Annotated in this window: 26 protein-coding genes, 2 tRNA genes, 1 pseudogene and 1 riboswitch; of the genes and pseudogenes, 8 read left to right on the forward strand and 21 right to left on the reverse strand. The window is 73.2% G+C overall.

Translation table 11 applies throughout. The annotated features are described in order from the left end of the window. Positions 1 to 507: 507 nt before the first annotated feature. Positions 508 to 1,062, reverse strand: coding sequence for a MarR family transcriptional regulator (locus tag ABZ565_RS19460; protein WP_018101704.1), 555 nt, complete (start codon positions 1,060 to 1,062; stop codon positions 508 to 510). 154 nt (positions 1,063 to 1,216) lie between these two features. On the opposite strand from ABZ565_RS19460, the gene ABZ565_RS19465 reads away from it, so the two are divergent. Next, positions 1,217 to 2,512, forward strand: a complete 1,296-nt coding sequence (locus tag ABZ565_RS19465; protein ID WP_361028438.1) for an MFS transporter — start codon at positions 1,217 to 1,219, stop codon at positions 2,510 to 2,512. A 9-nt stretch (positions 2,513 to 2,521) separates the two neighbouring features. Here the strand turns inward: ABZ565_RS19465 and ABZ565_RS19470 are convergent, their stop codons facing one another. Further along, entirely contained in the window at positions 2,522 to 4,183 is a 1,662-nt protein-coding gene (locus tag ABZ565_RS19470; protein ID WP_361028034.1) for a SpoIIE family protein phosphatase, read from the reverse strand. 179 nt (positions 4,184 to 4,362) lie between these two features. Next, positions 4,363 to 5,760 (reverse strand): NAD(P)/FAD-dependent oxidoreductase, encoded by a 1,398-nt coding sequence (locus tag ABZ565_RS19475; protein ID WP_361028037.1) that lies wholly within the window; start codon positions 5,758 to 5,760, stop codon positions 4,363 to 4,365. A gap of 461 nt (positions 5,761 to 6,221) precedes the next feature. On the opposite strand from ABZ565_RS19475, the gene ABZ565_RS19480 reads away from it, so the two are divergent. Together ABZ565_RS19480 and ABZ565_RS19485 are read left to right on the forward strand one after the other, a co-directional pair. Next, positions 6,222 to 6,977: a helix-turn-helix domain-containing protein gene (locus tag ABZ565_RS19480; protein WP_361028040.1), complete on the forward strand. Its 756-nt coding sequence runs from the start codon at positions 6,222 to 6,224 to the stop codon at positions 6,975 to 6,977. Positions 6,978 to 7,198: 221 nt separating this feature from the next. Further along, entirely contained in the window at positions 7,199 to 9,247 is a 2,049-nt protein-coding gene (locus ABZ565_RS19485; RefSeq protein WP_361028441.1) for a sigma-70 family RNA polymerase sigma factor, read from the forward strand. 107 nt (positions 9,248 to 9,354) lie between these two features. On the opposite strand, the gene ABZ565_RS19490 is transcribed toward ABZ565_RS19485, so the two are convergent. Both ABZ565_RS19490 and ABZ565_RS19495 read right to left on the reverse strand, forming a co-directional pair. Next, positions 9,355 to 12,870, reverse strand: a complete 3,516-nt coding sequence (locus tag ABZ565_RS19490) for a BTAD domain-containing putative transcriptional regulator (RefSeq protein WP_361028043.1) — start codon at positions 12,868 to 12,870, stop codon at positions 9,355 to 9,357. Positions 12,871 to 13,051: 181 nt separating this feature from the next. Beyond that, positions 13,052 to 15,163, reverse strand: a complete 2,112-nt coding sequence (locus ABZ565_RS19495) for an asparagine synthase-related protein (protein ID WP_361028046.1) — start codon at positions 15,161 to 15,163, stop codon at positions 13,052 to 13,054. Positions 15,164 to 16,408: 1,245 nt separating this feature from the next. Between ABZ565_RS19495 and ABZ565_RS19500 the strand changes: the two genes are divergently transcribed. The 4 genes from ABZ565_RS19500 to ABZ565_RS19515 all read left to right on the forward strand — a co-directional run bounded on the left by ABZ565_RS19500 (position 16,409) and on the right by ABZ565_RS19515 (position 21,865). Further along, entirely contained in the window at positions 16,409 to 17,986 is a 1,578-nt protein-coding gene (locus ABZ565_RS19500; RefSeq protein WP_361028049.1) for a sporulation protein, read from the forward strand. 92 nt (positions 17,987 to 18,078) lie between these two features. Further along, positions 18,079 to 19,329, forward strand: coding sequence for an L-2-hydroxyglutarate oxidase (lhgO, locus tag ABZ565_RS19505; RefSeq protein ID WP_361028052.1), 1,251 nt, complete (start codon positions 18,079 to 18,081; stop codon positions 19,327 to 19,329). Positions 19,330 to 19,400: 71 nt separating this feature from the next. Further along, positions 19,401 to 20,267 (forward strand): tRNA (guanosine(46)-N7)-methyltransferase TrmB, encoded by an 867-nt coding sequence (gene trmB / locus ABZ565_RS19510; RefSeq protein WP_361028444.1) that lies wholly within the window; start codon positions 19,401 to 19,403, stop codon positions 20,265 to 20,267. Between the two features lie 50 nt (positions 20,268 to 20,317). Next, positions 20,318 to 21,865, forward strand: coding sequence for a PrsW family glutamic-type intramembrane protease (locus tag ABZ565_RS19515; protein WP_361028055.1), 1,548 nt, complete (start codon positions 20,318 to 20,320; stop codon positions 21,863 to 21,865). A 91-nt stretch (positions 21,866 to 21,956) separates the two neighbouring features. On the opposite strand, the gene ABZ565_RS19520 is transcribed toward ABZ565_RS19515, so the two are convergent. The 4 genes from ABZ565_RS19520 to ABZ565_RS19535 form a co-directional block, all read right to left on the reverse strand. Beyond that, positions 21,957 to 22,901: an aldo/keto reductase gene (locus tag ABZ565_RS19520; protein WP_361028058.1), complete on the reverse strand. Its 945-nt coding sequence runs from the start codon at positions 22,899 to 22,901 to the stop codon at positions 21,957 to 21,959. 181 nt (positions 22,902 to 23,082) lie between these two features. Beyond that, on the reverse strand, positions 23,083 to 24,252 hold the full coding sequence (locus ABZ565_RS19525; protein WP_361028061.1) for a M23 family metallopeptidase: 1,170 nt from the start codon (positions 24,250 to 24,252) through the stop codon (positions 23,083 to 23,085). 11 nt (positions 24,253 to 24,263) lie between these two features. Further along, positions 24,264 to 24,417, reverse strand: a riboswitch (cyclic di-AMP (ydaO/yuaA leader). A 211-nt stretch (positions 24,418 to 24,628) separates the two neighbouring features. Beyond that, positions 24,629 to 25,792, reverse strand: a complete 1,164-nt coding sequence (locus ABZ565_RS19530; RefSeq protein ID WP_361028064.1) for a PP2C family protein-serine/threonine phosphatase — start codon at positions 25,790 to 25,792, stop codon at positions 24,629 to 24,631. 172 nt (positions 25,793 to 25,964) lie between these two features. Continuing rightward, positions 25,965 to 26,038 (reverse strand) — tRNA-Met (locus ABZ565_RS19535). 168 nt (positions 26,039 to 26,206) lie between these two features. Between ABZ565_RS19535 and ABZ565_RS19540 the strand changes: the two genes are divergently transcribed. Then, positions 26,207 to 26,611 (forward strand): SHOCT domain-containing protein, encoded by a 405-nt coding sequence (locus ABZ565_RS19540; RefSeq protein ID WP_361028067.1) that lies wholly within the window; start codon positions 26,207 to 26,209, stop codon positions 26,609 to 26,611. Between the two features lie 117 nt (positions 26,612 to 26,728). Here ABZ565_RS19540 and ABZ565_RS19545 read toward each other — a convergent pair whose 3' ends face one another. The 12 genes and pseudogenes from ABZ565_RS19545 to ABZ565_RS19600 all read right to left on the reverse strand — a co-directional run. Beyond that, positions 26,729 to 26,962 (reverse strand): hypothetical protein, encoded by a 234-nt coding sequence (locus ABZ565_RS19545; protein WP_361028070.1) that lies wholly within the window; start codon positions 26,960 to 26,962, stop codon positions 26,729 to 26,731. 215 nt (positions 26,963 to 27,177) lie between these two features. Beyond that, complete coding sequence (locus tag ABZ565_RS19550) at positions 27,178 to 27,807, reverse strand: sigma-70 family RNA polymerase sigma factor (RefSeq protein WP_361028073.1); 630 nt, start codon at positions 27,805 to 27,807, stop codon at positions 27,178 to 27,180. 245 nt (positions 27,808 to 28,052) lie between these two features. Continuing rightward, positions 28,053 to 28,817: a hypothetical protein gene (locus tag ABZ565_RS19555; RefSeq protein WP_361028076.1), complete on the reverse strand. Its 765-nt coding sequence runs from the start codon at positions 28,815 to 28,817 to the stop codon at positions 28,053 to 28,055. 136 nt (positions 28,818 to 28,953) lie between these two features. Then, positions 28,954 to 29,472 carry a copper chaperone PCu(A)C gene (locus tag ABZ565_RS19560; RefSeq protein ID WP_361028079.1) on the reverse strand — a complete coding sequence of 173 codons (519 nt, stop codon included), beginning with the start codon at positions 29,470 to 29,472 and terminating at the stop codon, positions 28,954 to 28,956. Next, positions 29,469 to 31,757 (reverse strand): heavy metal translocating P-type ATPase, encoded by a 2,289-nt coding sequence (locus ABZ565_RS19565; protein WP_361028082.1) that lies wholly within the window; start codon positions 31,755 to 31,757, stop codon positions 29,469 to 29,471. Before ABZ565_RS19565 ends, ABZ565_RS19560 begins: the two co-directional genes overlap by 4 nt. Next, complete coding sequence (locus ABZ565_RS19570) at positions 31,757 to 32,065, reverse strand: hypothetical protein (RefSeq protein WP_361028085.1); 309 nt, start codon at positions 32,063 to 32,065, stop codon at positions 31,757 to 31,759. Before ABZ565_RS19570 ends, ABZ565_RS19565 begins: the two co-directional genes overlap by 1 nt. Positions 32,066 to 32,090: 25 nt before the next feature. Then, the gene (locus tag ABZ565_RS19575; RefSeq protein ID WP_361028088.1) at positions 32,091 to 32,783 is read right to left on the reverse strand and encodes a DUF5134 domain-containing protein; all 693 of its coding nucleotides are present in this window, start codon (positions 32,781 to 32,783) and stop codon (positions 32,091 to 32,093) included. Next, a complete protein-coding gene (locus ABZ565_RS19580; protein ID WP_361028091.1) occupies positions 32,780 to 34,252 on the reverse strand; it encodes a PepSY-associated TM helix domain-containing protein in 1,473 nt (490 codons plus the stop codon). The genes ABZ565_RS19575 and ABZ565_RS19580 overlap by 4 nt, the downstream gene beginning before the upstream one ends. Positions 34,253 to 34,598: 346 nt before the next feature. Continuing rightward, positions 34,599 to 34,672 (reverse strand) — tRNA-Lys (locus ABZ565_RS19585). A 98-nt stretch (positions 34,673 to 34,770) separates the two neighbouring features. After that, complete coding sequence (locus ABZ565_RS19590; protein WP_361028447.1) at positions 34,771 to 36,900, reverse strand: FG-GAP-like repeat-containing protein; 2,130 nt, start codon at positions 36,898 to 36,900, stop codon at positions 34,771 to 34,773. Positions 36,901 to 36,947: 47 nt separating this feature from the next. Next, positions 36,948 to 39,968 carry an FG-GAP-like repeat-containing protein gene (locus tag ABZ565_RS19595; RefSeq protein ID WP_361028093.1) on the reverse strand — a complete coding sequence of 1,007 codons (3,021 nt, stop codon included), beginning with the start codon at positions 39,966 to 39,968 and terminating at the stop codon, positions 36,948 to 36,950. Positions 39,969 to 40,215: 247 nt separating this feature from the next. Then, positions 40,216 to 40,437: pseudogene (locus ABZ565_RS19600) on the reverse strand (RNA helicase); the annotation flags it as partial.

Here is a 40,437-nt window from a genome sequence, read left to right on the forward strand (position 1 = left end):
CTGGCGTTGACTTTTGGCACGCTGTTGAGTTCTCAAGGAACGGACGCTTCCTTTGTACTCACCCTCTCGGGCTTTCCTCCGGGCGCTTCCCTTCGTTCTTGCGTTTCCGACTCTATCAGACTCTTTCGTGTCCGATTCCCGGTCGAAGCGGGTCAAGCGGTTTTTCGCTTTCCAGTTCTTCGCTTTCGCGTTTCCCTTTCCGGCGAGTCCGACTCTATCAGATCCTTTCGGGCCTGATTCCCAGTCAGCGGGCTTGTCCTCCGGGCTGTTGGGCCCTTCCGACGTCCAAAACTCTAGCGGATTTTCCCGGCGGCTCATAATCGGGCCTTCGAAATCAATTTCGGCATGCCGAAATTTCCCCGAACGGGAGATCGTGCTGAGTTTGGTGTGCCGCGTCTGCGGCGGGATCGGCTGTCGCGGAACCGTTCAGGCTCCGTGGCAACCCGAAGAACCTTACGGATCGCCGAGAGGCGTGTCAACCCCTCCCTACCTGTCCGGCAGGGCCACTCAGTCCAGGTCGGTGAGCCGGCCGCCGGCGTCCGGCTGGGCGTGCTCCACCCTCCGCAGCAGGCGGGTCAGCATCGCGCCGAGCACCCCGCGCTCCTCGCCGTCGAGGTCCTGGAGCAGGTCCGCCTCGAAGTCCGTGGCCATCCGCATCGCCTCCAGCCACTTCGTACGGCCCTCGTCCGTCAGCTCCACGATGACGCGGACGCGGTTGTTCTCGTCGCGGTCGCGGGTCACCAGCCCCTCACCGGCCATGCGGTCGATCCGGTGCGTCATCGCGGCCGGAGTGAGACCGAGCCGCTTGGCCAGCTCTCCGGGGCCGAGGCGGTAGGGCTCCCCTCCCAGGACGAGGGTCTTCAGGACCTCCCACTCCGCGTTGCTGATGCCGAGCGCGGCGAGCTGTCTCCCGTACGCGACGTTCATCCGGCGGTTCAGCCGGCCGAGCGCGGAGACGACCTGTTCGACCTGGGGATCCAGGTCGCGGTACTCACGCTGGTAGGCGGCGATCTGCTCGTCGAGGCTCGGCTCATCGAGTCCGGGCTCGGTGGTGTCGGACATGGCGCGCAGTATGGCATGCCTCCATAGCCGTCGAAGTCCTTCAAGCCGTAGTGTTCAACATCTAACTTTAGTGATAAAGTCTTCGGGTTCGAGTCGTTCGATCGGCACGGCTCAAGGTTTCGAGAGCTTGAGGTAGGTGAGTGTGACCAGGGAAATGGGCGCAGCACTGCGGCGGATCCAGCTGGGGAGCGCGCTGAGTGCGTTCGGGCTCGGGTTCACCGTTCCGTACCTGTACGTCTATGTGGCGCAGGTGCGGGATCTGGGCGCCGGTACGGCGGGGATCGTGCTGGCGGTCTTCGCCATGGCGGCGCTCGCCGTCCTGCCGTTCACCGGCCGCGCGATCGACCGTCGCGGGCCGCTGCCCGTGCTGGTCGCCGCCTCCGGTGTCGCCTCCCTGGGCGCCATCGCGCTCGGTGTGTCCTCGCAGGTCACCACCGCCGTCCTGGCGGCGGCCGTGCTCGGCGCGGGCACCGCCGTCATGCAGCCCGCGCTCGCCACCATGCTCGTCCGCTGCACCGGCACCGCCACCCGCACGCGGGCCTTCGCCATGCAGTTCTTCCTGCAGAACCTGGGTCTGGGCATCGGCGGCCTGGTCGGCGGGCAGATCGTCGACACGAGCAGCCCGGCGTCGTTCACGCTGCTGTTCCTGATTGAAGCGGTGATGTTCCTGGTGCTCGGCGTCATCGCGGCGACCGTGCGGATGCCGAACGCCCCCGTGAGTGCGCCGGAGACGGCGGCCGGGGCGCCGGCCCCGCGCGGCGGGCTGCGGGCGCTTGTCTCGCACCGCGCGATGGTGCAGCTCTGCGTCCTGGGCTTCGTGCTGTTCTTCGCCTGCTACGGACAGTTCGAGTCCGGGCTCGCGGCATACGGCACCGAGGCCGCCGGCATCGAACCCTCCACGCTCGGCGTGGCGCTGGCCGCCAACACCGCCGTGATCGTCGTCGCCCAGTTCGTGGTGCTGCGTCTCGTGGAGCGCCGGCGGCGTACCCGGGTCATCGCGGCGGTCGGCCTGATCTGGGCCTTCGCCTGGATCGTGGCCGGTTACGCGGGCCTCGGGCACGGCAGCCAGACCATGGCGACGGCCGCGATGATTTCCACGTACGCGCTGTTCGGCCTCGGCGAGTCCATGCTGTCGCCGACCGTCGCGCCGCTGGTCGCGGACCTGGCGCCGGAGTCGATGGTGGGCCAGTACAACTCGGCGTTCGCGCTCTGCAAGCAGCTCGCGCTGGCCGTCGGCCCGGCCGTGGGCGGTCCGATGGGGGCCTCGCTGCACGGCCCGTACATCGTGACGTTCGTACTGTTCTCGCTGGGCATCACCGCGCTCGCACTGCGGCTCGGCCGACGGCTCACCCCCGTACAGGACCAGCCCTCGCTCGCGCACGCGCCGTCGCGAGTGGTGGCCGTCTCCGTGCCGGAGAGCGCGCCGGCGCCCGTGGCCGCCGCGCGCTGAGCGCCGCCGCTACCGCGGCAGGACGAACTCGCACCACACCGCCTTGCCGCCGCCCGGCGTACGGCGGCTCCCCCACGACGTGGCGATCGAGGCCACGATCGAGATGCCCCGCCCCGCCTCGTCCGCCGGTTCGGCGCGGCGGCGGCGCGGCAGGTGGTCGTCGCCGTCGGTCACCTCGATGATCAGGCGGCGGTCGGTGCGGCGCAGGCCGAGGCGCATCGGCGGGGTGCCGTGCTGGAGGGAGTTCGCGACCAGCTCCCCGGCGGCGAGGACCCCGAGATCGCACAGCTCCACCGGGAAGCGCCACGAGGCGAGCACCCCCGTCGCGAAGGCACGGGCGCGGGGAGCCGCCTCGATGCCGCCGAGCAGGTCGAGCGAGGCGTTGTGGAACAGCTCGGCGGCGGCGCCCGTGCGCGCCGGGTGCTGCACGACCAGGACCGCCACGTCGTCGTCGTGCTCGGCGGTCACGTTGAGGGAGCGGATCAGCCGGTCGCAGACGACCTGCGGCGCGCCCGTCGCGCCGGACAGCGCCCGCTCCAGCGCACCCACGCCCTCGTCGATGTCCTCGCTGCGCCGCTCGACCAGCCCGTCCGTGTAGAGGACGGCGGTGGAGCCGGGCGGCAGCGGGATCGTGCCCGAGGTGTGGATCCAGCCGCCGGTGCCGAGCGGCGGGCCGATCGGGTCCTCCGCGCGGCGGACCGTGCCGTTCTCGTCGCGCACCAGGATCGGCAGGTGGCCCGCGGAGGAGTAGACGAGCAGCCCCTCGTTGGGGTCGTGCACGGCATAGGCGCAGGTGGCGATCTGGCTGGCGTCGATCTCGGCGGCGAGCCCGTCGAGCAGCTGAAGGACCTCGTGCGGCGGAAGGTCCAGCCGGGCATAGGCCCGTACGGCGGTGCGGAGCTGGCCCATGACGGCGGCGGCGCGCACCCCCCGCCCCATCACGTCCCCGATGACCAGCGCGGTGCGGCCCGCGCCCAGGGTGATGACGTCGTACCAGTCGCCGCCGACCGCGGCGTCCGTGCCGCCCGGCTGGTAAGTGGCGGCGATCCGCAGGTCGTCGGGCTGTTCCAGCTCCTGCGGGAGCAGCGAGTGCTGGAGCGTGACGGCGGTTTCGCGGTGCCGGCCCTCGCTGGCGCGCAGCCGCTCGGCGGCCTCGGCGTGGTCAGTGACGTCGGCCGCGTACACGAGGACTCCGCTGTCGCGGCCCTTCTCCTCGTCGGGGCGCACGGGCGTGCAGGTCACGGTGTACGAGCGGCCGTCGCCGGCCTTGCGGGACTTGACCGTGCGCGGGGTGCCGCTGCGCAGGACCTGGTCCATGAGGGGGAGCAGGCCGATCTCGGTCAGCTCGGGCATCACCTCGGCGGCCGGGGCGCCGCAGGGGCGGGGGCCGAAGGCGGCGGCGTACGCGTCGTTGACGTAGGCGACGTGGTGGCCGGTGCCGTGCACCAGGGCGACGAGGGCGGGCAGCCGGCCCAGGATGTCGCGGGCGGAGAGGTCCTCCAGATCGGGCGCCGAGGGCAGGGGGACGCCGACGGGACCGCCCTGCGGCGGGGCGGCGCCCGGTTCGGCCCGGGTGTACTCGGCGCGGGCCGCCGGTACGGAGCTGTGGTCCTCCCGGGCGGCGCGACGCTGCGTTCCGGGGAGGCGGGCGCTCCAACGCGTGAAGTTCACGGAATTTCTGGCCTCGTGTGTCGGTCTGGTCCGCTCGGGCGGGTGCTTCCTCTGCCAGGGCTTCGGGCGCGTTCGTCGCTCCTGGGGCGGTCTTCGCTGGTCACTGTCGGTTGCTGCCGGCCGGGTCACTCTGTGCAGATGTGGGCCCACCCATGGTCACACGTCCAGTGTGTCGGACCCTACTGACAGTCGTCTCCGTCGGGCCGTGGCCGGCGTCCGGCGGCGAGTTCGAACTCGGCCCTCGGATGCTCCAGGGAGCCCAGGGAGACGATTTCGCGTTTGAAGAGGCCCGCGAGCGTCCATTCGGCCAGGACGCGTGCCTTCCGGTTGAAGGTCGGGACCCGGCTCAGGTGGTACATGCGGTGGATCAGCCAGGCCGGATAGCCCTTCAGCCGGCGCCCGTAGATGTGCGCGACGCCCTTGTGGAGTCCGAGCGAGGCGACGGAGCCCGCGTAGCTGTGGCGGTACTCGGTGAGCGGTCCCCCGTCGAGGGCGGCGGCGACGTTGTCCGCGAGGACCTTCGCCTGGCGGACGGCGTGCTGGGCGTTGGGGGCGGTCGTGCGGCCGGTTTCGGCGGCGGTGAGGTCGGGTACGGCTGCGGCGTCGCCCGCTGACCAGGCGTGCTCGGTGCCCTGGACGGTCAGCTTCGCGGTGCAGACGAGCCTGCCGCGTTCATCCAGGGGGAGGCCGGTGGCGGCGAGGAGCGGGGCCGGTTTGACGCCGGCCGTCCACACGAGGGTGCGGGTGGGGAAGCGGGAGCCGTCGCTGAGGACGGCGACGCGGTCCTCGCAGGAGTCCAGCCGGGTGTCGAGGCGTACGTCGATGTTGCGCCCCCGCAGTTCCCGTACGGCGTACCGGCCGAGGGATTCGCCGACCTCGGGCAGGATGCGGCCGGTGGCCTCCACGAGGATCCATTTCAGGTCCTCGGCCTTGATGTTGTGGTAGTACCGCGAGGTGTAGCGGGCCATGTCCTCCAGCTCCGCGAGGGCCTCCACGCCCGCGTAGCCGCCCCCCACGAAGACGAAGGTCAGGGCGGCGTCACGGACGGCGGGGTCGCGGGTGGCGGACGCGATGTCCATCTGTTCGATGACGTGGTTGCGCAGCCCGATGGCCTCCTCGATCGTCTTGAAACCCACACCGTGATCGGCGAGGCCGGGGACGGGGAGGGTGCGCGAGACGGATCCGGGGGCGAGGACGAGCTCGTCGTACTCGATCTCCAGGGCGCCGGTGCCGTCTTCGCCGCTGGCGAGGGTGGTGACGGTGGCGGTGCGCTTGGTGTGGTCGATGGCCCGGGCCTCGCCGATGACGATGGTGCAGTGCGGCAGGACGCGGCGCAGCGGTACGACGACATGGCGCGGTGAGATCGAGCCGGCGGCGGCCTCGGGGAGGAACGGCTGGTAGGTCATGTAGGGCTCGGGCGCGACCACCACGATCTCGGTCTCGCCGCTTCTCAGTCTCTGCTTCAGCTTCCGCTGGAGACGCAGCGCTGTGTACATCCCGACGTAGCCTCCGCCGACGACGAGGATGCGCGCACCCGGCGGGGGGCCGGGGGGTGTACCCCCGGAAGCTGAAGCCATCACCACCCCATGACGCAACGTGCACCGGAGTTTGTCCACAGCCCCGGCAAATTGTGTGACCGGAGGTCGTGGACGGGCCGTGGGTGCCGGACGGACGGTTGGTATGCAAGCCCCGCAGGTCAGGCATTGCGGTACGGGCCCGGGACGGGGATCAAGTGGTGACCAACCGGTCCTTGCGCCGATCGGGGGGCGCTCCGGGCGGAACTGCCCCCTTCTGAATTGACCCGGGCTCAACTATGTTCGTATGTCGTCGGGGTGTCGGACGGTGACGATCGGTCCATCCGCGACGGACACGGCGGGAGTCTCCGGGGGGAGACGTCATAACCGGGGGAACTGTTATGGACATTCAGGAATCGCATTGGCCGGCCACTGCTGTCGCGCCTGAAGGAAGCGGGCACGTCGGGGCGGTTGGCACCCTCGACGGAACGGGCGGCACCACGCCGGCCGCGCCGGCGGGAACGGTGAGCGGGCTGGGCAACGGACTCGGCGCCCAGCCCGGTGGCGCGTCGGCGCACGCACGGTCGGCGCCGCTGCGGGTGGACGCGCAGCGCAATCTCGAGCACGTGCTGCGCGCTGCGCGCGAGGTGTTCGGGGAGCTGGGGTACGGGGCTCCGATGGAGGACGTGGCCCGCCGGGCCAGGGTCGGCGTCGGCACGGTCTACCGGCGTTTCCCCAGCAAGGACGTGCTGGTGCGCCGGATAGCCGAGGAGGAGACCTCCCGGCTGACCGACCAGGCTCGCTCCGCGCTCGGGCAGGAGGACGAGCCGTGGTCGGCGCTCTCGCGCTTCCTGCGGACCTCCGTGGCCTCGGGGGCGGGGCGGCTCCTGCCCCCGCAGATACTGCGGGTCGGTGTGGAGGCCGAGGACTCGACCGTGGCCGGGGAGACCGGTGAGGCCGCGGGGGACGAGCCCCGGGTGCCCCAGCAGCGGCAGGAGGCGGGCACGGCCGCACCCCGGGCGGCGTCCCGGCAGCGGCCCGGTCCGGAGACCGGTGCCGAGGACCTGGGCGCCGGTGCGGCCGAGCTGCTGGAGGTCGTGGGGCGGCTGGTCGACCGGGCGCGGACCTCGGGCGAGCTGCGCCACGACGTGACGGTGGCGGACGTCCTGCTGGTCATCGCGACGGCCGCCCCCTCGCTGCCGGACGCGGCCCAGCAGGCGGCGGCCTCTTCCCGGCTGCTGGACATCCTGCTGGAGGGACTGCGCTCGCGACCCGAGTGACGGGTGCCGGGTGCGGGGCGGGGCCGCGAGGCCCCGTCTTTCGCTCACCGCCACGTCAACCCAGCCGCTGGTCCCTTCCCCGAATGAGTGCCCGCTAGTGCTCACATTCGGGGAGGACGCCCCGGATGAGTGGTAGGTGGGATTGAGGGCCCGCCGCCTCGGTGCTCTGTGGCACGCTTGCCCGGTATTCGGGTCCGATGGCGCATACGGGGGCGTCCGCGATGAGCGGTGACGGGCAGAGGGAAGAGTCGTACGACGGTGTGTCCGCCGCCGGCAGCGGTACGGAACCGGCCGGTTCGCCCGGGCACCAGGTGCCGAGCCAGGCCGTCCCCGGCCACCAGGACGCCGACGCGGCCGCGGACGCCCCGGGCGGAACGGTCCTGCCGGGCCCCTGGCCGCCCGCACCGGACGAGGACGGCGGTGCGGCGGGAGCGTGCGGGAGCCCCGGCGCGGGCCCCGCCGAGACGGGCGCCGCCGAGCCGCTTCCCGCTGTGCCGATGCAGCGGACGGGGCGGGGCTCGGGCGGGGCGGACGGGGCGGCGGCGGGGCCTTCGGACGCGCAGTTGATCCAGCGCATGCGGGAGGGCGACAACCTCGCGTACGACGAGCTGTTCCGGCGCCACTCCCAGGCCGTGCGCCGCTACGCCCGCACGTGCTGCCGGGACGCGCACACCGCCGACGACCTGACCGCCGAGGTCTTCGCCCGGACCCTGCAGGCGGTACGGGGCGGCAAGGGGCCCGAGGAGGCGGTCCGCGCCTATCTGATGACGGCGGTCCGGCATGTGGCCGCCGCCTGGACGAAGACCGCGAAGCGCGAGCAGCTCGTGGACGACTTCGCCGTGTTCGCCGCCCAGGCCGTCCGGTCGTCGGAGGTGTCCGACGACGACACCCTCGACCTCGGCGCGGATGTGCTCGCGATGCACGAGGCCGAGCAGTCGATGGCCATGCAGGCGTTCCGCAGCCTCCCGGAGCGCTGGCAGGCCGTCCTGTGGCACACCACCGTCGAGGAGGAGTCGCCCAGCGATATCGCGCCCCTGTTCGGGCTGACCGCCAACGCCACGTCGGTGCTGGCCAGCCGGGCACGCGAAGGGCTCAAGCAGGCGTACCTGCAAGCCCATGTGAGCCAGGCGCTCACATCCGGCGGCGACTGCGCGCGGTACGCCGACCGGCTCGGCGCGTATGCCCGGGGCGGGTTGCGGATGCGGGCGGAGCGCGGACTGCGGGGGCATCTGGACGAGTGCGCGAAGTGCCGGGTGGCGGCGGGCGAGCTGGCCCACGTCAATGCCGGCATCCCCGCGCTGCTCCCGGTCGCGGTCATCGGCTGGTTCGCCGCCGGGTACGCCCTCAAGGCCGCCGGGATCGTGGCAGGAGGCGCGGTCGGCGCCGCCGGGGCGAGTGCCGCGGCGGCGGCGACCGGAGGGGGCTCGTCCACCGGTGCGGCGGGTGGTGCGGCGGCCTCCGAGGGGCTCGGCGCACCGGCCAAGGCCGGCATCGCCGCGGCGGTGGCCGTCGCGGCGGCGGCCGGGCTCGTCTGGGCTCTGGTGGGCGACGACAGTCCCCGGCCCGAGGCGAAGCCGGTCCCCAAGCCCCCGGCCGTGGCGCCCGTCGTGCCTTCGCCCACACCGCCGAAGCCGACCCCGCCGGAGCCGACGCCCCCGAAGCCCGCGGCTCCGGCCCCCACACCTCCGAAACCCACGCCCAGGCCGACACCGACGCCCACGCCGACACCGACTCCGCCGCCGAGTCCCACACCGACACCGACTCACACACCGCCGCCGACGCCCACGCCGCCCCGCACTCCCACCCCGACTCCGCCGACTCCCGCCCCGGCGCCGGACGTCTACCAGGTCAGCGAGCTCGGCTACACCCTGCTCGGCGACCACACCGCGCCCGAGGTCGTCCTCGGGGAGAGCGGCTGGGTCTGGCAGCGCTCCGGCATGTCGGTCGGCGGCACGCGGTACGCGCACGGGGTGACCGTCAACAACCGTTCTTCGGTGGTCATCCAGCTGAACCGCCAGTGCATCCGGTACGAGGCTAGGGCCGGCGTGGACGACCTCACCCTGGGGCTCGGCGCGGTGCGGTTCTCGGTGTTCGGCGGGGACGGAAGGCGGCTGTGGCAGTCCCCCGTGGTGCGGGGCAACGACCCGGCCGTGCCGGTCGGGGTGAACGTGGCGGGCCAGCAGCGGATTCGGCTGGTGGTCGAGCCGGAGCGGCCGTTCGGCGGCGCCGCCCTCGCGGACTGGGCCGAGTCGCGCATCAGCTGCCGCTGAGAAGTGGTGGCCGGTGCCCGGCCCCGCCCCTCGGCCCACCGGGCACGCGTACCGGCCGCTCGTGTCGCGGCCCGTCCGCTGTCATGGCGGGTTCGGCCCGTCCGCTGTCACGGCAGGTCCGCGACGATCTCCTGCACCAGGGCGATGACGTCGTCCAGGGACAGACCGTGGCCCGCCGCGCGCTCCTCCTCGTAGCGCGCGGAACCCAGCGCCTCCCGGCACAGACGCTCGGCCGCATCGGTCTCGGCCTGCTCCCCCTCGGTCCGCGGGCTCGACGTCCGCCGCCAGCCGTCGGCGGCGGCGGACACGCGGACGGCCACCGCGTGGTGACCGAGCCTGGCCAGGACCGACACCGCGCCGTCCGCCAGATGCCCCGTGACGATCTCGGCGCACTGGGCCTCCTTGGCCGCGACGAGCGACCCGGCCAGCCCGCGCGCCCCGGCGACGAGGCCGCCGTCGGGCCCCGGCTCGTACACGGCGATCCGGGCCGACAGGCCGGCCATCGCCACGGTGAAGTGCGACGGCGGGCCGCCGCGCCCGGCCTCCTCCAGGGCGACCGTGAGCAGCCGCCGGGCATCCGCGATGTCGCCCCGGTAGAACGCCATCGTGGCGCGCAGGTAGTGGACGTACGCGGTGGCGTCGTGGGCCTGGTGGCGTTCGGCCTCGGCCTCCGAGCTGTCCAGCCGCTGGTGGGCGTCCGCCAGGTCGCCGGTGCGGTAGGAGAGTTCGGCGAGTCGGGCCAGCAGGAACGGCGCCTCGGCATGGGCGCCGACCTCGCGGGCGAGCAGCAGCGCCTCCTCGTACGCGGTGCGCGCCTCGGCGTAGCGTCCGCGCATCATGCCCGCCTCGGCCGCCGCGCTCGCCACCTGGGCCCGCATCCAGCGGTCACCGACGCGGCGGCTCAGGGTGCGCAGCTCGTCCAGGTCGTCGTCGATCCCGGGCATGCCGCCCGGCATGTCGACCACCATGTGCGCGCGGAACATCAGGATGACGCCGTACTCCCACGGGCCGCCGTGCGCGCGGGTGTTGTCGACCGCCGCGTCGATCTTCTCCTTGGCGTCCTCGGACGTACCGGTGAGGTACGAGGTCATCGGCCAGAGCAGTCCCGGGAACCGGACGCTGTGGGTGAGCGAAGTGGCGAACGCGTCGGCCACCCGGACCACGAGCGCGTGGAGTGCGGTGTCGTCATGCGCCATCGCGGACTGCCCGCTCTCCGCCGCGAAGAAGAACCACAGCATGTGCAGGTTCATCCGCGGCCAGTACCGGGGGTCCGACTCGTCGGTGGGATCGGGGCCGAGCGCACGGGCCCTCCGGGTCCAGGACAGCCCCTCGGAACGGTAGTTGCGAAGCCACCAGAACCAGCCCATGCCCAGCACCAGGCGGGCCGCCTCCGCTTCGGAGGAGGCGGAGGGCGAGGTGGTGCGCTGGAGGGCGGCCCGGATGTTGTCGAGGTCGGTCTCCAGTCGCTGGATCCAGGGCAGCTGGTCGCCGGAGCGCAGGAGGGGATCGGCCTCCTCGACCAAGGCGAGGAAGTACGCGGTGTGCGCGCCCTCGGCGGCGGCGCGCACCTCCGGGTCCTCGGCGCACCGCTCGGTGGCGTACTCATGGATCGTCTCCAGAAGGCGGTAGCGCATCGCGCCGTCCGGGCCCGGGGCTGCGACCACCAGGGACTTGTCGACCAGCGCGCCGAGCAGGTCGGCGGTGTCGGCGGCGGGCCCGCCGGGGACGGCCGGTGTCCTGATGACCGCTTCGGCGGCGGCCAGGTCCCAGCCACCCGCGAAGACCGAGACCTGGCGCAAGGCGGTGCGCTCGTCCTCGTCCAGGAGGTCCCAGGACCAGTCGACAACCGCTCGCAGCGTTTGCTGGCGAGGCAGTACGGTCCGGCTGCCGCCCGTCAGCAGACGGAACCTGTCGTCGAGCCGGTCCGCGATCTGACGCGGTCCAAGCAGACGCAGCCGGGCGGCGGCCAGCTCGATCGCGAGCGGCAGCCCGTCCAGCCGACGGCAGATCTCCGCGACGGCGTCCGCGTCGCCGGCGGGCCCCTGCCCGGGGTCGAACCCGGGGCGCACAGCCCTGGCGCGCTCCGTGAACAAGCGGTGCGCGGGGTCGGCGGGGAGGGGGCCGACCGGCCGTACGGACTCGCCGGGGACGGCGAGCGGTTCGCGGCTGGTGGCGAGGATACGCAGATGCGGGCACCGGGTCAGCAAGGTTTCGGCCAGTGCGGCGGCGGCGCCGATGACGTGCTCGCAGTTGTCGAGGACGAGGAGAACGGGCGCGGGGCGGGCGCCGTGGCCCAGGCGGTCGACCAACAGGTCGACCGGGTCCGTGCGCGGGGGCGCGCCGTCGAGGGCGGTGTCCCGCAGCAGCGCGGTCTCGCGCAGCCCGAGCGCGGAGAGCACGGCGCCGGGGACGGCTTCGGGGTCGTCCACGGGGGCGAGTTCGGCGATCCAGATGTCCGGCGGAGCGACGCCGGGGGCGGGGCCCAGGTGTGCGGCGGCCTCCTCGGCGAGACGGGTCTTCCCGGAGCCGCCGGGGCCGGTGAGGGTGACCAGCCTCGACCGGGTGAGGTCGTCGCGGATGGAGCGCAGTTCGGGTTCGCGCCCCACGAAGGAGGTCAGCCGGGGGCGCAGGTTGCTCCGACCGGGTTTCACGTGAAACAAACCGGTTTCGGCGGACGCGGGCGGCGGGGCGAGGAGTTCGCGGTGCAGGGCCGTCAGTTCGGGCCCGGGATCGGTGCCGAGCCCGTCGGCCAGGGCCCGGCGCGCGTCGTCGTACGCGGCGAGCGCGTCGGCCTGCCGGCCGTCGGCGCGCAGGGCCCGTATCAGCTGGGCCCGGAAGCGTTCGTCGTACGGGTGGGCGGCGGTCAGCTCGGTCAGCTCCGCGACCAGGGCGGCGGCGGGCGGGGCGAGGGCCTCGCCGGGCTCGGCGGTGCGGGACTCGGCGAGGGCGGGCGCCTGGGGAGCGCGCTCCGTGGCGTCCCCGGCCCCCGTGTCTCGCGCGGGGCCGGAAACCGCGGCGGCGGTGGCTCCCGGGCCCCCGGCCGCAGTGGTGACCGCGGTGTACCCCGCACGCGGAGCCGTAGCCGCAGCGCCGAAGCCCGCACTCCCTGCGCCACCCGTCGCGCGGCGCAGGTCCGCCTCGATGCGGCGTTCCAGGGCGGCGAGGCGGTGCGCCTCGGGGCGGAGCGCATGGCCCTGGCCCCCGTCGGGCAGGTCGGCCAGGGCCGGGCCGCGCCAGAGGGCGAGGGCGGTCCGCAGAGTCCGGGCGGCCGCGTCCGGCGCGCCCGCCTCCAGTTCGGCGCCGCCCTGCCGGGCCAGCCGCTCGAACACATAGAGGTCGACGTCGTCCGGGCCGGCCGTCAGGCGGTAACCCCCCGGCGTGCTCGCCAGCGCCTCCCGGCCCAGCACCCTGCGCAGCCGCCCGACGAGGGCTTGGAGCGCGGCGGGCGCGTCGGCGGGGGGATCGTCCGCCCAGACGTCGTCCACGAGGTCGGCCACGGGCACGGGGCGTCCCGGCCGCAGGGCGAGGGCGGCGAGAAGGGCACGCAGCCTGCTGCCGCCGAGGGGCAGCGCGCCACCGTTCTCGTCTCGCGCCTCGGTGGCGCCCAGGATCAGATACCGCACGGCACCATTGTGTCCCGGCGGAACCGCCGGTGAGCAGCGGTCGGACGGACCGGGACGCCTGAGGACGAACCCACCCCCCGACGCGCCCCCGCCCCTCACCCCTGAGACGAACCCGCCCCCCGACGCGCCCCCGCCCCCTCACCCCTGAGACGAACCCACCCCCCGACGCGCCCCCGCCCCCTCACCCCTGAAGCGAGCGCCGGGCCGGGACCACGCCTCCCGCCACCGCACGCTGGCGGGGGGCCGCCGTGCCGGTCCAGCAGGTCCCGCGCCGGGAGACGAGGCGGCGCAGCCACAATTCCGTGGAGGCGAGCTCGGCGAGGCCGTCCAGAGGCAGCGGCTCCCCCTCGGAGGCGGCGCGCAGGGCCTTGCGTACGACGCGGGCCTCCACCAGGCCGGCGTCGGCGAGCAGCGGGGCGTCGAAGAGCGCGATCAGCTCGGGCAGGGCGGCGCGCAGCCCGGTCCGGGTCACTGCCGTGGAGGTGTGCTGCGAGGGGGCGCCCCAGCCGGGGGGCAGTTCGTGGATGCCCGCACCGGCCAGCACCCGGCGCAGGATCGCCGCGCGGGCGCCCGGCTGGACCCGCAGCGACTCGGGCAGCGCGCGGGCGGCGCGTACGACCTGGTTGTCCAGGAAGGGGGCGTGCAGCCGCTGGCTGCGGATCTCGGCGGCCTGCTCCAGGATGCGGTGGTCGGCGGCGCTGCGGGCGAGGGCGGCCCTCGCCCGGGCCTCGCCGGGGCGCTGGACCGAGGAGGGGCGGATCGCCGCCTCCTGAAGGCGAACCGATACTTCTGCCAGCGCCTCCCCGGTCAGCCACCGGGCGGCCGGCCCCGGTCTCGACCAGGCGAGTGCGGCGAGCGAGGCGTCGGCGGGGGTGTCGAGGCCGGGCGCGAGGCGGTTGGCGTCGGGCAGCCGGCCGGCGGCCGTTTCGAGGCCGGTGCGGTACGACGTACGGGCCAGCTTGCGGGCCGCCCGGTAGACGGTCAGCGGCACGAACAGCGAGTGCGCGGAGGGGCCTTCGGCCTTGGCGAGGGCGGCGACCGGGCGCAGCAGGTGGCGGCGGCGCCGGTCCATCAGCAGGTCGGCGAGGCGGGCCGGGTGGGCATCGAGCACCTGCCGGGCACCGGCGCCCACGAAGTGGTCGGCGCTGCCCGCGGAGAGCCGGCGCCGGTGGCGTTCGGCGAGGACGAGGGAAGGGGCCGGCTCGTCGGTGAGCGGGCCGGCCCCCAGCTCGGCGTAGGGCAGGGCCTCTTCGCCCGCCGCGACGACGACGTGGTGGAGCCGGGGGTTGGCCGCGATGGCGCGGGCCCGCTCGAGTTCGGGTTCGTGGGCGCGGGTCGTCAGGTCGTTGAAGGTGACGGCGAGCAGCCGCTCCCCCGCCCCGGTGCCGTGGCCCAGGATCGTGCCGGGCAGCCCGGGGAGACCGGCGGCGAGCAGGGCGAGGGTCGCCGACGCACTGCCCCCGGAGAGGTCGGCGCCGATGCCGGGCACGGGGGCGCCCCGGGCGGCGCGGCGTTCGGCCGGGCCCATGCCGGGGACCGGGCCGGGGTCGGGCGGCAGGGTCTCCGGCGCGTGGCGCGGGGCCAGGAGCCGGGCGCGCACCGCTTCGACCAGGGCGTCGCGCACCCCGTCGACGGCGCTCACCGGGTCGAGCTCGGGCGCGGCCACGGCGAGGGAGGCCACCGCCTCGTAACCGGTGATCTCGCGCGAGCCCTCGCGCAGGATCAGGGCGTGTCCGGGCGGGATGCGCTTCACGCCCGCGTAGGGGGTGCCGTCGCGCAGCGCCTCCGGGGTCTCGGGGCAGGCGAGCAGGGCGGCCAGGTGGCCGATGTCGAGCTGGGCCTCGATGAGGTCGGCGAGCGGGAGAGCGGCGGTGGCGTACGCGGTGCCGCCGGCCCAGGGCGTGTAGAAGACCGGGCGGGCTCCGGCGAGGTCGCCGACGACGGTGATCCGGCGGCCGATCTGGACGACGACCGTGTAGCTGCCGGTCCATGCGGTGAGGTGGCGCAGGGCACCGCCCCGGGCGGCGAGCAGGCCGACGCGCAGCTGTTCGTCGGTGGCCCCGCAGCAGCCGAGAACGGCGAGCCGGACCATGGGGGCGCCCTCGGCGGTGTCCACCCGGACGGTGCGGATCTCGTCGGGCCGCCAGTCGCCGACCGCCCAGAGCGGATCGGGGTCGCCCCACAGGAGTTGGGAGCCCACGGGGTGCATCGTGCGCCCGTCGTCGCCGCCGCCGACCGCCCCGGCCGTGCCGAAGCTCGCGGCGATACTGCTCCAACCCACCAACCAACGCATCGCCGCCTCCACAGGCTGTGGACGAAAACGGCGCGGCAGGCAAGCACCCGGAGAACTCCGGTGACGATCGGCGCCGTTGCGGACATGCTGCCACGACAACGGCGCGCAGGAGTGGCTACGGACGGCGCACGTCGTGAGCGCATGCGCCCCTGGCAAAGGCCGCGGGGCGGACGCCGGGACGCGCGTTCCGTACCGAGCCCGCGCGCGTCGCCCCACAGAGCAACGGAATTGGGAATTCCGGGCGTTGCGTTCCCCCGTCCGGTCCCGCGTGAACGGCCCACTTCCGGCCAAGCCCCGCACTCGGATCTCACGGCGGCGGGGCGGTCAGCGCCTCCCCCGGCCCGCCCTCACCCGACCGTCGACATCCGGCCAATCTCGGCGCGGCAGGGAACCGTTGATCCCATGATTCATTGACCGATTGATATGCGTTTACCCGGATTCGGCATACACCGCTCCGGTCATCGCACCCACTCGGCCACGCACTCGCCGCACCACCGGCCCGCCCTCCGGAACACACGGTCCGGGGGGCGGGCCTCGCCCCCCGGACCGGTCCACCGCCTGCGGGGAATGAGGCGGCGATATCCCCCAGCCCCCTGCTTCGAACGCAGCGGGCCGATCCACGCAGCACCCATGCAAGCGCCGCCTCCAGGACCGGGCCAGAGCGCACGTGCGGGCGCACGGCCACACACCGGGGTGCACGCGCCGGGCCCTCGGAGGACCCCGGCCGAACCGGCGGGGCCGAGCGGGACGAGAGCGGACACCTACGCCCCGCGCGCCGGTCCGCGCTGGTCGGCGGGCGGCGGGGGCGGTGGGACGAAGCCCGTACACCGCTGCGGCGAAGCGGAACCGCGCACCTTCACCGACCGGACTGCGCCCCGTCCCGACGATCTCCACTCCCCCTCCCCCGCACCCCCGTCATTCCCCCGCTCTTCCTTTTCCCTTCCTCCGCCGGGTGTTCGCCTCCTCCGCCCCGTACGCCCCTCGTGTCACTTCCCGTCCCCCAGCACTCCACGAGTGGCCGGGACGGACAACAATCCCGCCATACGGACGTCCGGCCCTTAACGGTAGGGATGCGACGAACTACGCTGGGTGCACTGATGTTCTCTGCAGGGCGGCATATTCCCCGGGGCACGGCCAAATGCGTGTGCGGGCGGAGTGACAGGGTTCGTCCCTGGGGAGAACACGGTACGAATGCCGCGCGCCGAGACGGTGACGCGGCTGCCGTCTGTGTGTCGAGGGGTGGCCATGTCCAGGGAGCAACGAGGACCGAACGAGAAGCTCGGCACCGTTCTCGCCCTCGCGGGAATCAGTAACGCCGGGCTCGCCCGGCGGGTCAACGACCTCGGGGCGCAGCGCGGACTGACCCTCCGCTACGACAAGACGTCGGTCGCCCGGTGGGTCTCCAAGGGCATGGTGCCCCAGGGCGCCGCGCCCCATCTCATCGCCGCGGCGATCGGCGCCAAGCTGGGCCGGCCCGTTCCGCTGCACGAGATCGGTCTCGCCGACGCCGATCCGGCGCCGGAGGTCGGCCTGGCGTTCCCGCGTGACGTGGACGCGGCCGTCCGGTCGGCGACGGAGCTGTACCGGCTGGATCTGGCCGGGCGGCGTGCGGGCAGCGGCGGGATCTGGCAGTCGCTCGCCGGCTCGTTCTCGGTGAGCGCGTACGCCACACCCGCGTCCCGCTGGCTGATATCCCCCGCCGACCCGTCGGTCGCACGGACGACGGCCACGGTCGGGGGGCAGCCGCCCGGCGCGCACGGCGCACCGGGGGCGCACGGCCCGGCCGGGGCGCCCGCACAGCCGGGCACACCCGCATCGCCCGCCCAGGCGACCGGCACGGTGACCGGCCACAGCCTGCTGATCCCCGCGCAGCCCGGCCCCGAGTCCGGAGCCGACGCCTCCTCGCTGCGCGTCGGCCACAGCGACGTCTCCAAACTGCGCGAGGCCGCCCAGGACGCGCGCCGCTGGGACTCCAAGTACGGCGGCGGCGACTGGCGCTCCTCGATGGTCCCGGAGTGCTTACGCGTGGACGCGGCCCCGCTCCTGCTCGGCTCGTACAGCGACGAGGTCGGCCGTGCGCTGTTCGGCGCGGCGGCCGAGCTGACCCGGCTCGCCGGCTGGATGGCCTTCGACACCGGCCAGCAGGAGGCGGCCCAGCGGTACTACATCCAGGCGCTGCGCCTCGCGCGGGCGGCGGCCGACGTGCCGCTCGGCGGCTACGTCCTGGCGTCGATGTCGCTTCAGGCGACCTACCGCGGCTTCGCCGACGAGGGCGTCGACCTCGCGCAGGCCGCCGTCGAGCGCAACCGGGGCCTCGCGACCGCCCGCACGATGAGCTTCTTCCGCCTGGTCGAGGCCCGCGCGCACGCGAAGGCGAACGACGCGCCGGCCGCGGGGGCCGCGCTCAAGGCGTCCGAGAGCTGGCTCGAACGCTCCCGGGAGGGCGACGCCGACCCGGCGTGGCTGGGCTTCTACTCGTACGACAGATTCGCGGCCGACGCCGCCGAGTGCCATCTCGACCTGAAGGCGCCCCGCCAGGTCCGGCGCTTCACCGAGCAGGCGCTGTCCCGGCCCACCGAGGAGTTCGTCCGCTCGCACGGGCTGCGCCTCGTCGTGTCGGCCGTCGCCGAGCTGGAGTCGGGGAATCTCGACGCCGCCTGCGCGGCGGGCACCCGGGCCGTGGAGGTGGCTGGCCGCATCTCGTCGGCGCGGACCACGGAGTACGTACGCGACCTGCTGCACCGCCTGGAGCCGTACGGGGACGAGCCGCGCGTCGTGGAGCTGCGCGAGCGCGCCCGCCCTCTTCTGGTCGCCCCGGCATAGAGGTCCCGCTTCCCGGGAAGCGCCACGCTGGCCGCACGGGTTTGAGTGCGTTGTCAGTGGGTCAGTGCACTATCGGGGTGGGAGGTGGCGTGATGATGACGCGCGCGGCGTACGACTGCGATGTGCTGGTGATCGGCGGCGGGATCGTCGGCCTGTCGGCCGCGTACGCGCTCACGCGCACCGCGCCGGGCACCCGCGTGACCGTGCTGGAGAAGGAGAGGGGCCCGGCGCGCCACCAGACGGGGCGCAACAGCGGGGTGATCCACAGCGGGATCTACTACCCGCCGGGCTCGCTCAAGGCGCGGTACGCGTTGCGCGGCAGCGCCGAGATGACCGACTTCTGCCGGGAGCACTCCATCGCCCACGCCGTGACCGGCAAGCTGATCGTCGCCACGGACCGCGCCGAGCTGCCCCGGCTGCACGCCCTGGTCCAGCGCGGCCGCGAGCACGGGCTGCCGGTGCGCGAGCTGGGGCCCGCGCAGATCGCCGAGTACGAGCCGAAGGTGCGGGGCCTCGCCGCGATCCGGGTCGGCACGACGGGCGTGTGCGACTTCCGGGCGGTCGCCGGGCGCCTCGCCGACGAGGTGCGCGGAGCGGGTGGCGTGATCCGCTTCGGCGCCGAGGTCACGGCGATCGACCGCCGCCCCTGGGGCGTGGCCGTGCGCACGGCCGACGGGCCGGTGGTCCGGGCCAGGGTCCTGGTCAACTGCGCGGGGCTGCACTGCGACCGGATCGCCCGGCTGGCCGGCGACGACCCGGGGATGCGGATCGTGCCGTTCCGGGGGGAGTACTACGAGCTGGCGCGGCCCGAGCTGGTGCGCGGACTCGTCTATCCGGTGCCGGATCCGGCGTTCCCGTTCCTCGGCGTCCACCTGACCCGGGGCTTCGACGGCTCCGTCCACGTCGGTCCCAACGCGGTGCCCGCCACCGCCCGCGAGGGCTACGGCTGGCCCGTCGTCCGGCCCCGCGAGCTGATGGACACGCTCAGCTGGCCGGGCTCGTGGCGCATCGCCCGCAGACACTGGCGGTACGGGGCGGGCGAGGTGCACCGCTCGCTCTCGAAGCGGGCGTTCACGCAGGCGGTCCGCCGCCTCCTGCCCGAGGTCACGGAGGAGGACCTGCGCCCCGCGCCGGCCGGGGTCCGCGCCCAGGCCGTGCTCCGCGACGGCACGCTGGTGGACGACTTCCTGATCCGCGAGGCCCCCCACACCGTCCACGTGCTGAACGCCCCGTCGCCCGCCGCCACGGCCTCGCTGCCCATCGGCCGCGAGGTGGCCCGCCGCGCTCTGCTCCGGGCCCGGGCGGCCGGCTGGAAGCCGCCGGAGCGCGCGACGGCGGGGTGACCCCGCGGCCGCCGGCGCCGGACGCCCCCGGACGCCCGGCCCCGTAGAATCAGGGCATTGTGTCTGAGCCCATGAACCCCTCCCGCCCGACGCCCGGCGACCCCGCCGTTGCGGACGGCGCCGCGCCCGCAACGCCCGACGGCACCGTGCCCACCACTGCCGGAATCCCGGACGACGTGCGGGCCGCGTCCCTGGAGCGCGCGCGCCGGATGCGCCAGCAGCCCCGCTTCCCCGGCGGCCCCGCGGCCGACCCGGCCGGCTCGCACCACGAGCGCCGCATCCGCAGCTTCCAGCCGCGCCGCAGCCGGGTCACGCCCGGTCAGCAGAACGCCCTGGAGCGGCTCTGGCCCAAGTGGGGCCTGGACATCGACGGGCTGAGCGTCCTCGACCTGCCCGCCCTGTTCGACGGGCTCCCGGTGGTGCTGGAGATCGGCTTCGGCATGGGTGAGGCCACCGCGCAGATGGCGGCCGCCGACCCGGGCACCGGCATCCTCGCCGTCGATGTGCACACGCCCGGCCAGGGCAACCTGCTCGGCCTCGCCGACCGGAACGGCTCGACCAACGTCCGGGTCGCCAACGGTGACGCGATCATCCTGCTGCGCGAGATGCTGGAGCCGGAGTCGCTGGACGGGCTGCGGGTCTACTTCCCCGACCCGTGGCCCAAGTCCCGCCACCACAAACGCCGACTGATCCAGCCGGAGTTCCTGGACCTGGCGGCGGGCCCGCTGAAGCCCGGCGCCCTCGTGCACTGCGCGACCGACTGGGAGCCGTACGCCGAGCAGATGCTCGAGGTGCTGACCGCGCACCCGCTCTTCGAGAACACGGTGGCCGGCGGCGGTTACGCCCCGCGCCCCGCCTTCCGCCCGCGGACCCGGTTCGAGGGCCAGGGGCTGGGGAAGGGCCACGTGGTGCACGACCTGCTCTTCACGCGCGTCTGAGCCGGACGGACACCATGGCCGTTGTCGGACCCGCTCGTTAGGGTCGAGGGGTGTCCGACGGGTCTGTTCAGCGACAACGGCAGGATCAGCCGGCCGTCCCGGTGCTCCAGGAGCGGCGGGTCGGCGAGATCCTGGCCGCCGTGCCGGCGCGGGGCCAGTGGCGTTACCGGCCGCGCCGCGTCGGCCCGCTCTGGCGGAACCGGACGTTCCGAGTAGTCGCCGTCTTCACGCTGCTGGCGCTCTGCGGGGTGGTGATCCTCGCCCTGGTCCGCGACCAGACCGGCACCGAGGGGTTCCTCGTCGGCCTGGGCCTGGCCGTCCTGCCGGTCCCGGTGCTGATGACCGCCTTCCGCTGGCTGGACCGGGTCGAGCCGACCCCGTGGCGGAACCTGCTGTTCGCCTTCGCCTGGGGCGCGTGCGCGGCGGCCCTGGTGGCCATCCTCGCCAACTCGTTCGCGACCCGGTGGATAGCCGACAGCGATCCGGGGAACGCCGACACCCTCGGCGCCACGGTCATCGCACCGGTGGTCGAGGAGAGCGCCAAGGCGGCGGCCGTCCTGCTGCTCTTCCTCTTCCGCAGGCGGGAGTTCACCGGGATCGTGGACGGCGTCGTCGCCGCCGGTTTCACGGCGACGGGGTTCGCCTTCACCGAGAACATCCTCTACCTGGGCAACGCCTTCGGCGAGGACCAGCAGACGGACTCCGGCTTCGCGGCGATGACCGTGGTGACCTTCCTGGTCCGGGCCGTGATGACCCCCTTCGCCCACCCGCTCTTCACCGTCCTGACCGGCATCGGTCTCGGGATCGCCGCGAGCAGCGCACCCGGCCGGCCGACGCGGCGCATCATGGCCCCGCTGCTCGGCCTGGTCCTCGCGATGGGCATGCACGCCCTGTGGAACGGCTCGGCGACCTTCGGCACGTACGGCTTCTACATCGTGTACGGGGCGTTCATGGTCCCGGTCTTCGGCCTGGTGACCTGGCAGGTGGTCAGGGCCCGTCGCAAGGAGCTGCGCTCCCTGGCCGTCGAGCTGCCCGCGTACGCCGAAGCCGGCTGGCTCACCCCCGACGAGCCCCGCGCCCTCGCCTCCATGCGGGCCCGCGCCCTCGCGAGGAACGCGGCGCGCCGGCGGTACGCGGCGAGCGTCTCCGGCCATCCGCACCACCCGGCGTACGCGACGGTCCGGGCCAAGGAGGCGAAGGAGCGCGGCAGGGCGGCGGCTCGTGCGGTAGCCGAGTACGAGGCGTTCGCGACCTCCCTCGCCTCCCTGCGCCGGCAGGCCGGCCGGGGCAGGGTGGACCCGGACTTCTCCGCGCGCGAGCTGGAGCTGCTGCACCACCTGTGGCAGCGCCGTGAGATCGCGGGCCCCGCCCTCGCGTACGCGGCCCGGGCCACGCACCGGCGGCCGCCGGGCTACACGGCCGCCTGGCCGCCCCGCCGGCCCCACCCGGGTACGCCGACGCCGTACGCGTACGGGACCCCGTCCCCGTACAACGGCAACCCGAACCCGTACGCCGGCCCGTCCCCGTACCCGGCACAGCCCTACGGCCAACAGCCCTACACCGCACCGCCCTACACCGGCGGACCGCCGCCGGCCTGATCCGCACACGGGGTCCCCACACAGGCCCGCGCACGGGATCCGTACACAGGGGCGGTACACAGGCCGACGAACCGCACGCGCGGAACGCGTCCTACGCCGAGGCTGCCGTCAGCGTCGACAGCTCCTCGTCCGTCAGCCGGAGACCGGCGACCGCCAGCAGGGCGGGCAGCTGGTCGACCGTGCGGGCGGAGGCGATCGGCGCGGCGACCGTCGGGCGGGAGGCGAGCCAGGCCAGGGCCACCGTCGCGATCTCGGCGCCCCGGTCCCGCGCCACCGTGTCGAGCGCGGCGAGCACCCGTCGGCCGCGCTCCGACTCCAGGTGACCGGCCGCGCTCCCGGCGCGGGCGCTGTCCACGGTCGTCCCCGGGCGGTACTTGCCGGTGAGGAAGCCGGAGGCCAGCGCGTAGTACGGAACGGCCGCGAGCCCGGCGTCGGCGGCGGTGTCCTGGAGCTCGCCCTCGTAGGTGTCCCGCGAGACGAGGTTGTAGTGCGGCTGCAGCGCCACATAGCGGGCCAGGCCCTCGCGTTCGGAGAATGCGAGGGAGGCGCGCAGCCGGGCGGGGCTGATGTTGGAGGCGGCGATCTCGCGGACCTTGCCCTCCTTCACCAGCTCGTCGAGGGCGGTGATGATCTCCTCGACCGGGACGGTCTCGTCATCGAAGTGCGTGTAGTACAGGTCGATGTGGTCCGTGCCGAGGCGGCGCAGCGACTCCTCGGCGGCGGACTTGATCGTGGGCGCCGAAAGGCCCTTGTAGCCGGGGAGGGCACCGACCTTGGTGGCCACCACGACCTCGGACCGGTTGCCGCGCGACGCGAGCCACTTGCCGATGACCGTCTCCGACTCACCGCCCTCGTTGCCGGGAACCCAGTGCGAGTAGGCGTCGGCGGTGTCCACGAAGTTGCCGCCGGCCGCCGCGTACGCGTCCAGGACGGCGAAGGACCGGTCCTCGTCCGCGGTCCAGCCGAAGACGTTTCCACCGAGGCAGAGGGGGAAGACCTGGAGGCCGGACGGGCCGAGATTGCGCAGTGAAGTCATAGGTGGAACAACGGTTTCCGGAGACCCCGCTATTCCGCATACATCCGGCCTGGCCCGGACGAACGTGCTCTGACCGCGGTCACGCGGACCGGCAGCCCTGGCGTCGGGGGTGTGCGTCAGGGCTGCCGGGGTTCGGAGGGCCGCGTACCGGGAAGGGCCGGGGCTTCGGGGGAAACGGACCTCAGACGGTCAGACCGCGGGCGCGCAGCCAGGCCATCGGGTCGATGCCGGTGCCGTCCGGGGTGTGGACCTCAAGGTGGAGGTGCGGGCCGGTGACGTTTCCGGTCGCGCCGACCCGGCCGATGGTGTCGCCGGTGGTGACCTTCTGGCCGACCGTGACGCCGATCGAGGACTGGTGGCAGAACCACAGCTCGGTGCCGTCCTCCAGCTCCAGCACCGTGCGGTAGCCGTAGGCGCCGGACCAGCCGGCCGACTTGACGGTGCCGGTGTGGATGGCCTTGATCGGGGTACCGGTCGGGGCCGCGAAGTCGAGGCCCGTGTGGTAGCCGGAGGACCACATCGAGCCGGCCTCGCCGAACGTCGAGGTGATCGTGTACGAGGAGGTGGGGATGGCGTAGCCGGCGGCGAGCTTGGCCAGGCGCAGGGCCTCGGCCTTCTTCTTCGCCTCCTCCGCCGCCTTCTTCTTCTCGGCGGCGGCCTTGGCCTCGGCCTCGTCCTGCTGCTTCTTCGCCTCGGCGGCCGCCTTCTCGGCAGCGGCCTTCTCCTCGGCTGCCTTCGCCTCGGCGTCGGCGGCGCCCTGCTGCTGCTCGGCCTGCTGGAGGATGCGGGCGCGCAGCGCCTCGCCGGCGTCCGTGGTGCCCTGCTCGGCCTCGGCGGTGGTGATGCCTGCGGTGGTCAGCGGGGCGGTGGCGGGGGCGGCGGCGGGGGTTTCGGCCTCGCTCTCGCCGGAGAACAACGCACCCACGCCAGGAAGGGACTTGGCGTCGGGAAGATTGTCCGCGATGGAATCGGGAAGAGAGATGGAGACCGGCGGTTTGCTCTGCGCGGTGGCCATGCCCCCCGCGCCGACGGCCGCGATGACACCGACGCCGAGGACGGTGGAGCTACGGGCCAGACCATTGCGCTGCTTGGCGACACGGTGCTTGCCACGGACGGGACGGACGGACTCCTCGGTGGGGTTCCATTCCTCCCAGGCCCGCTCGGAGTCGGCATCGTCGGCGCGGAAACCGCTGCCGAAACCGGCGCCGGTGCCGAAGCCGTTGCCCCGATCGGTCATGGAGTCGCTTCCCTGTTCCGGGAAGTACGCGGTGCCGGGGCCGGACGCGAAGTCGGCGCCGTACTCGGGCACGAACCGGGAAGGTGATTCGGGGGCAGGCTTGTTGGACGCCACGCGGGCGCACTCCTTTCCTTCCTTCTCGCCTACCGGGTTAGCTGACGGGTTCGGAGCAGGAAGGTCTCCTACGGGTCCCTCCGCCTCTTGTGAAGACGAAGATGCCCGATTCACCCCATGTAGGTGGTTCCCCGGTTCCCTTGCGGAATTCGGCGCACGCGCGCGGCGCCGTCCCTGACGACGGCTGGGACAACCGCGCTGCGTTATCGAACGTTAATAGACAGACGGGTCCGATTCCAAGCTGTTCCCACTGATCGTTCACGCACTTGGCCTGGACTTTACGGGACACAACCGGGTGGAATCGGGCGAGTTGATCCAGGTTCAGCCACTACGCGTTTTCTGACGTTGCGTCAAATGTTATGCGGAGCGGCGCCCCTCAGTCACGCAGCGTGGTACCCCGCTTGACGATCTTCACCGTCCTGCGCCGGTCCGGCTGCCCCTTCCCCGGCCGGGCCACCGCGAGCAACGCCATGTCGTCGGTCGACTCGCCCCCCGTGTGCAGCCGTACGTCGTCGGTCAGCGCGGACAACAGCTCCTCGGGACCCGGGAAGAGGCGCCCGCGCAGCCGCTCCGCCGGGTCGTAGAAGACGCCGTCGGCGTTCCGGGCCTCCGACAGGCCGTCCGTGTAGAACAGCAGCGTCCCCCCGGCCGGCAGCTCCCAGTCGTCCGAGCGGTCCGGCCGCACCCCCAGGTCCATGCCCAGCGGAAGTGCGGGCTCCGTGGGAGTCAGCGCCTCCACCACGCCGTCCCCGTGCAGCAGCAGCGGGTCCGGATGGCCGCGGTTCACCATCCGTACGCGCTGCGCGCCCGGCGGGATCTCCGCGAGCACGGCGGTCACGAACCCCTCGAACGCGTCCAGGTTGCTCCGCCGTACCGACTCACGCGCCAGCGCGCGCTCCAGCCGCTGCGCCACGCCCTCCAGCGACTTCTCCTGCTCCGCCGCCTCCCGGAACGCCCCGATCACCACCGCGACCGCGCCGACCGCCTCCAGCCCCTTCCCGCGCACGTCCCCCAGCACCAGCCGTACGCCGTACGGGGTGTCAGCGGCCGCGAAGAGGTCGCCCCCGACGAACTCGTCCGCCTGCGCCGCCTCGTACCGCGCGGCCACCTGGAGTCCGCCGAGCCGTTCGGGCGGCGCGGGCAGCACGGCCCGCATGGCCGTCTCGGCGATGATCCGGGCGGACGCCAGCTGGTCGCTGCCGCGCCGCACGACCCGGTTGATCACACACGCCTGCACGGCGACCGTGAGCACGGTGACCATCTCGATGAACGAGACCACCTCGACCAGGTCGCCGGTGTAGAGCCGGATTCCGGCGACGGCGAGCACCGAGGCGATCCCGATCCGGATCGTGGTGCCCATATCGAAGAAGGGCGCGGCGATCAGCGGGGCGGCCGCGAACATCGGGATGGCCGTATAGGAGGGCGGCGTGAAAACGTCGAACACCACCCCGGCGACGATCATCGCCACCGGCAGCACCCGGACGAACCGGCGGCTCACCGCGCCGTCCGGCCCGAGCCACCGTCGTTCCCACTTCCCCACCTGCGGTCTCCTGCCCGGTGCTGCCACGGCCGCGGACGGTACCGCGCACCTCCCCCAGCCTCGCGTCCGCCCGGCCACCGGGCGAGTCCTCGGCCGCCGAAGGGGCGAAACGAGTGCGCCGACAACGCATCAGGCCCGGCACGCTGCTTGCGTGCCGGGCCTGATCCTTCAGTAGCGGGGACAGGATTTGAACCTGCGACCTCTGGGTTATGAGCCCAGCGAGCTACCGAGCTGCTCCACCCCGCGTCGGTAAACCCAACTCTACGTCATGTCCGGAGCTCTCATGACCACGGCCCGGGCGCCTCGGCCCGCGCACCCGCCTCCCCTCGTGCCGCACCGATGGGCGATGGGGTGAATGTGGTGATATGACTGTTTCCAGATTCAGCCGGTCCGACGCTGACCCGGGAGTGGACGATGGACGACTATCCCCTGCTCAACCTGTTCTGGACGATGCTCTGGTTCTTCCTCTGGATCATGTGGCTCTTCCTCCTCTTCCGGGTCATCATGGACATCTTCCGCAGCGACGACCTGAGTGGCTGGGCCAAGGCCGGCTGGCTGATCCTGGCGCTGGTACTGCCCTACCTGGGCGTGCTGGTCTACGTGATCGCCCGCGGCAAGTCCATGGGCAGGCGCGACGTCCAGGAGGCCAAGGAGCGCGACGCCGCCTTCAAGGCGTACATCAGGGACGCGGCGGGCACGGAGGGCGGCAGCCAGAAGGGCGGCCACGTCGAGGGCCTGTCGAAGCTCGCCGATCTCAAGGACCGGGGCGCGATCACCGAGGACGAGTACCAGCGGGCGAAGTCGAGGCTCCTGGTCTGACGCACCCCCGGTGCCGGTGCCGCCCCTCCGGACGGGCGGCACCGGCACCGGCGCGCGTCCGGGCAGAGCAGAAGGCCCCGGGCCGTGCCGGAACGTTCGGTCGACATCGCTCAGGGCTCAGGCGGAGGCCACTGTGTCGAGCCGGCCCTCCTTCGCTTCGTTGACGAGGTCGGCGAACTGGGTCGCGCTCATCTGGACGTGCTGGCCGAAGTCGTCGGTGATGACGACACGGCGGTCCTCGCTCGCGGAGGGGTCGACGTAGAGCTGGGGGCAGCCGCAGTCGCAGTTCCCGCAGAACGTGGCGAGGGGTTCGAGGGAGCTGAGGTCGGGAGCCTGCTGGTGGGATGACATCCGTGCACCTTCCGTCGGGGCCGCCTTCTCCGCGGCGGCCTTGGACAGGGCGGACATACCCGCGCACGGGCGCGGACAGACAGACGGGGCACCCGTGTCATCTCTCCGCGTAACGGGGGAACCGCGGACAGTTCGGATCCGACTACCGGAGGGGGTGCGCCTTCGCACCCGTGGTGCCGGGGCCGGCCCGGACAGGGAAGGCCCCGGCACACACGTCAGGCGGTCCGTGCGATCGCCTCCGGTTCACCGCCTTCCAGTTGCGCGGTCAGGGCGGTACGGGCGCGGGCCACCCGGGAGCGGACGGTGCCGACCGGACAACCGGTCACTTGGGCGGTTTCGGCGTAGGAGAGCCCGAGCAACTGCGTGAGGACGAACGCCTGCCGGCGGTCGTGGGGAAGCGCTGACAGGAGTTGCCGGAGCGCCACCCCGTCCTCGAAGCCGGGCAGGCCGATCGGCTGGGCGCGTTCGACGGTCGTGCGCCAGTCGTCGGTGTCGGCGAGGAGCGGGCGCGCCGCGGCCCGGCGGAAGTCGTCGATGACGGCACGGCGGGCGATGGCCAGGAGCCAGGTGCGGGCCGAGGAACGGCCCTCGAAGCGGTGCAGCGTACGCAACGCTCGCAGGAACGTGTCCTGTGCGAGGTCCTCGGCCGACTGCGGGTCGGCGGACAGGTGGGCGACGTAGCGCACGACATCGCGGTGCAGGCACCGGATGAAGGCCTCGGCGGCCTGACGGTCCCCCCTACGGGCCGCCAGCGCCCAGGCGGTCGCGATGGCGTCCTCGGCCGTTCTGTCGCGTGGGACGGAGGGGAGCTGCGGCGCGCGCGGGATGGGCAGGGTGGTGTTCATCGCCAGGGATGTCCTTCACGGATCGGTCCGGTGCCCGGGCGTCCGGTCACCGCACGGGCGCACGCTGCGGCTGCGGCAGGTGGCGACGCGTACGGGACCGGCCCGGGATTCCGGTGAATGGGGCACCCGGGCCCATGAGGGCCGGGTGGGCCGGAGGACTTCCGCTGCGTGCGGGTACGCCTGGGGGCCGGTCGGCGACCGGTCACGAGCCAGGGTCTACGTCCTCCGGAATGCCTGCCGCGTCCTCAGAACGCGACGGCCGTCCCGGGCGGCCCCCGCCGGTCTCGCGCACGGGCGCACCGCAGCCCCGGCATCGGCCCGTCGCTCAGGCCCCGGCGGGGCCGCAGACGGCGGCGCGGAGCCGGCAAGGGTGCCGTGCGCACGGGCTGGAGCGGAGCGAGCAACCGGCCCGCGACGGCGCGCAGGACCTGAAAGGCGGCGCGTTCGCCTCGGGCGAGCCAGACGCCGCAGATGAGCGCGGCCAGGACGTGCGCGGCCAGCATCCCCGTCGAGGACATTCCGCCCATGTCGTGGCCCGCATGGGCCATCGAGCCCACACTCGTCGCCCCCGTGGCGGAGGCATGCCCCATGCCGGCCATGTGATCCATGCCGGCCATGTGGTGCAGGCCGGCCATCGCGTCGCCCAGGGGCGCGTGATGGATACCCGCCACCTGGTCCATGCCGCTCATGGCCGCGGCAGGTGCCTGGTCCCCGCCGGTGCCGGCCCGGGCAGGGGTGTCGCCGGCTGTGCCCGGCGCGGACTGCGCGGCGGCGAACGCCTTGTGCAGCATGCCCTGGGTCGCGACGGCGAGGGCGGTGACGAGCCAAGGGCCGCGCTCGCGTGCGGCGAACCACCAGCCGGGGACGGCGAGTCCGAGAAATCCCACGGCCAGTACCCAGAAGGGAAGCGGAGCCTCGGACATCAGGACGTGCCCGGTCGCGGCAAGGGTGACGGAGACGATAGCGAACATCGCCGCCCTCACCGCACGTCCGACCGGTCCGGCCTCCATGGCGCCTCATCCTCCCATCGCGAAGGGCCGCGCGACATGGGAGGGTGTCCGGCTTGCCGCCCATGCCGGACACGTAACTTCCGGAACCGGATTTCGGCATATGCCGCATGCGCGGGCCGTGGTGCGGGACATGGCGTCAGGGGCGCGGCAGGCGGTTCTTCCCGGTTCCCGGCCTCACCACCGCGGCCTGGACCCGCAAGGGCCTTCCGTGCGCGAAGTGGAGGGTGAACGACACGACGTCACCGGACTGCCACGGGGTCTTCGGCCGCACGGTCACATCGTTGCCGTGCGGGTTCATGGTGAGCCCCTCCCGCGCCGGGACGAGCACCGAGTCAACGGGCTGCCGGTAGGCGCCGTTGGCGGACGTCATACGGTGTTCGCTCAGCTCGGGCGGCTCGGTGGTGTCGGGCGAGGTGACGCGCACGAGCCGGTCGGAGGCGCCGCCGTCGTTGGTGAGCGCGAAGAACGCGGCCGTCTCCGGTGTGAGTCCGAACGACTGGTAGACGTATGCCCCGGCGACGGCCACGCGAGGCGGGCTGCCGGCGCGTCCACTCGTCGTCCAGGCACCGAGGCCCCCGAGCGCGAGGCCGCAGGCGAGGACGGGAGCGCCGACGGCGGTGAGCGACGTGCGCAGGCGCGAGGTGGGAAGAGTCATCGGAGGGCCACCCGCGAGGTGGGGCGCCGCCGCAGCGCGGCGGCTGCCGGAGCGGGCTGCCAGTGGCGCAGGCGGAGGCTGCCGAGGACGACGAGTACCGAACTGAGGGACATCGCGGCGGCGGCGAGCATCGGGTTGAGCAGACCGACCATGGCGAGCGGAAGGGTGATGACGTTGTAGCCGAAGGCCCATACAAGGTTGCCCCGGATGGTGGTGAGGGTGGCCCGTGCCAGGCGTACGGCGTCCGCCAGGGCTTCGATGTCGTCGCGGACGAGGGTGACGTCGGCGGCACCGATGGCGACGTCCGCGCCGGTTCCCATGGCGATGCCCAGGTCGGCTCCGGCGAGCGCCGCCGCGTCATTGACCCCGTCGCCGACGACGGCGACCCGCTTGCCCCGCGCGCGCAGTGAACGCACGAGTTCGGCCTTGTCCTCCGGGGTGCAGCGGGAGTGGATCTCCTCGATGCCGAGCGCGTCGGCGACGGCTTCGGCGGGTTCCTCCTGGTCCCCGGTGGCGAGGACGGGGTGCACGCCGAGCCGTCGCAACCGGTCCACGGCGTGGTAGCTGCCGGGGCGCACGACGTCGCCGAGCGCGAGGACGGCCTCGGGCAGCCCGTCGACGCGGACCAGCACCGGAGTGCGGGCGGCTTCCCGTGCGGTGGTGAGGGCCGCGTCCAGTTCCGCGGGGAGTTCGCCCTCGGGTGCGGCGACCTCCACGAGCCGTCCGTCCACGTGTCCGCGCACGCCGTGGCCGGGGGTCGCGGCGAAGTCTCGGAGTGCCCCGGGTCGTACGGCTCCGTCGGGGAGTGAGCGCTCGGCGTGCCGGACGACGGCCCGGCCGAGCGGGTGCTCGGAGCCGGTCTCGACGGTGGCCGCGAGCCGCAACGCCTCGTGCGCGCCGATGCCTTCGGGGCGGGCGGTGAGGGCGGCGACGGTGAGGTGTCCGGAGGTGAGGGTGCCCGTCTTGTCGAGGACGACGGTGTCGATCCGCCGGAGCGCTTCCAGGGCCTGGGGACCTTTGATCAGGATGCCGAGCTGGGACCCCCGGCCGGTGGCCGCCATGAGCGCGGTGGGGGTCGCGAGACCGAGCGCGCAGGGGCAGGCGACCACCAGAACCGCGACGCAGGCGGTGACGGCCGGCTGCGGGTCCGCGCCCGTGCCGAGCCAGAAGCCGAGCGCCGTCACCGCGAGGGCGAGCACGACGGGCACGAAGACCCCGGCCACGGTGTCGGCGAGCCGCTGGGCACGGGCCTTCCCGGCCTGGGCCTCGGTGACGAGTGCCGTGATGCGGGCCAGCCGGGTGCCGGCACCGACCGCCGTCGCACGGACGAGCAGGAGCCCGCCCGCGTTGACCGAGCCCCCCGTGACGGCGGAACCGGCCGCGACCTCCACGGGCCGTGTCTCTCCGGTCACGAGGGACAGGTCCACGGCGGACGTGCCCTCCACCACCTCGCCATCGGTCGCGACCCGTTCCCCCGGCCGCACGAGGAAGTTCTGCCCGGCGACGAGACGCGTGGCCGGAATGGTCCGTTCGGCTTCCCCGTCCCGCACCGTCACCTCCCTCACGCCGAGTTGGGCGAGGGCGCGCAGGGCGGCCGAGGTGCCACGCCGGGCACGGGCCTCCAGATGACGGCCGAGGAGCACGAAGAGCGGGACGCCGACCGCCGCTTCGAGGTAGACGTGCGCCACTCCGTCCGAGGCCGTCGGCAGCAGCGTGAAGGGCATCCGCATGCCGGGGGTGCCGGCGCCGCCGAGGAAGAGCGCGTACGCGGACCAGCCGAAGGAGGCGAGGACGCCGAGCGAAACGAGCGTGTCCATCGTCGCCGCACCGTGCCGCAGCCCGCGCCAGGCCCGCTCGTGGAAGGGCCACGCGCCCCAGGCCGCGACGGGAGCGGCGAGGACGAAGCACAGCCACTGCCAGTTCCGGAACTGGAGCGAGGGCCCCATCGCGAGGACGAGGACGGGGAGAGCCAGGAGCGCGGTCACCATCAGCCGTTGCCGGCCGTCGGCTTCGGTCTCGTCCGTCGGCGGCTCCCCGGCCGGCGCGGCCGGTTCGGGAAGGCGGGCGGTGTATCCCCCGCGTTCGACGGCTGCGACGAGCACGTCCGTGCCCAGGTCCGCCGGGTGCTCGACGCGCGCCGTGCCGGTGGCGAGGTTGACGGTGGCGCGCACTCCTTCCAGGGCGCCGAGCTTCTTCTCCACCCTGCGTACGCAGGCCGCACACGTCATGCCGCCGACCAGCAGGTCCGTCGTGGCGAGGGTGCGCGGCGCGGCTCCCCGGCTCATCAGTCGCCCATCCCGCTCATGCCGCCCATGTCGTGCGAGCCCGGTTCGTCGGGGTGCGTGACTCCGCGCATATCGGGGGCGACAGGGCCCGCGAGGCGCCCGGCACCGTACGAGACGGCGAACAGCGCGGAGAGCAGGAGCACGAAGCCCCCGAGCAGCGCGTACGGGGCGGGGGTTGAGCGCCGCTGGGTGTGCGTCGGCACCGAGTGGTCCATGGGGCAGGCTCCGGGCGAGAGTGCGAGTCGTACGCACCAGTGGTCGGCCACCCCGGTCCGCGAGTTCCCCCGGACCCGGGTGGTGTGCGTCACGTATCGGCCATTCGTCGGGCTTCCCTCACACCATGACGGCGAACATCACCGCCATGCCCAGCGCCATCAGTCCGTGACAGCCAAGGTCCCACGCGGCGTGTGCCGCCCCGCCCGACGCCGCGTCGCCGGTCGCGCGAGGTGCCGTGCGGTCCGCGTCGCCGGTCGCGCGAGGTGCCGTGCGGCCCGTGTCGAAGCCCTTCGCGAGCCACCCCAGCGCGAGCGCGAGCAGCAGGAGTGCGAGGAGACCCGCGCTCCAGCGGTCGCCGGTGCCGCCGAGTGTCATCGTCGCCAGAGCCCCGGGCGCGGACATGTCCATTCCGGGCATGTCGTGCGCCTGGCCGCCGCCCGCCGCCCCCATGGACATGCCGGACGACATCGCGGCGGCCATCCACGCCATCGCACCCGTCATCAGGGCATGCGGCAGCGCCTCGGCGAGAGCCCGCCCCCGCGGCTCCGGGCCACCGGGCAGGGCAAGGGCGGCCACCACGAACCAGACCGCGGCGGCGGAGAAGAAGAGCACCTGCGGGGGAGCGGGCAGGTCCATGCCCCAGGACCAGGCCATCGCGAACATGGCGAGGGCCATCACGGCGTGCAGCCCGTGCGCGAGCCGCGTGCTCCACGGGTGGGAACGGGCCGCGAGCGCGCGCCACACGCCGTGGGCGGCGAGTACGCAGAAGAGCAGCGTCAGAATCCAGCGCAGCCCGGTGGCGGCGATCATCGGGCCGTCCCCTTCGTCGTCTCGGCTCGTGCTTCCGTGTGCGTGAGCCCGCGTCGGCGCACCTGGGCGACCGCCACGTCCGCGAGCAGGAAGCAGACCAGGGGCAGCCCGAACAGCGGCAGGTAGTACGCGACGACGGCGGTCACGACGACGAGCGGGGCCATGACCCTGCCCGGAACCCGCCGCCAGGCTCCCCGCGCCGGTGGACGGCCGAACGGTGTCCCGCCGTCTCGGGTCGGGCGGCGCAGCCACCACATGCGGTAGCCCCAGAACAGCATTCCGATGAGCGCGAGGGCGATCACCGCCAGGGCGATCTGATTGGCGAGGCCGAAGAGCAGGCCCATGTGGGCGTCGATGCCCCAGCGGGTGAGTTTGGCGAGGACGGGGAAGTCGTCGAAGACCAGCTTGTCCACGACCTTGCCGGTGGCCGGGTCGATGGCCACCGAATCCTGCTGCTCCGGCCAGTGCCGCGTGTTCTCCTTCACCACGTACGCGCTCTCGCCGTCCGCGGGCGGGCTGATGACGAGCTTGCCGCGCAGACCTTCGGCACGGGCGACGCGGACGGTCTCGTCGAGATCGACCCGCGTGGCGGAAGTGCCGGGCGCGGGCTGCTCCGTTCCCGCCCGGCCCAGGGCCGAGGAGACGGACGGCGTCGCCCCGCCCAGCGAGTCCTGGATCTTGCCGATGTTCACGCCCGCGTGCGCGGACCACGTCAGTCCGGTCGCCGAGAGCGCGAGGAATCCGACCGACACCCACAGGCCCACGGCCCCGTGCCAGGACAGCGTGCGCCTGCGCCCGTTCGGGCCCCGGCGCGGCACGAACAGCCGGCGCAGCCGCTCCCGCCCGCGCGGCGCCCCGAGCCACAGGGCGAGCCCGCCCAGCACCTCGACCCACAGCCAGCTCGCGGCGATCTCGCTGTAGTTGCGGCCGAACTCGCCCAGGTACAGCGTGCGATGCAGGCCGTCGAACCACGCCCGTACGGGCAGCCACTCGCCGAAGGTACGCAGAGAGCCACGGACCTCCGCCGAGTACGGATCGACGAACGCCGTCTGCGTGTACCCCTCGGGCAGCCCCTTCACGTCGAAGGTGACGCGCGTGGTGTCGTCGGCCCCCGCTCCCTGGGTGACGGAGACGAGTCGCCCGCCGGGTATCGCAGCGCGGGCGGCCTCCACCTGGGCGGCCAGTGGTGTCGGCTCGCCGTGCGGCGTGACCTTCAGTTCGTGGTGGTGGACGACGGACTCGATCTGCGGTGTCGCCGTGTAGAGCAGTCCGGTCACGGCGGCGACGAGCAGGAACGGGCCGATGAGGACACCCGCGTAGAAGTGCAGGCGCAGCAGGAGGGGCCGCAGCCCGCTCCACGTGCCGCCGCTGTTCCTCGTCGCGGGCGTGACGAAGTCCTCGGCGGGGGCGGCCTCCTCGGTCGTACGTTGCCGGAGCGGTGGTGACGCGGCAGGCGTGGTCTCGGTCATCGGCTCTTCCTCATGCGTGGACCGGTGGGGACGGTGAGGTGCACGTACAGGAGTCGGAGCGAAGGGTGCGCGAGTTCCTCCCACCACTGCGAGACGTACGTCACACCTCGCCGGTGTCCGGGCAGGCGGAACACCCGCGGATCCCCGGAATGCCGACACCGGGACCCGACCGGCGCCGGGCTTCCCGCCCGGCACGAGGACGCGCGTCGGGTGCACGCGGAGGCGTTCGGAATCCGCCATCCGGCCGGAGCGACACGCACGCGCCGCGAACGCCGGAGCGCCCCGACCGGCAATCCCGGTCGGGGCGCTCCACTGCGGGCCGGAGGGTCACCTCCCCCGCGCGGGGTAGGCCGTGTGGGACTCGAACCCACAACCAACGGATTAAAAGTCCGCTGCTCTGACCAATTGAGCTAACGGCCCTCGGCACATCACCCCCGAGCATAGCCCGCCCCGGCCGCGCGGCCGATCGGGTATCGGCCGCGCGGCCCCGTCACCGGGACCGGGGCGGGCTCAGAGCGTCAGAAGATGCCCTTGTACGTCTGCCAGCCGGTGGCGATCTGCGTACGGGCTCCGAAGGAGCCCTTGCTGTTGCCGTTGTTCCGGAACAGCTTGCCCGCCGAGTCGCGGACGACGATGTCGTTCCGGCCGTCACCGTTCAGGTCGCCGACGCCGACCATGGTGTTGTACGAGCGGCCCCAGTCGGTGAACACCTTCACGCGCGCGGAGAAGCGGCCGTTGCCCAGGCCGTTGTAGCGCCACAGGCCGCCGTTGCGGTCGTGGCCGAGCAGGTCGGGGATGCCGTCGCCGGTGATGTCGCCGACGCCGGTGATCTGGGCGTACGTCCGCCAGTCGGTGTTGATCCTCGTCTTCGGGAGGAACTTCCCGGCGGACGTGCCCGCGTAGAAGTAGATGTCGCCGGTGGACTTCTGACGGGCCACGAGGTCTGCCCGGCCGTCGCCGTTCAGGTCACCGGGCGACGTCAGCACGTCGTACTGCTGCCAGCCGCCGCCGATCACGGTGTGCTTGCTGGACGGCGTGTAACCGGAACCGCCGCAGCGGCCCGCGTACTGCCGCAGCTCGCCACCCGGCATCCGGACGAGCAGCTCGGAGCAGCGGTCGCTGCCGGTGTCCGAGAAGGGCACGGCGACCGTGCCGGCCGGCCAGCCGGAACCGGATTTCTTGCCGCTGAAGAGGCCGCCGGGCTGGCCGAACTGGATGGTCAGCCCGCCCGAGGAGTTGAGGGTGACCAGGTCTCCGTTGCTGTAGTTGCCCTGGTCGTGGAAGCCCGGCTTGCCACCGCTGACCGAGATGGTCCCGCTGGTGGTGTACTTCCCCGTACCGTCCTCGGGCGTCGCCGTCAGGGTCCAGGTGTGCCGGCCGTTGCCCGTGTATCCGCCCGCGTCCGTCAGGCCGTCCCAGTTGACGTCCGCCTCGGTCCCGTCACCGCCCTTGAGGGTGCGCACCGTACGGCCCGTCCAGTCCTTGACGGTGTACGTCCAGGAGACGGGCTTGGTGAACTGCCAGGTGCTGTTCCACTCCGGGAGCCCGTTCACACCCTTGAAGTCCATGTACGGGTCGCCTTGATCGGATGCGATCTTCGCGAGGGGCTGCGCGGGCACCCCGCTGGGCACGATGTGCAGAGTCTGCGCGGCGTCGAGATACGCGATGTCGCCGCCGAACTTGTCCACCGCCCAGGTCAGCCGGCGCTGGTCGGCCGTCTTCCCGGCAGGGAGGTCCGCAACCGCGCGCGGGGAGGCCGCCTTGCCCGTGTGGAAGTCGGTGAGCAGCAGCTCGCCCGCCGTCCGGTCGTGCCGGACGAGGTAGCCGTCGCCGACCAGGGCGGGCCCGGACGGCACGGTGAACGACTTCTTCGCCGTACGGTCGTACACGCCCGCGGCACCGGTCGTCCCGCAGTTCCAGTAGACCCAACGGCCGACCGCGCGCACCTCCTTGATCACGCAGGGAGCGCCGGTGGCCGCCGTCTCCACGACCTTCTTCGTCTCCAGGTCGGTCGCGGTGAGCGCCCCGGCGGCGGTGGTCGCCGCCCACAGCGCGGTGCCCCAGACGGAGGCCGCGCCCGCGGTACGGACGATGGGGTCGGCGGTCGAGGTGTAGCTCGGGTACATGGCCGCGCGCTGCTTGGCGGGGGAACCGCCGTTGACGACGTAGGCACGCCCGGTCAGGTCCACGATCCGTGCGGTACCGGCCGGATCGTGGGTCCCGGTGCCGTGGTACGAGTTTCCGGGCGCGTGGAACTGCACGCTCTCGGTCCCGGCGCCGTCGCCGTCGGCGAACACCACGCCGACATCGCCGTGGCCCGAGGCCATGAGATCGACGCAGGCGCCGTTGTCGCAGGGCACCGTCCTGAGGTGCGCGCCGTTGGCGTACGTCCCGGCGAAGGCACGGCTCTCGCGTGCCCCCACGGTCGTGGCGTCGGCGGACACCCGGCGGTCGTACACCATCCGGTCGCCGGATGCGCTCTGCTCCGCCGTCACCAGCCGTCCGCCCGCGAAGTCGAGGCCGTACACCCCGGTCGTCGCCACGGTGGCCGGCGCCGAGTCGGCGGCGCTCGCCGGTACGGCGGCCGTGGCGAGGACGGTCGCCCCGGCCACGGCGCCCACGAGCGCGACGCGCCCGCGTATGAACACGGTCAAGAGAAGTTCCTTTCCGGGAAGCCCGGAGGTCGAGTGAGTGATCAGAAGAGGTTCTTGTACGTCTGCCAGCTGCCGCCGACCTTGGTACGGGCCGCCAGCGCGCCCTTGCCGTCGCCGCGGTAGCTCCACAGCACCCCGGCCGTGTCGCGGGCCAGCAGGTCCGCGCGGCCGTCGCCGTTCAGGTCACCGGAGCCGACCATCGTGTCGTACATGGTCCAGCCGTACCCGATCTTGGTACGGGTACCGAGTGTGCCCTTGCCGGTGGTCGGGTAGCGCCACACGTTGCCCGAGCTGTCGCGGGCCAGCAAGTCGCCCCTGCCGTCACCGTTCATGTCGCCCATGCCGGCCAGGAGGTACTTCTGCCAGCCGTAGCCGATCTTCACCCGGGGCTCGAACAGGCCGTTGCCCTTGCTCTTGTAGAAGTACAGGTCGCCCGCGGGCGTCCGGCCGAGCAGATCGGCGCGCCCGTCGCCCGACATGTCGCCGGGCGAGGTCAGGGCGTCGAACATGTTCCAGCCGGTGCCGATCTCCCTGTACGGCGTGCTGGGCTTGAGCGCCGCCCCGCAGGCCGGCTTGTACGCGCGCAACTCGCCCGCCTTCGTACGGACCAGCACGTCGTTGCACCGGTCACCGCTGATGTCCTCGAACGGCACGGCGGCGGTCACGGTGTCGCCGCCCGTCCAGCCGGTGCCCGACACCTTGTCCTCGACCCGTCCGGCCCCGGTCCCGGTACCGGCCCGCCAGTCGGCCTTCCCCGCCGAGGTGAACGCGAGCAGGTCCCCGTACCCGTCGTTCCCCACGAAGTCCCGTGCCACGGCTGCCGCTCCGGAGACCTTGACCGTCCCGGAAGCGGTCAGGGCGGCACCCCGGCCGTCGGCGGGCTTCGCGGTCAGCGTCCAGTTGTACGCGCCATTGGCCGCGTACCGGCCACCCGCGTCCTTGCCGTCCCACCCGGTCTTCACCAGGCCCCGCGCCTCACCACCGGCCAGCGTGCGGACCGTGGCCCCCGTCGCGGCGTTCCTCAGCGTCAACTGCCAGGACGACGCGGGCTTCGACAGCCACCAGCGGGGTGACCAGGGAGCGCTCGCGACGTTCGCCGATGCCGCGGCGGCGACGTCGCGGACGGACAGTGCGGAGGCCGTCACACCGGACGGGACCACGTGCACCTTGCCGTCCGTGTCGGCGAAGGCGAGCGGGCCGCCGAACCGGTCAACGGTCCATCCCTCGCCCTGCGCGGGATTGGCCGGCCGGCCGACGACGTGGGTGCCCGTCGTGCCCCGCACATCGGTGACGGAGAGGACCCCGTCCTTCTCCCATCCGACGTAGCCGTCACCGAGCATCGCGTCCCCGTGGGCGGGGAGGCGGACCGACTTCTTCGTGACGGTGCCGTAGACGCCGGAGGCGCCGGTCGCGCACTCCCAGTAGAGGTCGGTGCCGTTGGCGCGAAGATCCGTGAGGTCGCAGTCGCCGACGTCGACGCTGTGGACGTTCTCTCCGGTGCGTACGTCGAGCGCCTGGACGACGCCCGGCGAGGCGCCCTCCACCCACAGCGTGGATCCGTCGATCGCGAACGCCGGCATGTACGCGTTCTGGGCGGGGCCCGTGTAGACCGGCTTCCCGGTGTCCAGGTCGATGACCTGCAGGCGCGGGCGGTAGTCCTCCGAAGACGGTCCGGGAATCCTTGCCACGGTGTAGCGGCCGGAAGCCTGCATCGTGTCGTGCGGCTGCTGGTACGTGGACTGGTCGTTGACCTTCCGGGCCGGCAGGGACGCCGACTCGTCGAGGACGCTCAGCCCCTTGCCGTTGATGCCCTGGTACGCCAGCCGGCCGTCACCGGTGGACTGGACCTCCTCGCACCAGTCCCAGTCACAGCCCGCGTACTGGTTGAACAGCCCCCGGTCCACGCGCGGACCGGCCGTCGGACCGCCGCTCGGCGAGACGTCGATCCGGCGCAGCCGCGCCTGGCCGAACGGGATCCTGTCGACGGTGTGCAGGCGCCCCTGAGCCATGCTCATGCCTTCGACGACGGTGGCGATCGCGGCGACGTCGGCCACCTTCGCCGTGGTGACCCTGCCTTCCGCGCCCGCCCGCAGCGCGTACACGGAACTGGTCGCGTCCTGACTCCCGCTCGCCCTGCCCAGCAGCATCGTTCCGTCGGGCTCGACCACCGGGATCGCCGCGGCACGGTCGAGGACCACGCGCTCCGGGCCGCCGGTCACCGGGACCGCGAGGACGGTGTGGTCGGTCGCGGTGTCCCCGCCGGTCGCCGACGGCCGGGTGTACAGGACCTCGTCGCCGACCACGCCGAGCAGTTTCTCGTCACCCACATCTGTGAGGGTGATCTCGTGGGCGGGCTTCGAGAGGTCCGTCAGGTCCCACACGCGGTAGGTGTCCGTGTCGCCGAACCGCTGGACCACCCGCTGTCCTCCGGGCGTCACCCAGCTGTCGAGGAGGGCCGTCGGGTGCAGTCCCGACCCGTCCAGCCGGTACACGACCCGTCGGCTGTTCACAGTCGCCTCGACGAACACGCCGTCCGCGCTGCCGTGCTCCTGGACGTACAGCGACCTGGCCCCGTCCGGCAGTCCGGCCACCGGGGTCTCCACCACCTGGCCGTTCTCCCAGGACAGCTGACGCAGTCCCGGCTTGCCCTCGGTGGTGGCGGTCGTGACGATCGTGCCGCCGTAGGTGCCGGCGTAGCGCCACCCCGAGGGGATCGGCAGGGACCACTCCTGCCCGGTCCGCATGTCCCGCTGGACGGGCGACGCCACACCGGTGAAGGTCACGACGTCCGTGCCTGCCACTGTGGCAACCCGCTGCTTGTCCGGCACCGGGACGGCTCGCGTGGACCCGTCGGCGTACGAGGTCCAGTTGTAGCCCTCCCCTGCCTGCCCCCACAGATACCCGGTCGCCCCGGCGCCCACCAGGCGGGCCGCGTTGGGGTTCTGGTTCTGCTCCGCGGGGATGACGAGCCCGGCGAGCGGCGAAGCCTCGGCGCCGGCGGAGGGAGGCACGAACGCCGCCCCGATCCCCAGCGCCGCGATCATCGCGACAGCACTTCTCACGGCCGTACGGCGTCTCAAGACGAGCCCCTCCTGGGTGCTTCAAGAGCATGAGGAGGACGCGGCAGCATGTGCCGCGGTCTGTGCGAAGTGTGAAAGCCCCCCGGCCCCAACCCCTCATGCGAGTGCGCTGACTTTACAGCAGCCTCACAGGTACCGGAAGACGATTTCGAACCCGTTCAACGCAACAGGGCCCGCACACCACCGAAGTGGTGTGCGGGCCCTGCTCAGCAGTCAGGCGTCCCGACGGTCAGCCGTTGCGCTTCCAGCGCGGCTTGTCGTCGCGGCGGCCGAAGGAGCCGGTGTTGGTGCCGGTCGAACGGTGGTCGTCGCGGCGGCCGTTCGGGCGGTCGCCGCCGGAGCGGAAGCCACCGGACGGGCGGTCGTCACGACGGTCGCGGTTGAACGGACGGTCGCCGCCGCCGGAGCGGAAGCCGCCCGAAGGACGGTCGTCGCGGTTGAACGACGGACG

The organism is Streptomyces sp. NPDC016469, from assembly GCF_040632905.1.
Lineage (GTDB): Bacteria > Actinomycetota > Actinomycetes > Streptomycetales > Streptomycetaceae > Streptomyces.

What these genes read in the sequence shown, in the direction of transcription:
- ABZ565_RS19460 (WP_018101704.1), bottom strand. Translation starts at nt 1,062, where the DNA reads ATGTCCGACACCACCGAGCCCGGACTCGATGAGCCGAGCCTCGACGAG.
- ABZ565_RS19465 (WP_361028438.1), top strand. Translation starts at nt 1,217, where the DNA reads ATGGGCGCAGCACTGCGGCGGATCCAGCTGGGGAGCGCGCTGAGTGCG.
- ABZ565_RS19475 (WP_361028037.1), bottom strand. Translation starts at nt 5,760, where the DNA reads ATGGCTTCAGCTTCCGGGGGTACACCCCCCGGCCCCCCGCCGGGTGCG.
- ABZ565_RS19485 (WP_361028441.1), top strand. Translation starts at nt 7,199, where the DNA reads ATGAGCGGTGACGGGCAGAGGGAAGAGTCGTACGACGGTGTGTCCGCC.
- ABZ565_RS19495 (WP_361028046.1), bottom strand. Translation starts at nt 15,163, where the DNA reads ATGCGTTGGTTGGTGGGTTGGAGCAGTATCGCCGCGAGCTTCGGCACG.
- ABZ565_RS19500 (WP_361028049.1), top strand. Translation starts at nt 16,409, where the DNA reads ATGTCCAGGGAGCAACGAGGACCGAACGAGAAGCTCGGCACCGTTCTC.
- lhgO (WP_361028052.1), top strand. Translation starts at nt 18,079, where the DNA reads ATGATGACGCGCGCGGCGTACGACTGCGATGTGCTGGTGATCGGCGGC.
- trmB (WP_361028444.1), top strand. Translation starts at nt 19,401, where the DNA reads ATGAACCCCTCCCGCCCGACGCCCGGCGACCCCGCCGTTGCGGACGGC.
- ABZ565_RS19520 (WP_361028058.1), bottom strand. Translation starts at nt 22,901, where the DNA reads ATGACTTCACTGCGCAATCTCGGCCCGTCCGGCCTCCAGGTCTTCCCC.
- ABZ565_RS19540 (WP_361028067.1), top strand. Translation starts at nt 26,207, where the DNA reads ATGGACGACTATCCCCTGCTCAACCTGTTCTGGACGATGCTCTGGTTC.
- ABZ565_RS19545 (WP_361028070.1), bottom strand. Translation starts at nt 26,962, where the DNA reads ATGTCATCCCACCAGCAGGCTCCCGACCTCAGCTCCCTCGAACCCCTC.
- ABZ565_RS19550 (WP_361028073.1), bottom strand. Translation starts at nt 27,807, where the DNA reads ATGAACACCACCCTGCCCATCCCGCGCGCGCCGCAGCTCCCCTCCGTC.
- ABZ565_RS19555 (WP_361028076.1), bottom strand. Translation starts at nt 28,817, where the DNA reads ATGGAGGCCGGACCGGTCGGACGTGCGGTGAGGGCGGCGATGTTCGCT.
- ABZ565_RS19560 (WP_361028079.1), bottom strand. Translation starts at nt 29,472, where the DNA reads ATGACTCTTCCCACCTCGCGCCTGCGCACGTCGCTCACCGCCGTCGGC.
- ABZ565_RS19565 (WP_361028082.1), bottom strand. Translation starts at nt 31,757, where the DNA reads ATGAGCCGGGGAGCCGCGCCGCGCACCCTCGCCACGACGGACCTGCTG.
- ABZ565_RS19575 (WP_361028088.1), bottom strand. Translation starts at nt 32,783, where the DNA reads ATGATCGCCGCCACCGGGCTGCGCTGGATTCTGACGCTGCTCTTCTGC.
- ABZ565_RS19580 (WP_361028091.1), bottom strand. Translation starts at nt 34,252, where the DNA reads ATGACCGAGACCACGCCTGCCGCGTCACCACCGCTCCGGCAACGTACG.